Source organism: Candidatus Zixiibacteriota bacterium (genome assembly GCA_022865345.1).
In the GTDB taxonomy this organism is placed as follows: domain Bacteria; phylum Zixibacteria; class MSB-5A5; order MSB-5A5; family RBG-16-43-9; genus RBG-16-43-9.
Genome location: JALHSU010000077.1, coordinates 1 through 45,906, shown reverse-complemented (window position 1 = coordinate 45,906; position 45,906 = coordinate 1). Strand labels below are relative to the sequence as shown.

General features: G+C 43.5%; 45 protein-coding genes. 8 read left to right on the top strand and 37 right to left on the bottom strand.

What is annotated here, in order from left to right; genetic code table 11:
* Together MUP17_03425 and MUP17_03420 are read left to right on the top strand one after the other, a co-directional pair.
* Positions 1-1,549 (top strand): tetratricopeptide repeat protein (locus tag MUP17_03425; GenBank protein ID MCJ7458028.1); only part of this gene is annotated, 1,549 nt, incomplete at its 5' end.
* Between the two features lie 130 nt (positions 1,550-1,679).
* Positions 1,680-2,465 (top strand): haloacid dehalogenase-like hydrolase, encoded by a 786-nt coding sequence (locus MUP17_03420; protein MCJ7458027.1) that lies wholly within the window; start codon positions 1,680-1,682, stop codon positions 2,463-2,465.
* Positions 2,466-2,501: 36 nt separating this feature from the next.
* Here the strand turns inward: MUP17_03420 and MUP17_03415 are convergent, their stop codons facing one another.
* From MUP17_03415 to MUP17_03340, 16 genes are all read right to left on the bottom strand, one after another.
* Positions 2,502-3,419 carry a hypothetical protein gene (locus MUP17_03415; GenBank protein ID MCJ7458026.1) on the bottom strand — a complete coding sequence of 306 codons (918 nt, stop codon included), beginning with the start codon at positions 3,417-3,419 and terminating at the stop codon, positions 2,502-2,504.
* Positions 3,420-3,681: 262 nt separating this feature from the next.
* Entirely contained in the window at positions 3,682-4,686 is a 1,005-nt protein-coding gene (locus MUP17_03410) for an inorganic phosphate transporter (GenBank protein MCJ7458025.1), read from the bottom strand.
* Positions 4,687-4,805: 119 nt separating this feature from the next.
* The gene (locus MUP17_03405) at positions 4,806-5,420 is read right to left on the bottom strand and encodes a DUF47 family protein (protein ID MCJ7458024.1); all 615 of its coding nucleotides are present in this window, start codon (positions 5,418-5,420) and stop codon (positions 4,806-4,808) included.
* 138 nt (positions 5,421-5,558) lie between these two features.
* Positions 5,559-6,734 (bottom strand): hypothetical protein, encoded by a 1,176-nt coding sequence (locus MUP17_03400; GenBank protein ID MCJ7458023.1) that lies wholly within the window; start codon positions 6,732-6,734, stop codon positions 5,559-5,561.
* Positions 6,735-6,743: 9 nt separating this feature from the next.
* Positions 6,744-7,334, bottom strand: a complete 591-nt coding sequence (locus MUP17_03395; GenBank protein MCJ7458022.1) for a DUF502 domain-containing protein — start codon at positions 7,332-7,334, stop codon at positions 6,744-6,746.
* A gap of 969 nt (positions 7,335-8,303) precedes the next feature.
* Positions 8,304-9,728, bottom strand: a complete 1,425-nt coding sequence (locus MUP17_03390) for an NADH-quinone oxidoreductase subunit N (protein MCJ7458021.1) — start codon at positions 9,726-9,728, stop codon at positions 8,304-8,306.
* Positions 9,729-9,791: 63 nt separating this feature from the next.
* Entirely contained in the window at positions 9,792-11,261 is a 1,470-nt protein-coding gene (locus tag MUP17_03385; protein MCJ7458020.1) for an NADH-quinone oxidoreductase subunit M, read from the bottom strand.
* 31 nt (positions 11,262-11,292) lie between these two features.
* Positions 11,293-13,218 (bottom strand): NADH-quinone oxidoreductase subunit L, encoded by a 1,926-nt coding sequence (gene nuoL / locus MUP17_03380; GenBank protein ID MCJ7458019.1) that lies wholly within the window; start codon positions 13,216-13,218, stop codon positions 11,293-11,295.
* Between the two features lie 17 nt (positions 13,219-13,235).
* Positions 13,236-13,541 carry an NADH-quinone oxidoreductase subunit NuoK gene (nuoK, locus tag MUP17_03375; protein ID MCJ7458018.1) on the bottom strand — a complete coding sequence of 102 codons (306 nt, stop codon included), beginning with the start codon at positions 13,539-13,541 and terminating at the stop codon, positions 13,236-13,238.
* Between the two features lie 4 nt (positions 13,542-13,545).
* Positions 13,546-14,055, bottom strand: a complete 510-nt coding sequence (locus tag MUP17_03370) for an NADH-quinone oxidoreductase subunit J (protein ID MCJ7458017.1) — start codon at positions 14,053-14,055, stop codon at positions 13,546-13,548.
* Positions 14,046-14,504 (bottom strand): NADH-quinone oxidoreductase subunit I, encoded by a 459-nt coding sequence (locus MUP17_03365; protein ID MCJ7458016.1) that lies wholly within the window; start codon positions 14,502-14,504, stop codon positions 14,046-14,048. Before MUP17_03365 ends, MUP17_03370 begins: the two co-directional genes overlap by 10 nt.
* A gap of 4 nt (positions 14,505-14,508) precedes the next feature.
* Positions 14,509-15,537, bottom strand: coding sequence for an NADH-quinone oxidoreductase subunit NuoH (gene nuoH / locus MUP17_03360; protein ID MCJ7458015.1), 1,029 nt, complete (start codon positions 15,535-15,537; stop codon positions 14,509-14,511).
* Positions 15,538-15,542: 5 nt separating this feature from the next.
* Positions 15,543-16,658 carry an NADH-quinone oxidoreductase subunit D gene (locus MUP17_03355; protein ID MCJ7458014.1) on the bottom strand — a complete coding sequence of 372 codons (1,116 nt, stop codon included), beginning with the start codon at positions 16,656-16,658 and terminating at the stop codon, positions 15,543-15,545.
* Positions 16,655-17,128, bottom strand: a complete 474-nt coding sequence (locus MUP17_03350; protein ID MCJ7458013.1) for an NADH-quinone oxidoreductase subunit C — start codon at positions 17,126-17,128, stop codon at positions 16,655-16,657. Before MUP17_03350 ends, MUP17_03355 begins: the two co-directional genes overlap by 4 nt.
* Before the next feature lie 6 nt (positions 17,129-17,134).
* On the bottom strand, positions 17,135-17,632 hold the full coding sequence (locus MUP17_03345; protein MCJ7458012.1) for an NADH-quinone oxidoreductase subunit B: 498 nt from the start codon (positions 17,630-17,632) through the stop codon (positions 17,135-17,137).
* A complete protein-coding gene (locus MUP17_03340; GenBank protein ID MCJ7458011.1) occupies positions 17,632-17,988 on the bottom strand; it encodes an NADH-quinone oxidoreductase subunit A in 357 nt (118 codons plus the stop codon). Before MUP17_03340 ends, MUP17_03345 begins: the two co-directional genes overlap by 1 nt.
* A gap of 896 nt (positions 17,989-18,884) precedes the next feature.
* Here MUP17_03340 and MUP17_03335 point away from each other — a divergent pair.
* Entirely contained in the window at positions 18,885-19,760 is an 876-nt protein-coding gene (locus MUP17_03335; GenBank protein ID MCJ7458010.1) for a dockerin type I repeat-containing protein, read from the top strand.
* 145 nt (positions 19,761-19,905) lie between these two features.
* On the opposite strand, the gene MUP17_03330 is transcribed toward MUP17_03335, so the two are convergent.
* From MUP17_03330 to dusB, 9 genes are all read right to left on the bottom strand, one after another.
* Complete coding sequence (locus MUP17_03330) at positions 19,906-20,103, bottom strand: DUF6485 family protein (protein ID MCJ7458009.1); 198 nt, start codon at positions 20,101-20,103, stop codon at positions 19,906-19,908.
* A gap of 512 nt (positions 20,104-20,615) precedes the next feature.
* A complete protein-coding gene (locus tag MUP17_03325; GenBank protein ID MCJ7458008.1) occupies positions 20,616-21,380 on the bottom strand; it encodes a radical SAM protein in 765 nt (254 codons plus the stop codon).
* Between the two features lie 150 nt (positions 21,381-21,530).
* Positions 21,531-22,034 (bottom strand): hypothetical protein, encoded by a 504-nt coding sequence (locus tag MUP17_03320; GenBank protein ID MCJ7458007.1) that lies wholly within the window; start codon positions 22,032-22,034, stop codon positions 21,531-21,533.
* 17 nt (positions 22,035-22,051) lie between these two features.
* Positions 22,052-22,663, bottom strand: coding sequence for a helix-turn-helix domain-containing protein (locus MUP17_03315; GenBank protein MCJ7458006.1), 612 nt, complete (start codon positions 22,661-22,663; stop codon positions 22,052-22,054).
* A 417-nt stretch (positions 22,664-23,080) separates the two neighbouring features.
* Complete coding sequence (locus MUP17_03310) at positions 23,081-24,256, bottom strand: class I SAM-dependent rRNA methyltransferase (protein ID MCJ7458005.1); 1,176 nt, start codon at positions 24,254-24,256, stop codon at positions 23,081-23,083.
* A gap of 37 nt (positions 24,257-24,293) precedes the next feature.
* Positions 24,294-25,481, bottom strand: a complete 1,188-nt coding sequence (gene larC / locus MUP17_03305; GenBank protein MCJ7458004.1) for a nickel pincer cofactor biosynthesis protein LarC — start codon at positions 25,479-25,481, stop codon at positions 24,294-24,296.
* Positions 25,482-25,562: 81 nt separating this feature from the next.
* Complete coding sequence (locus MUP17_03300; protein ID MCJ7458003.1) at positions 25,563-26,357, bottom strand: hypothetical protein; 795 nt, start codon at positions 26,355-26,357, stop codon at positions 25,563-25,565.
* A gap of 116 nt (positions 26,358-26,473) precedes the next feature.
* Entirely contained in the window at positions 26,474-27,226 is a 753-nt protein-coding gene (gene larB, locus MUP17_03295) for a nickel pincer cofactor biosynthesis protein LarB (protein MCJ7458002.1), read from the bottom strand.
* 3 nt (positions 27,227-27,229) lie between these two features.
* Complete coding sequence (gene dusB, locus MUP17_03290; protein MCJ7458001.1) at positions 27,230-28,228, bottom strand: tRNA dihydrouridine synthase DusB; 999 nt, start codon at positions 28,226-28,228, stop codon at positions 27,230-27,232.
* Between the two features lie 114 nt (positions 28,229-28,342).
* On the opposite strand from dusB, the gene MUP17_03285 reads away from it, so the two are divergent.
* From MUP17_03285 to phoR, 5 genes are all read left to right on the top strand, one after another.
* Positions 28,343-29,035 carry an FHA domain-containing protein gene (locus MUP17_03285; protein ID MCJ7458000.1) on the top strand — a complete coding sequence of 231 codons (693 nt, stop codon included), beginning with the start codon at positions 28,343-28,345 and terminating at the stop codon, positions 29,033-29,035.
* Positions 29,036-29,764, top strand: coding sequence for a metallophosphatase family protein (locus MUP17_03280; GenBank protein ID MCJ7457999.1), 729 nt, complete (start codon positions 29,036-29,038; stop codon positions 29,762-29,764).
* An 18-nt stretch (positions 29,765-29,782) separates the two neighbouring features.
* Positions 29,783-32,125: a serine/threonine-protein kinase gene (locus MUP17_03275; GenBank protein MCJ7457998.1), complete on the top strand. Its 2,343-nt coding sequence runs from the start codon at positions 29,783-29,785 to the stop codon at positions 32,123-32,125.
* Positions 32,126-32,384: 259 nt separating this feature from the next.
* Complete coding sequence (locus MUP17_03270) at positions 32,385-33,077, top strand: response regulator transcription factor (GenBank protein MCJ7457997.1); 693 nt, start codon at positions 32,385-32,387, stop codon at positions 33,075-33,077.
* A 23-nt stretch (positions 33,078-33,100) separates the two neighbouring features.
* Entirely contained in the window at positions 33,101-34,864 is a 1,764-nt protein-coding gene (gene phoR / locus MUP17_03265; GenBank protein MCJ7457996.1) for a phosphate regulon sensor histidine kinase PhoR, read from the top strand.
* 433 nt (positions 34,865-35,297) lie between these two features.
* On the opposite strand, the gene MUP17_03260 is transcribed toward phoR, so the two are convergent.
* From MUP17_03260 to MUP17_03205, 12 genes are all read right to left on the bottom strand, one after another.
* On the bottom strand, positions 35,298-36,284 hold the full coding sequence (locus tag MUP17_03260) for a SpoIIE family protein phosphatase (GenBank protein MCJ7457995.1): 987 nt from the start codon (positions 36,282-36,284) through the stop codon (positions 35,298-35,300).
* A 181-nt stretch (positions 36,285-36,465) separates the two neighbouring features.
* Positions 36,466-36,879: an OsmC family protein gene (locus tag MUP17_03255; GenBank protein MCJ7457994.1), complete on the bottom strand. Its 414-nt coding sequence runs from the start codon at positions 36,877-36,879 to the stop codon at positions 36,466-36,468.
* A gap of 492 nt (positions 36,880-37,371) precedes the next feature.
* Entirely contained in the window at positions 37,372-37,701 is a 330-nt protein-coding gene (trxA, locus tag MUP17_03250; GenBank protein ID MCJ7457993.1) for a thioredoxin, read from the bottom strand.
* Positions 37,702-37,731: 30 nt separating this feature from the next.
* Positions 37,732-38,064: a thioredoxin gene (gene trxA, locus MUP17_03245; protein ID MCJ7457992.1), complete on the bottom strand. Its 333-nt coding sequence runs from the start codon at positions 38,062-38,064 to the stop codon at positions 37,732-37,734.
* A complete protein-coding gene (gene lpxD / locus MUP17_03240; protein MCJ7457991.1) occupies positions 38,061-39,086 on the bottom strand; it encodes a UDP-3-O-(3-hydroxymyristoyl)glucosamine N-acyltransferase in 1,026 nt (341 codons plus the stop codon). Before lpxD ends, trxA (MUP17_03245) begins: the two co-directional genes overlap by 4 nt.
* A 23-nt stretch (positions 39,087-39,109) precedes the next feature.
* The gene (locus MUP17_03235) at positions 39,110-39,652 is read right to left on the bottom strand and encodes an OmpH family outer membrane protein (protein MCJ7457990.1); all 543 of its coding nucleotides are present in this window, start codon (positions 39,650-39,652) and stop codon (positions 39,110-39,112) included.
* 15 nt (positions 39,653-39,667) lie between these two features.
* Positions 39,668-41,953: an outer membrane protein assembly factor BamA gene (gene bamA / locus MUP17_03230; protein ID MCJ7457989.1), complete on the bottom strand. Its 2,286-nt coding sequence runs from the start codon at positions 41,951-41,953 to the stop codon at positions 39,668-39,670.
* An 8-nt stretch (positions 41,954-41,961) separates the two neighbouring features.
* Positions 41,962-42,294: a 50S ribosomal protein L21 gene (gene rplU, locus MUP17_03225; protein MCJ7457988.1), complete on the bottom strand. Its 333-nt coding sequence runs from the start codon at positions 42,292-42,294 to the stop codon at positions 41,962-41,964.
* 360 nt (positions 42,295-42,654) lie between these two features.
* The gene (locus tag MUP17_03220) at positions 42,655-43,560 is read right to left on the bottom strand and encodes a hypothetical protein (GenBank protein MCJ7457987.1); all 906 of its coding nucleotides are present in this window, start codon (positions 43,558-43,560) and stop codon (positions 42,655-42,657) included.
* A 289-nt stretch (positions 43,561-43,849) separates the two neighbouring features.
* On the bottom strand, positions 43,850-44,215 hold the full coding sequence (locus MUP17_03215) for a hypothetical protein (GenBank protein ID MCJ7457986.1): 366 nt from the start codon (positions 44,213-44,215) through the stop codon (positions 43,850-43,852).
* Between the two features lie 77 nt (positions 44,216-44,292).
* The gene (locus MUP17_03210) at positions 44,293-44,694 is read right to left on the bottom strand and encodes a hypothetical protein (GenBank protein ID MCJ7457985.1); all 402 of its coding nucleotides are present in this window, start codon (positions 44,692-44,694) and stop codon (positions 44,293-44,295) included.
* Positions 44,695-44,855: 161 nt separating this feature from the next.
* Entirely contained in the window at positions 44,856-45,212 is a 357-nt protein-coding gene (locus tag MUP17_03205) for a hypothetical protein (GenBank protein MCJ7457984.1), read from the bottom strand.
* Positions 45,213-45,906: the final 694 nt, after the last annotated feature.

The window sequence follows — 45,906 nt, the reverse complement described above, 5'->3', positions numbered from 1 at the left end:
TTTCTGGGGAATTTTCCGGGAGCAGTATCTGGACAAGAGCTTATGGTTCATCCCGGTGCTTTTGGGTCTATTAGGGGTAGTAGAGTCGATAAGAAGAGTTAAGGGTATTGGCTGGATGCTCCTTTTCCTGGTATTAATCTCCTCGATAGGGTTGATACTCTATCTGAACTTTGGAGATGGGACCAAGTCCAACCCCCTGACCGGAGAGATAGAGCGTTTAGAGGTCAGGGATAGAGACTACTTTTTCACCCCGGCATTCGTCTTTTTTGCCCTGCTAATGGGTTTGGGGATTTCCAGACTCATAAGTTATCTGGGCGAAGCTTTTACGAAGTTAGGCAAGTTAGGAACCAGGAGTTTTGTTTACGGGTTTTCGGCAATCTTTCTTTTTGCACCTCTGATGCCTTTAAATCGCGGGCTGCACTCTCCCAATAACCGGCGAGGCGATTATCTACCGTTCGATTATGCCTACAATATCCTTAGCTCCTGTGACCGGGATGCTATCATCTTCACCAACGGTGATAACGACACCTTCCCTTTATGGTTTATCCAGCAGGTGGAGAAATTCAGGACGGATGTTAGGGTGATAAACTTGAGCCTGCTCAATACGGACTGGTATATCCTGGAACTTAAGAATAAATGGAATGTCCCGATCAGTTTAAGAGACGAGCAGATAAAGTGGGTAGATACCAGACGCCCGGATGGCACCATCATCTCCCTTCCACGGGAGACGTATTACGACCCCTTAAGAGGAACTAACCATTACCTTTTCAGCTATTATGATGAGAAAAACAAAAAACTAATCCGGGTCCAAGACCTGATGATCGAGAATATAATTATGACGAACCAGTGGAAGTACTCCATAGTTTTTTCCTCCACCGTTCCTCCGGATGGCAGAATAAATCTTGATACTCACCTGAAAAAAGCCGGTTTTGCCTTGAAACTTGTGCCGGAGGAAGGAAAGTTAATGTATGATGTGGACCTGTACCATAAGCTCTTATGGGAGGTCTACAAGTACCGGGGTTTAAACGATATGAAAGTCTACAAGGATGAAAACGCCATTGGAATGCTGATCAGTTATCCGGAGATGTTTATCGAATTGAGTAATGTCTATTTAACCGGTGGAGATAAAGGAAAAGCCATAGCTGAGCTGGAAAAAGCCGTCCAGGTATATCCGGATTATTACCGTACCTATTCGATCTTAGCTGATCTGAACAGACAGGAAGGAAAAACTCAAGAAGCTGATGCCCTTTTGAAAAAAGGTGAGGAACATCTCAGAAAGCTGTATGACTCAAATCCCCAGCTTTTGTATCTTCAGTATCTGGGCCTGTTCTATATTGGTCAGAGAAGAATTCAGGATGCAGAGAATACCTTTTATCAGGCTTATCAGATAAGCCCGGATAACGACATCAACTTCCGGGCTCTTTCGGACCTCTATATTATGAACAAGAAATATAGCCAGTCGCAAAAAATCCTGGAGAGATGGGTGCAGGACCATCCAAATGACCCCACCGTCAACGATGTCCTGCAGAAATTAAGAAACATTAGATAAGTTTCTAATGATGCTTCAATGTATCCAATCTTAAAAGGAGGGCCACAATGCGCTACAAAAAAAAAACATTATTGCAATTGTTTACGACTTTGACGGAACGTTATCCCCCCAACCAATGCAGGAATATGCAGTGTTGCCGGAACTCAACATTAAACCCAAGAAGTTTTGGGAGGAAGTTGCCAGGGTATCGAAGAGAACAAACGCTGATCAAATGCTTTGTTATATGCGATTATTGATAGAGAAAGCCGAAGGAGCGAAGGTAACGTTCAAGGATACCGATTTAAAAAAGCTTTCAGGGGAAATAGATTACTTCAAAGGAGTTAAGACACATTTCAAACAACTTAGAGACTACGTCAAAGCGAGAAGCAAAGGTCAGGCAAACTTGAGATTCTATTTGATATCTGCCGGATTGAAAGAAATACTTGATGGAATACCCATAAGAAAACAATTCGAGAGAATATTTGCATCTGAATATCATCATGATCCGTACGGAAAACCACTCTTTCCGAAAGTCCTGGTCAATGACACAATAAAAACACAGTATCTGTTTAGGATAAACAAAGGAAGAGAGTTATTGCATGAGAGGATTAACGAACATATGGCAGAGGAGGACAGGCCAATACCATTCAGAAATATAGTTTATGTCGGAGACGGCGAGACTGACGTACCTGGTATGACTGTAACCATTAAGAATGGTGGTCATGCAATAGCTGTATATAAACCTAAAAAGCGCAAGGCGAAAGAAACCTGCATAAATTTGCTTAGAGATGGGAGGGTTAATCATATAGCACCCGCAGATTTCAGAAAAAACTCTCAATTCATGGAAATCATGCGGCTCACCTTAGACCTGATTATTCATGACATTATTTACTCAAAATCCCTGTACAAACAAAAAAAGATTCTAAAGAAAAGATAGAATAGGCGGTCCTTAGAACACGGGAGTCGTAAATATTTATTTAGGCAGTTTGACCTCTAACTTGCCATCCTGTGAACCTTTTTCATGAAAAATAGTATAATCAAAATTTAATTCGGATAATTCTTTTTTAGCAGGCAATTCAACAGTAAAATCAAAATTATTAGGTCTGGATATTAACCATTTTGTAGTATCACTATAATATCCTATAAATTGATTAAGTCTATAACTCCAAGTTTGTGGGTCCGATAAAGAGTCATATGGAGTCCAACCTGAAGATTTGAAGTTAAATTTTTTAGGGACTTTTAGAATAAAATTGTTCTTTTCAGAAAATTGATCACCTTTGTTCAATATAGCAGGAATAATATGTATTTTATTACTATCAACCCTTTCAGCCTTATCTTTGAATAATATTAGATTTGGGCTTCTAGAGATTTCTTTCTCCCAACTTGCTTGAGTCTTTTTTAGGAGCTGTAGTTGTTTGTCACTGGCTTCGACGATTTCACTTAATTTCCTTTCATAAGAGATTAAGCTATTTGAAAACAAATCCACATCTTTTCTCAGCCCACCGATAGACGAGCTTAATTCCTTTTGCTGGCTTTCAACTACGTCTGTTAGATCCCTTATAGTAGAATCAAACTTATCGACACTCTGAGGTAGGGCTTTCATTTTATTCTCCACACTGGCAAAAAGTGTATCAAAATTTTTAAGGTGATTTTCAACATTAGATGAGAATTTTGCAGAACTCTTAAGATTCCATATACTGAGGCCTAAAGCCAGTACCAATAAAACTAGTTGTACGACTCGAAAAACAGTGTCCCATCTGTTTGCAGACTTGGGAAACATCCACTCTTTTTCCACCTCTGCTTTTTGGGATTTATTTTCTGAATTGTTTTCAAGTTCCATTTGTAAATTACCTTTGTAGTGTTTTAAGAATATTTCTAAAAGTGTTTCCATTATCTCATATTTTAAATTAATACCTTTCTATTAGAATGTGCAAGAAAAATTATTGTACGCCTACCATATTTTCAGGTTGGGCTAAAGTGGTAGGGGCACGACATATCGCGCCCCTACCTTTTACACAAGGTAAACCCACGTTGCCCACAACGTGGGTTTAATGTTTTCGTTCAAACTGATATTAGCCAGCTCTTTTTAAGCTTCGGGATGATAACATCCCACAGAAGCAGACTACTTATTTATGGTTTTGAGCTGTCGCTTACTAAGAGAACAACTTAATCGCCGACTCCAGCAGAAAATAGAAAACCCCAGCAGTCAAAGCTGCTCCGGGAATGGTCAAAAGCCAGGCCCAGACGATTTTAATAGTGATTCCCCAACGTACCGCGGAAAGACGTTTGGCTGCTCCAACCCCGGAAATGGCTCCGGTGATGACATGTGTGGTGCTAACTGGCACACCCAGATGAGTAGCCGTGAAAATGCTAATGGCACTCGCAGTTTCAGCACAAAAACCATCAATTGGCCTTAGTTTGGTTATTTTCTGACCCATGGTCTTCACTATACGCCAGCCACCTGACAGGGTTCCTAAAGCTATAGCGGCATGTGCACTCAACACCACCCAGAGAGGTATGTGAAAGGTCTTGATAAGTCCAGCCGAAAACAACAAGCTGGCTATAATCCCCATAGTCTTCTGTGCGTCATTCCCTCCGTGACCCAGACTATACAGACAGGCTGAGACTAATTGCAAACGACGTGACCACTTATCAATGGAGGCAGGGGTCTTTTTATGTACAATCCAGGTGACTATGACTATGAAAATCAGTCCTAAAACTAAGCCCAGGGTTGGCGCAAGAAAAAGGAAGATAATGGTCTTGGTCCAGCCGCTGAGGATGATGACTTTAAAGCCGGCTTTGACAATGGCTGCTCCAGCATAGCCACCGATCAAAGCATGGGAGGAGCTGGTAGGTAGTCCCAGATACCAGGTGAAAAGGTTCCAGCTAATTGCGCCGATCAATCCCGCGAATATGAGCCTTGGCGTGACCACGCTGATATCGATCATCCCCTTGCCGATGGTTGTAGCTACCGCGGTGCCGAAGATCAGAAACGCCACGAAATTAAAAAAAGCCGCCCAGACCACAGCCTGGCGGGGTGTTAGAACCCGGGTGGAAACAACCGTAGCGATGGAATTAGCCGCATCGTGCAGCCCGTTGGTGAAATCAAAAGCCAGAGCAACCAAAATAATGAAGATGACAAAGATTAAACTTAACATACGAGACCTGCTCTATTTGACAAGTATCCCTCCTTTGGAGTCTGGCTCGTTGGACTGGATGCGGGCACGATTTCCGAGCCATCCTGAATTTGCATTCGCCTGATCAAATCTTTCAGTACCTAAGCATTTTTCACCACGATACTCTCGATCACATCGGAGATATTCTCACAATGGTCAGCCGCGGTCTCCAGTCTTCCGTAGATCTCCTTCCACTTGATAGCCATTCTCCAGTCGGGCTCCTCGTCCAGCAGTTTGCCTACCTTCGCCTGGGTGATCTGGTCTGCCTCGTTTTCCAGGCTGTTTATCTCCACACAGAAGGGATGAAGGTTTCTGAAATGCTTGAGATCGGAAACCGCTTTTTCTATCTCCACTGTTGCCTTATAGATTATGTTCACCAGCTGGATGCACTCCAGGGTCGGTTTTTCGATTTTGAAATTTAACAGGCGGCTCGATATCCCCTCGATCGCATCCAAAACGTCATCTAACTCGCTGGCAAGCTGGTGAATGTCTTCCCGGTCCAGTGGCGTGACGAAGGTTTTGTTCAGACTGTCAATGATCTGATGTATGTTCCTGTCGCCATCATGCTCGATCTCTTTTATATCTCTTACCTTTCTTTCCACGTCCGTGTAGTTCTCCACTAAGTCTTTTAAAGCCTCAGCTCCCTTTAGAACGCAATGGGCTAACTCCTTGAGCATCCCGAAGAACTTGTCTTCCCTGGGCATAATTCCAAACATGATTCTCCTCTCTTTCACTTCTGTAGTTGCCCGATTCATCGGGCTAATTTGCTTGATAAATCAAGCAACTACAATTTCTATGTAGTTGCCCAATTTATTGGGTCCATTTGGACTCGATAAATCGAGCACCTACAAACCTCAAAAATGTTTCCTGACCAATTCTCTAAACTCCTTAAAAACTTTGAGTTTTCTTTTCCCAACAAAAGCCAGAATCAGCTCCACATACAGCCAGAAGAGATAAACCCAGGTTATCTCCTCCCTCAGAGACGGTATTACAAATTGTGTAAACCACAGGCCAAAAAGGCCCAGAGCCTCGTACCAGCGGAACTCCATATTGGCTAAAAGGACCATCCCCAGAGCTGATTGAGCAATGGTCAGGAAGATCTCCACTTTCTGATGAGAATCAAAATGGATAACCGAGACTTTTCCCGCACTTATGGAATAGACGATCGGGATCATCGCCACCAGCACGGTCCACTGGTTGATATTGGAGGAGATCATATTCATCAGAGCCATTGGGGCTTTTTTTACGGTCCTTGCCCAGTTAAAAGCAGTGACCTTTTCCGGGAACTCAGACAGAAAAGGGGAAACCCACTGGATGAAGACGAATTGAGATACCCCCAAAAAAGTTGCCAGGGCTAACATACTACGCAGGAAAGGCTCTGCCACTAAACAGAGCCAGACCCCGCCAATGATGAAAAGAAAAGCTATGGAAAGGTCTCTTCTCAGCGGTTTCTGGCTTAAGATCCAGCGGGGTATCCTGCCTGCTTCTTCGATTTTCTCCTGATCCTGAGCAGGGATCTTCCTTAAAATATATAGATATCCTACATACATCAGAAAAAGTATCACCGAATCGAAAAGCGAAAGGGTGCCTTTTAGAACTATGATGACAAAATATAGAATGGGCGGGAGAAGCCCTAAGACCTCAACTGCATGCTCGCCGTCCAGCTTTATATTTAAGAGCCTTTTCTCCCCGGGTTTTCTTTTTCTGAAGAAAACTGTGGTGAAATAGATCATAGGCCAGCCCAAGCCCACCAAAAGGCGCAAAGAACCAGTGAAATTGGCAGTAACCAGGTGAACTTTCTGTGGATCAGTCCCTGCCTCCCAGGCAATGACTGCCTCCACTGCGAATTCAGGCAAAGTCTGCAGCCAGGCTAAAATAGCTAAGGCTAAACCCTGGGAGAATAAGAACTGGGCCGCCTCAGCTGCCCAGCCGATGACTAAAGCTGATAGGAGAATTGAAGGGAAGGTCCAGACAGCAGCTAAGGCTTTAGCTTTAATTGAAGCGGCAGTGGTGATTGTTTCTTTTAGCATCTTGAGATTCTATTTTTCCTTGAAGTTAAACTTATCCGGGGAAGCAATCCCTCCGGACACAAAAAACTCTATCCCCTCTTCCACTGATATATCTAAAAAGGTAACCTCATCCTCTTTAAAAAGAAGTGTCCAGCCAGTGAAGGGAGTTGGGGTTGAAGGGATAAAGACCGCTAAAAGCTCTTCGTTTTTAAAATTAACCCTATTAGTAACAAAACCTAAGGCAAAAATTCCCTGTCTGGGGAACTGGATCAGAACAACCTGCTTGAATCCCCTTTTATCTGCAACCGTCAAGCTTTCCACTAATTGCTTGGCAGGTCCATAGATTGTTCGGATAACCGGGATTTTGTTGAAAAGAGATTCTGCATAAGAGACCAAACGCGAAAAAATCAGGCTGGAGGCAAAAAGTCCGGCAAAGAAAATAAGGATCAAGGTGGCTAAAAGCCCGGTACCAGGGAAATTAAAACCTATAAGTTTATTGATTAAGGGAGAGAGAAGCCCGTCCAGACCTAAAAATAAGAAACGTAATACCAGATAGGTGATAATCAAGGGAACGATGATCAGTACGCCGGAAAGAAAATAGTTTCTTAGAGCCTTTACCATTTTATGTCAGGAAAAAGTTACCTCCCATATAATTCCTTCTAAGTTATTCTTTTTCATCTTTTTGTCAACTAAATTTGAACAAAAAATTTCTGTTAGTCGGACAGGGGGTGGCACCCTCAAACTTGTTTGAGGGTGAAGAGAGGTTGTCAAAACATCCACAAAGCAGGTTTGTGGAAACCACACGATCGACCCTACAGGAAAGGGCAGGGAGAGGTTTTTTGTAGAGACGCATCGCATGCGTCTCCCTTCTCGTCGAGGATGTCATCATCCTCGACACAATCTGAAGCCCTGGCGGATGATAACATCCGCCAGGAGCGAAGTGTGGCACTCTCAAACCCCGTTGTGCTTGCCAGGTCCCCTGACCTGGCAAGTTGACATTATGAATCTTCCCCGACGAGCACGTATTTTTTTCTTAATTTCAAAATATTTATCTAAATATTGGCTGAATTCTGCTTGACCGTCCCTCTAAATAAATATCTCTAACATATATATATCTCTATATATTCTATTTCTTGTCCATATTTGGTGGACAAGTGTCTGATTCCACAAATTATGGAATCAGGTTGTCCATATTTGATGGACATCCATTGTCCATCTTTGATGGAACTGGTCTGAATCTGCCGACGACGACGGGTGGACGGGTGGCACCCTCAAACTTGTTTGAGGGTGAAGAGAGGTTAACAAAACATCCCCAAAGCAAGTTTAGGAATGCCACACAGCAATTTATATATGAACTGGTAGGCCTGTAGGTCAACCATCCGAAGGTAGTTGACTAATCTCTGGGCGAGGGAACCTCGCCCCTACCAAACAAAATCTGTACTCCCCTTTGCCCGCAAGGTGGGGCTATAGCGTACCCACGTTGAGGGCAACGTGGGTTTACCGAGTTCGTAGAGACGCATCGCCATGCGTCTCCAAAAATTTCGTAGCCCGACGAAAATCAAACGTCCGGGATAAACCCGGACGCAACAATCAATACTTAAAAACCAGCGCTGCCTGGGAGGCAAGGTTGAGGAAGGGATTGGGGAAAAGGCCAACTAAAATGACACCTATGATACAAATCAACAAAGCCAGTTTTATCCCGAAGGGCAAAAAGATTTTCTCTCCGCCTTCTTTCTTATTAAAATACATCTCCCTTATCACGTCCACATAGTAATAAAGCGAGATCACGCTGGTCAAAACCGCTATAACCACTAACCAGATCAGATTTTTTTCAATCGCAGCAGCAAAAAGGAAATATTTCCCCACAAATCCAGCTAAAGGAGGAATTCCCACCAAGGAAAGTAGGAAGATCATCATCAAAAAAGATAAAGTCGGAGAAGTCCGGGAAAGACCTGAATAGTCTTTTATCTCAGAGGAGCCGGTTTGAAGCTCAAATGCGATTGCCACCACAAAGGCGCCTAAGTTGGCAAAAAGGTAAGCTAAGGTGTAAAAGGCAACTGAGGAGACTCCTCTCTCAGATATTGCCACTAAACCGACTAATATGTATCCCACCTGGGCAATAGAGGAATAAGCTAACATCCTTTTGATGTTGGTTTGAAGCAGAGCGATTATATTCCCGATGATCATACTCAAAGCCGCTAAGACCGCGACAATGGTGACCCAGTCCGGATTATAGACAGAAAATGATTCAAAGAAAACTCGTAAGAAAGCCACCAGACCTGCGGCTTTGGACCCAACTGAAAGAAAAGCGGTGATGGGGGTAGGTGCGCCTTCATAAACATCCGGCGCCCACATATGAAAAGGAACCAGAGCCAATTTGAACCCGAACCCGGCGATGAAAAATATAAAGGAGAGGAAAAGACCTGGACCAATCGGACCTATCTGCAGATAATCGACCATCAGTCTGGTTTTAATCCCCAGAAGAAAAGTGGTTCCGGTTATACCGTAGATTAAGCTGATGCCATAGAGCAGAATGGCTGAGGAGATTGCCCCTAAGAGCATATATTTCAACCCTGCCTCTGCGGATTTTCTATCCGGTTTTAAGTAGGCAGCTAAAACGTAAAGCGGGATCGTAACCAGCTCCAGGGAAACATATAAAAAGATTAGCTCCCTGGCAGATGAAAGAAGCATCATCCCCACCGTAGAAAAGAGAATCAGGCCGAAGAACTCGCCCTTGAAAGCTCTGAATTTGGCTACGAAGTCAATGGAGACTGAAATTGCCAAAAATGCAGACAAAAGGAAAACCAGTTTGAAAAACAAACTCAAAGAATCATAAGAATAAGCCTTTCCGAACATCTCTCCCTGGGCTGAGAAGAAAAGCAGGATGATCGTAATTAAAATCCCTAAAAGCGAAAGGTAACCTAAATTCTTTCTCTTCTCCTCTTTTAAGAAGAAATCGACTACGAAAATTAAAATCGCCCAGAGGAGGAGAAAAACTTCTGGAAAAATCGGCATGAAGTACAATCAAACCTCCGAAAGACATTTGGTAGTTATTGGTTCATAGTTCATGGTAAAAAATTAACCGGTTACCAGATGGACGATATTTTCTAAGGTCGCCCGAATCATATCAGCTAAGGGAGAAGGGTAAACCCCGACTCCGATCATCAGGATGGCAAGAGGGATAACCGTAAATAGTTCCCTGCCGCTTATCTCGGTTAAAGCTTCCCATTTGGTATTGAAAGTTCCTAAAAACATCTTCTGGATCATCCGCAAGAAGTAAGCTGCTGTTATCACCACGCCTAATACCGCTAAGGCAACTATCACCTTGAAGACCGGGAATGAGCCGATGAAAACCATAAATTCGCTTATGAAACCTGAAAGACCCGGCAGCCCTAAGGAACCCAGACAGAATAAAATCATTATCCCCGAATAAACCGGGATTTTTATCCATAAGCCGCCAAAAGCATCTATGTCCCTGGTATGAGCCCGGTCATATAAAACCCCGACTAACAAGAACAGGGCGCCAGTAATCAGCCCGTGAGAGAACATCTGGAAAACGCAACCGGAAACGCCGGTAACTGTCAGGGCAGAAATACCAAGTATGCAGTAGCCCATATGGCTGACTGATGAGTATGCCACCATCTTTTTCAAATCTTTCTGAGCCATACAGACCAGGGCACCGTAGATGATATTGATTAAAGCTAACAAAGCTAAAGGTAAGGCATAATATAAAGCCGCCTTTGGGAACATCGGAAGGCTCACCCTCAGAAGTCCGTAGGTTCCCATCTTTAATAAAATTCCAGCCAGGATGACTGAGACTGCTGTGGGTGCCTCAACGTGAGCATCCGGAAGCCATGTATGGAACGGGAAAATAGGGACTTTGATGGCAAAAGCCAGGAAGAATGCAACAAAGACTATAAGCTGAAACCCTCTGCCTAAAAGAGGTGCCTGGGAGATAAGCTCCATCATATTCAGGGTATGAGGCTGGGAGGTAAAATATAAAGCTAAAATCCCGATCAGCATAAAAACGCTTCCGAAAAGAGTGTATAAAAAGAACTTGATTGCCGCATATTCCTTTCTGGGACCTCCCCAGATCCCGATCAGAAAATACATCGGGACCAGCATCACCTCCCAGAAGATGTAAAATAAGAAGAAATCCAAAGCCGCAAATACTCCCATCATCCCGACTTCCAAAAGCAGGAAGAAAGCGAAATACTCCTTCACCCTGAAATTTATGTTAAAGGAGGCGATTACCGACAAAAAGGACAAAAGCGCGGTTAGAAAAAGCATCGGCACTGAAAGCCCGTCTGCTCCTAAAAAATAAGTCACTCCTAAGGAGGGTATCCAGTTATGCTTTTCCACAAACTGCATAGCTGAGGTCGAGGAGTCATAATGGGCTAAAAGGAAAAAGGAGAGGACCAGAGGGATGAAGGAAAACAATGCGGATGCCCAGCGAATGGCCTGAACCTGCTCCTTCCTTAAGAGCAGCACTGCGATTATTCCCAAAAAAGGGATGAAGATCATATAAGAAAGTATTGGAAAGTTCATATCAGCATTTTCCTCCTGATTTTTTTTTCATTTAAAAAATCTTCAAAAGAATGATCAAGACGATCCCGAAAAAGATGATAAAGGCATAATTCTGTAACTGCCCGGTCTGAACCCTTCTTATGCCTGCACCGGTTCCCCTGACCACGTACCCTAAACCGTTGACTGCCCCGTCCACGACATAGGTATCGAAAAGCTCCCAGAACCAGGATAAGAACATGGTGAAATTCCCGGCCGCATTCACCAGCCAGTCTATGACCCCCTGGTCGAATTTTTTGAACAGGAAATCGGCCAGCTTGAATAACGGTCTTATGATGATGGCATTGTAAAGCTCATCAAAATAATATTTGTTGTATAATAACTTGTGAATGGAAGAGAACCTGTCCTTCAGCCTTTCAGCCGAGATCGTCCCCTTGTAATAGATGACGTAAGCTAAATAGATCCCGGACAAAGCCACCAGAGTGGCAACTATCATCAAAATAAGGTTCGGCTCTAAATGATGGACCTCGTGATGATAGACAAAAGAGGAATATCCTTTTGAAAACCAGGGTATTCCCACCCATCCAGCGAAAATTGAAAGGAAAGCCAAAATCACCAGGGGAACTGTCATCACTTTCGGGGACTCGTGCGCATGCTCGAATTTGTGCTGGTCTCTTGCCTTTCCATAGAAGGCGATAAAGCACAGCCGGAACATATAAAATGCGGTCATAAAGGCAACTGCCAGACCAACCAGCGCAAAGATCGGGCTTTTGTTCCAGGCAAGGAGCAAAATCTCGTCTTTGCTCCAGAAACCAGACAAGGGGAAGATTCCGGCTAAGGAGAGGGACCCGAGGATAAAGGTTATGGCAGTAGTCCGCATTTTCAGATATAACCCTCCCATCTCCCAGATGTCGTTGGTGTGCATCGCATGGATCACGCTTCCTGCTCCCAAAAACAGGAGAGCTTTGAAAGAAGCGTGGGTCATTAGATGAAAAGTCCCGGCAGTGTAACCTCCCAAGCCTAAAGCCATAATCATATAACCAAGCTGGCTTATGGTAGAATAAGCCAAGACCCTTTTTATATCGTTTTGCACTAAAGCAATGGATGCAGCTAAAAAGGCGGTAAATGCTCCAATGATCGCTACGACCAAAGATGCAGGAACAGAAAGCGCATAAATAGACATCAGCCGGGCAACTAAATATACCCCGGCAGCGACCATAGTTGCCGCATGGATTAAAGCGGAAACCGGAGTAGGACCTTCCATTGCATCCGGCAGCCACACGTGCAAGGGAAACTGGGCAGACTTACCTACTGCTCCTCCGAAGATCAAGATGGCTGAAAGAGTCAGAAGAGCAGATGAGATGGCACCTGATTCAACCTGGTGGAATGCCTCCTGAAAATTCAGGGTGCCAACCGTGGTAGTCAAAAGGAATATCCCGACTAAAAATGCTAAATCACCTGTCCTTGTGGTGATGAAAGCTTTTTTGCCTGCATCTGAGGCGGTCTTTTTCTCAAACCAGAACCCGATCAGAAGATATGAAGTTAGTCCCACTAATTCCCAGAAGATGAAGATCTCAAAGAAATTGTTAGCTAAAACCAGACCTAACATCGAGAAGGTGAATAAGGATAAGAAGGAGAAATAGCGAGAGAATCTGGAATCGCCTGCCATATAGCCCACTGAATAGATCTGAACCAGCATCGAGACGACCGTCACAACCATTAGCATTACTGCAGTCAAAGGATCTATCAGCATTCCTGCCTCGACTATAAATCCGGGCAGGTCTAACCAGTTAATCTTGAATTCCGAGATCACAGGATTCTGAAGAACTGTGACCAAGACTATGCAGGATAGCACAAAAGATATAGCGACAGCTCCAATGGAAACCAAGGATGACAACTTTTTATTGTGTATGGTGAAAAATATGATAAAAACAAACGAGAGTAACGGAAAAAAAGGAATCAGCCAGCTATACGGTAACATAGAATTTTATTTACTCCTTACCATTTCATTATATTCACTTTGTCCACCTCCACCCCCTTATGCTGCCTGTAGATCAGGATGATTATCGCCAGACCAACAGCCGCCTCTGCTGCTGCTACGGTGATTACGAAGATGGAGAACACCTGGCCGGTTAGCCCTTCAGGGTTTATGAATTTAGCAAACGCCACGAAATTTATATTCACCGCATTGAATAAAAGCTCGATCGCCATCAAAATCCCGATGGCATTCCTGCGGGTCAAGACCCCGAATATCCCGATGCAGAAAAGCAGAGCGCTTAAAGATAAATAGTGATATAAAGTCAGCATCCTACTCCTTGCGCGCAATTATTATCGCGCCGATCAGAGCTGCTATTAAGACTAAAGAGACCACCTCAAAAGGCAAAACATAAGTGGTCAAAAGAGATTTTCCAATAGAGACAGTTGATTGTTCTTCTATTCCCTGGGTGCTTATCCTCCAGCTCGTGCGCCTTAAAACCGAAAGGGTAACTATTAAAAGCGTGCCCACGATTATGAGTCCTGGAATTACCTGTTCATTAGATTGCCTGATACTGGGACTATAAAGCTGGGCAGTCAGCATTATGGCAAAGATCAAAAGAACTGTAATTGCCCCCACGTAGATTAAGACCTGAACTGCAGCCACGAACTCGGCTGAAAGCAGAACATATATCCCGGCAATTGAGAAAAAGCAAAGGACTAAAAACAAAGCCGAATGAAAGATATTCTTCAGGCTCACCACCATAAAGGCAGAGCCCACGATCAATCCTGAGAGTATGTAAAAAATCGCTGTTTGTGTTCCGTTTTCCAGACTTAACTCCATTTATTATATTTGAAACCTTTGCCGATCTCGGCTAATCTTTCCTTTTTATGAGTAAGCTGTTTTTTATCGAAAGTCGAGAACTCGTATTTTGGAATCATTTTGATTGCATTGAAGGGGCAGGATTCCTCACAGATCCCGCAGTAGATGCAAAGACCGGCTTCGATCACGAACTCATCTGGCACTCTTTTGCCTTCCTCGTCCTTTTTCTGGGTGATCTGAATCGCCCTGACCGGACAATTGCGCATGCAGATCAAGCAGGCAGTGCAGTTTAACTTGCCGGTCTCAGGGTCAGAAAGTAACCCCACCATACCCCTGGACCGCTCCGGCATGGTCCATCTCTCTTTAGGATATTGAAGGGTTATGGCCGGTTTGAAGAAATACCTTATGGTGACCTTCATCCCTTTTAAAAGGTTATAAATTCCGTCAAAAGTTCTTTTGATGATGTTCATACTTTTAAGCTAAAAGCCCGGTTAAAATTAAATTTATAAAAGCTAACGGTAACAAAAACTTCCAGGCAAACCCCATTAACTGGTCGACTCTCAGGCGAGGGAAGGTCCATTTGAACCACATTATCACGAAAACCAAGAAGAAACTTTTTATAAAAAACCAGATCCAGGAGGGTAGAAGCGGCCCATTCCATCCACCCAAGAAAAGGGTGGTGGCAATGGCTGATACCAAGAAGAGGTTGGCAAATTCGGCAAAGAAAAACATTGCAAACTTCATCCCTGAATATTCTATATTGAAACCAGCTACTAACTCCTGCTCAGCCTCAGGTATGTCAAAGGGCACCCGGTTAATCTCCGCAATGGCTGCGACGATATAAATCAAAAAACCGACCGGCTGCCTGAAGATGTACCATTCCCAGATATGCTTTTGAGAATTCACTATGCTCTGCATGCTCAAAGTCTGGGACAAAATGACCACCCCCAGAATCGACAGGGTCAAAGGGACCTCATAACTTATGATCTGGGCAGCTGAGCGGAACCCTCCGAGAACCGAGAACTTATTGTTTGAACACCAGCCTGCAGTTAAAAGCCCGATAACCGTAAAGGTGGTTATAGCCAGTATATAGAGAATCCCTATGTTCAGGTCTTTGACTATTAGCCCTTTACCAAATGGAATGCAAATATAAGCCATAAAAGCCGAGACAAAAACTATGATCGGAGCAATAAGAAATCCGATTTTATCTGCAGTTTCCGGTGTAGTATCCTCCTTTAAGATTAATTTTATCGCATCGATAATCGTCTGCAGCCAGCCGTGCCAGCCGGTGCGCATTGGTCCAAACCGGGACTGCATATGCCCGGAGACTTTTCTTTCCCACCAGACCAAAAACAGGACCGAAAGAGACATAAAGGCAAGAATTATCACCGCCACCACCAGCATACTCAGAAGCTCAAAGATAGAATGGGGGATACCCCAGTTTGCGAAAAGGCTTTCTCCCCACAGGTAAATATTCTTAAAAAGCTGGCCTAACTCTAACATATTTTTTATCTGTCAACCTCTGGCAAAACCACGTCCAAACTTCCGAAGATCGCCACCAAATCAGCTATTTTCCAGCCGCGGGAGATGATAGGCAAAACTGTCAAGTTGGAAAAAGAGCCGGTTCTGATTTTCACCCTATAAGGTTTGGGAGAGCCGTCTGAGACTATGTAAAATCCCATCTCTCCTCTTGGAGCTTCAATCCTTAAGTAAACCTCTCCGGCTGGAGGTTTGAAAACTGCTGGGATTTTAGTCTTAATCGGACCCTCAGGTATACTCTCTATAGCTTGTAGCACAATCTTAGCAGATTCCCTCATCTCCTTTATCCTGACTACATATCTATCCCAGACATCCGAGTTTTCACCTGTCGGTATTTCAAATTTAAACCTATCGTAGATCGAGTAAGGCTCATCTTTTCTCAAATCCCACTTCAGCCCTGTTCCGCGCAAAGATGGACCTGTAACCCCGTTCTCGATTGCTGTTTTTTGATCTAATAATCCTACGCCTTTTGTCCGGCTCAGGAAAATCGGGTTCTGGGTGAGTATATCCTCATATTCATCCACCCTGGGCAAAAAATAATTGACGAACTCCTTTGCTGCAGGCACAAATTCAGGCGTGATATCCCTGGATACCCCTCCTACCCGCATATAGTTAAAGGTCATCCTCTGTCCGCAGACCATCTCAAACAGGTCTAGAATTTTCTCCCTTTCGCGGAAGCAGTAAAGGAATGGGGTTATGGCTCCCAAATCTAAAGAGAACGTTCCCAGCCAGATCAAGTGGCTAGCGATTCTATTCAGCTCAACCATTATTATTCTGATATATTCAGCCCTTTCCGGGACCGGGACATTGGCTAATTTCTCAATTGCCATACAAAAAGCCTGGTTGCAGAACATCGAGGAGACATAATCGATCCTGTCAGTATAGGGGATATATTGATAATAAGTCCGGTTTTCAGCGATCTTCTCCATAGAGCGGTGCAGATAGCCCACGTGAGGAACCATATCCAGAACCACCTCACCATCCATCTTCAAAAGCAGACGCAGTACCCCATGGGTGCTGGGATGCTGGGGTCCCATATTGACGAAAAACTCTTCAGTATATATCTCTGATACCTGTTCGTTCATTTTATATCCGGCAGTTTTAGAAAATCTTTTCCGGTCCAGTCTTTTCTCAAAGGATACCCCTCGTTCCAATCCTCAGGCAAAAGCAAAGGTCTTAAATCTGGATGGTTTTTGAATTTTATCCCGTAAAGTTCTGCTGTCTCCCTTTCATACCAGTCAGCTCCTTTCCAGACAGCGGTAACAGATTCAACCTCTGGATTATCTTTGGGCAGTTGAACCTTCAGGCTCATCTTATGCTTGTTGGAAAACGAAAACAGAAGGTAGACCATCTCAAACCTGTCAGGATAATCAGCCCCTGACATACAGGAGAGCAGATCAAAGCTAAGCTCTTTTGATTCTTTGACGAACAGGCACACGTCGAGAAGTGAATCTTTCTCCACAACAAAAGTAGGCTCAAAGCCAAGAATTTTAGCTTCTTTTAGCTTATCCGGAAATTTCTCTGTGAGTATTTTTTTAATCTCTTCTGGACTCATTTATTTCTAAGCCCAATCCTGAATTTTCTGCTTTTTTATCTTCTCCTGCAGTTTCAAACAGCCTTCCATTAAAGATTCCGGACGAGGAGGGCATCCAGGTATATAAACATCCACCGGGATTATATGGTCAACCCCTTTTTCCACGCTATAGCAGTCATATCTAAAAGGACCACCGCTGATAACACACCCACCCATAGCGATAACGTATTTCGGCTCAGGCATCTGGTCATAAAGCCTTTTTATGCGTGGAGCCATTTTTTTGGTTAAAGTTCCAGCCACAATCATTAAGTCTGACTGCCTGGGTGAGGCTCTGAAGAACATCCCGAAACGGTCAAAATCGTACCTGGATGCACCTGTTGCCATCAGCTCGACTGCACAGCAAGCAAGTCCGAACAAAAGATACCACATCGAGCTGGCGCGCGCATAGTTCAGCACATCGTCTAATTTTGCAGTTATGATAGCACCGCCCGGCAGCTTCTCCACGTAAACCGGGATTTTATTCATCACACCCATTTCAAAGCTCCTTTTCTCCACACATAAACTAATCCGAATATAAGGATAGCGATAAATATTAACATCTCAATGAAAGCAAAAAAACCTAAGCTCTTGTAGACCACAGCCCAGGGGAATAAGAAAACCACCTCGACATCGAAAATCACGAAGATTATGGCAAAAAGATAATACCGGACATTAAACTGAATCCACCCCTGCCCGATTGGCACCTCACCACATTCGTAATTTGCCTGTTTGACCGGGTTTGGTTTATACGGGGCAATAAGTTTCGAAAGAAGAAAGACAAAAAGGACGAAAACCACCCCGAATACCAGAAAAAGTCCTACAAAAGCATAATCGCTTGGCATATTAATTAAACAGGATAAAATTAGTCTTGATTATTGATAACATCTATGATACGCAAAAGGCGTTAAAATATATGAGGTTTCTCCACACAAGTGAAATCCTTCACAAGTAAAATTCTTAGTAAAAAACACCAAAAAAACTTTTTGTCAAGTCATTTTTACAATTTTTCGCCCTCTCCTCTTAGGAGAGGGCAAGGGTGAGGTCACAAAAGTAGAGACGCATCGAATGCGTCTCTGCAGATGTAGGTCGGGTAGCTAACGCAACCCGACCTGCCTTCTACTATCAACAACATTTGATCCCTCCCTACCCTCAAGGTGGGACGACCGACCCATGTTGAGGGCAACATGGGTCTACCTGTTTGAAGGAGTTCGTAGTGTGTAGCGTCCCGTATTAAGGCGGGACGAGAAAAACATCCGGGATAAACCCAGACGCTACGTGCTGGTAAAACAGGCATTTCCTACGGATCCGTTAATAGGACCTGCTTGTTCCCTCTGGTCAGAGAGCGAAGCCTGGCGCCCTACGGGCGGGCTGGCTCGTAGCCACAGGAATGTCTGACCTACCTGTTTAATGCAACCTGTAGCACCTATAGGGGCACGGCGCGCCGTGCCCCTACAAAAAAACGCCGAATCCTCATTGACAAAATATAATAAAATATTATCTTATTTTTGAAACTAAGGTTCTTTATTCCGTCGGGTCGGGGGACCCGACTGGCACGCAGGATACCGGATATATTATTCACAGCAGATGAAGCAGATTAAGCTGATATAATAGGAGCGCATCAGCTTGCTGATGCAAAAAAGCAAGAGCAAGCTCTTGCACTCCAATCAGCTTAATTCTCAATAATCAGCCTCAAGGTCAAATTCGACTGTGAGGTAACTTCTAACTCCAGGAGGGCAAGATGCTTTTGAGAACAGTTAGTCATTGCGAGTTCCCTGCGGGAACGAAGCAATCCGTTTACTCTTGTTCTTGCGGGAATTGGAATTCCCGCAAGAGGGCGGTTCGGGAAATCCAATTCCCGAACCAACTCAGGTCTTTATTTATCCTTTTCCTCTTTTTACTTTTATCCTTCACCCCATTCAATAACCCTTATTCCCAAACTCTTCACCCCAACCCCGATTCCATCCCCTTCGCCCCAGCGGTGAACTATAGTGTAGGAGGTGATCCTTTTTCTGTTTTTTGTGCGGATTTAGATGGGGATACGGATTTAGACCTGGCAGTGGCAAATAGGTATAGCGACAATGTCTGTATCCTTTTAAACTTAAGCAATTATGCTCGTCCAGATTCTTTTTCCTTGATCTTCCCGACAAATTATGACTCTGTCAAAACACCTGTGACTCTTTCCTGGCAGAAATCTATCGACCCTGACCCGAATGACACGGTTCGCTATGGTTTATATCTCAGCCGTTCTATTGTCTTTAACCCTGACTCGACCATAATCATTGACAGCCTGCTGGATACTGATTTTACAGATAGCCTTGGAATTAAGAATTGGTATTGGGAAGTAAAAGCCTATGACAAATGGGGAGCGGTAAGGTGGTCAGACCAGACCTGGAGTTTGTATGTTTATCTGTGCGGAGATTGTAACGGGGATGGGTTTATCAACGTAGCAGATGTAGTCTATGCAATAAACTATCTATTCAAGGGTGGTCCTTCGATGAAACCATTGGTCGCAGGCGAGGTGAACTGTGATGGTAAAGTTACCGTTTCTGACGTGGTTTATACGATAAATTATCTGTTCAAAGGAGGACCCAAGCCCTGTCAGGGTTGTCCGTAAAAAAGTTCAAGGGTTTAAGGGTTTAAAAGTTCAAAGGGGGAAAAAAATGGTAGAACAGGCATCTTGCCTGTTCTGGTCAGGGAGGGATGCCTGACCCACTAGAACTGTAGGGGCGACCCGGCGGGTCGCCCCTACATCCAATAATTCATTTGTAACACTGCAAAAATCTTCTCAATGACCGGTCATAGGTTTTTTCCACCTCTTTGGAGAAAAAGCAGGCAGGAAGCTCTTTTGACTTCTGGTGGTATCTGAGACATTCACAGCATTTCCCTTTTCTTTCACAAGGCTCATAAGTGCAGGTGCAGAAGGCTAAATTATCTTTTAGATTGTCACATTGTTTCATTATGACTCCTTCTTGATCGCAAGGCTGGGAGCCCTGCTTACGAATCTAGATTTCGGCAGTCCCGCCTCATTATGTACCTGCCAGGTCCCCCGACCTGGCAGGTTTATTCCGTCGGGTCAGGGGACCCGACGGTCACAAAAGACGAGACGCATTCGATGCGTCTCTACACTTTTTTGTCAGCTCAGTCCTCCTGAGGCGGACGACGACCACGGGAAAAACATATTCACAGCAGATGAAACAGATTAAGCAGACAATGAATAGCCGATCATCAGCTTAATCCAATTAATCAGCCTCAAGGTCAAATTCGACTGTGAGGTTTTTATTTACCTTCCGAAAAACATAATCGCCCTGTCTGTTACCCTCCTTACCCTCAAGGCGGGATCAATACCAATGTTGGGGGCAACCTGGGTCTACGGGATTAGTAGAACAGACATTCTTGTCTGTTCATAGATGTCAGAGAGGAATGTCTGACCTACCTGTTATTATAGGGCGGGGGAACCTCGCCCCTACATTCAGAATACGTTCACCTGGATTTTGGTTTCTTTTTCTGCCCTCTCCGCTATTTTCTTTAATACATCTTTTGGAACCTTTTCAATACCTTTATCCGGAACTGGGCGGTCGCAGGTGTAGATCTGGACCTTATCCGGCTGTATCTGTTTTAATCTTGAAATCCACTCATTTACTTCCTCGTCCCTTGTATTATCGACTCTGCCTTTGACGAAGATGGTCTGGATTATTATCCCTTTCAGTTTTTTCAGGTTCTCGACGGTTTTCTCATAACTTAAGGTTTTGAAAGGATGGTTCAACTGCCTCCAGGTTTTCTCATTGCCACAGTCTAATTTCATTATCCTGAGATCTATTTTCTCTAAAGCTTTTCTTATCTCAGGCCGGTCCACAGTTGAGGAATTTGAAAGAATGGTAACCTTAACTTCAGGAACATACTCATCCCTCACCTTCTTGACGATATCCACGATCTCGGAGAAATGAGGATGAAGAGTCGGCTCGCCATTCCCGGAAAAGGTGATATAATTTATATTTTTGTCTATTTTCAGATAATCCTCCAATGCCTGTTTTACCTCTTGAGGAGTGGGCACCTGGTCGGTCTCATCTTTCAGCTCTAAAGTATGAACATCGTCAAACCCGTAATGGCAGTAAATGCAATTAAAAGAGCAATATTTTTTATCAGTGGGTAGGAGATTTATCCCCAGGGAAAACCCTAATCTTCTGGAATCAACCGGACCATAGATTATCCCTTTTTTTAATGGCAAAACGTTCATATTATTCTCTATACTGACTTACGGGAAATAGCACCCTTAAACTCGTTTGAGGGTGCCACCCTTCCATTGCATCTCAATTGTACTAAATAAATACTATGGTGAACTAAAGTCAATAAAAAACCCCAGCCTTGTCAACGCAAATTAAAGATGTCAGTCCCGATTAATCGGGATAGTTGTAAGTTCATTTTTCTTTTGTCCAGAAACAGAACCAAAGGATTTTATCCTTTCCTTGGATATAGGTTTATGTTTCAGTTTTTTGCTCTGGTAGAAGATATTTATGGAGCCGTCCAGATGTTCGTGCACCTCTACTTTCGTCTTGAAAAAGCTTAACCTATATTCATCCGGCAGTATTTGAAAGAACTTCCCCTTATAACTTATGGTGTTATCTGCAGCCACAGTCCTTTCCTCTTTTAAACAGAAGATATCCTTTAACTTTAATCCCTTAGGTACTGGTCTATAGGCAGGGTCAGGTTCTTTGGCCCATCGGGAAAACCTCCGGTTGTGTTTGGGAATAAACTCCTGGGTTAGATAGCGATTGGCTTCCTCTAAACTGGAGATGTTATGTAATCTTAGCTCAGAGCAGAGCCTATCCTGTAACACCCCGAACTTCCTCTCAACCCTCCCCTTGGCCTGAGGTGAATAGGCGTAGATCATCTTTATACCTAATTCCCTTAAAGCCCTGCTAAATTGGGTATAAGGATATTCCCCTTTAAGCCGGTATTCTCCCTTACCCCATCTGTCAGCACAAACGCTGCCCCGGCCACCTTACTGGTGGCATCATCTACACCCCCAATCAGATAAAGCCTTGTCCGCCTCGGGCGGATCCCCTCCAGCCAGTCAAGATCCGAGGTGTCAGATTGAACCATCTGACCCTCTCTATAAGAAGGCTCCCTCCACTGCCTGTGCCTGGGATAGCTCTTCTTCTTGATATAAGAACCCTTCTCCAACAATATCTGCCTCACAGATTCCCTCGAAACCCTTATCCTCTCCTCGCTGTTCAAATACTCTGTCATATGGGTAAGATTAAAACCTCGGTATTTGGTCTTGTAAAGCTGACCTATCTTATCCTTCACCTTCATAGTTATCCAGCGAGGACTCTTCTTACCCTTGCTCCTGTGAATTACTCCCCCTCCTCCCTCTCTCTGAACTCGTGCCTTTATCCGGTATATCTGTCGCTCGCTTAACCCTAAAAGCTCTGCCGCCTCCTTGACCTTAAGGTACTCCTCAGTTACTTCCGAAATTACTTTATACCTCTGGGCCTCTTCCCTCGTCAGGTTTAACATCCTAATCATCCATATGGACGATTATAATCCTAAAACGGATCCCCAGGACCTGACATCCTCTATTTGCAAACTACTGACATTATTATATGGCAAAGACAGAAATATAATCAATAATGAAAAGAAATGACTGATGACGAATGACGGATAAAAAATGCAGGGGCTGGGTTACCCAGGCCCTGATTATGTCATTGCGAGGAGTCTCGCCACAGGCGGATGACGAAGCAATCTACACACTGTCGACGGATTGCTTCGTCCCTGCAGGGGGACTCGCAATGACCAAGTAAATAAGCGGTAAACCTAACTTGCACTCAAGAAGAGCAAACCTATCCTTTGTAATTCTGAGGGAGCGAAAGCGACCGACGAATCTATAGGAGATTCTTCACTTCGTTCAGAATGACACACGAATATCGGTTTTACCTAAATCACCTCTAAAATCGCACATTTCAGATATTCGGTCTCCGGCATGGACAGAAGGATAGGGTGGTCTTTTGCCTGGGTGCGGAATTCGATCAGGCGGAGGGTCTTATGGGCATCTTTGGCGGCTGATTTAAGCATCTCCATAAAAAGGTCTTTGGAAAAATTATGCGAGCAAGAACAGGAAATTAATATCCCCCCTTTGTCCAGAAGTTTCAGACCTTGGAGATTAATCTCTTTATAGCCTTTCATACCCTCAACCAATTTGCTTTTGCTTTTCACAAAAGCCGGTGGGTCTAAGATAACCATATCGAATTTTTCACCCTTTTGTGCTAACCCTCGTAAGACCTCGAAGGAATCCCCTTTTACAAAAGTGCAGAGCTTATCGACCTCATTTAACTTCGCATTCTTCTGCGCCAGCTCTAGACTTTTCTCGGAGCTATCAATTGCCAAAATCCCTTTTGCTCCGTTCTTAGCTGAAGATATTCCCCAGGCGCCGGTGTAACAAAAACAATCCAGTACTTTTCTTCCTTTAGCATAAATCGCACCCATGAGCCGGTTTTCCTTCTGGTCAAAGAAAAAACCGGTCTTCTGCCCTTCTTTTAAATCCACAAAGAATTTCAAGCCAAACTCCTCGATCAGAGCTGGATTTTCGATATCGCCTTTGACGATCTTTACCCCCTGCACCAGACCCTCCAACTCTCTAAAAAAGGTATCGTTCCGCAAAACTATCCGCACTGGCAGAAATAACTTCTCGCAAGCCTTGATTATTTCATTTTCAAATCTCTCCATCCCTAAAGTCAAAATCTGCAGGACCAAATTCTTCTCATATTTATCTATGATCAAACCAGGTAAAAAGTCGCCCTCAGAGTAGACCACTCTGTAGGATGAAAGCTGGGGATAAATCCTATGCCTGTATTTTAAAGCCTGCTCCATCCTTTTGAAAAAGAAATCCTGATCTATTTTCTGATCCTTCTCATAGGTCAAGACCCTGATTGCAATTAGAGAATGGCGATTATAATATCCTTTTGCCAGAAAGCCACCTCTGGAGTCATGCACTTCTACAACTTCCCCTTCCCCTTTTGCTTCTATGGGTTCATCAATCTCGTTAGAAAAAACCCATAGATGCCCTTCTCTTATCCTTTTATCCTCACTCTTTCTTAATCTTATCTTTTCCAAAACCTGACCCTCTTATCAGTTTTTTGTCCAAATTTATTTATGAACAGAACGATGCTCTATCCCCTACGCCTGACCAGAAACTTTTTTCGACTTCGCGGTAGATTTGTTTTAAAGGCAAATTATTTTTCTCAGCCAAGATTTTGCAATCTTCATATTCAGGAGAAATATGAATTTTCTCCCCATCAGTTATTATCTTTACCCTTGCTTTTCCAAACCTAGTTTCAACCACTTTAATCTTTCGGGGAAGTTTTTTTCTTAAATGAAACTGAGTCCGTAGTCCTATAGTTCCGGTCTCAGAAAAGATAAGAGAGGAAAGCTCATTCAATTTGTCAACCTTACAGATGACCGAGAGAATGGTTCCGGGCCTTCCTTTTTTCATAATGATAGGCACAAGGTATACATCCAGTGCACCTTTTTCTATCAGCTTCTCAGTGAGATATCCTAAAACCTCAGGAGTGGTATTGTCTATGTTGGTCTCCAAAACCAGGATTTCATCCTGCTCTAAATCAAGGTTCTTTTCACCAGTCATCACTCTCAAGAGGTTAGGAATTTCCTTCAAATCTGCTGAGCCAGCGCCATAACCTATCTTTTCAATTTTGAAATCCAGCCTAGGTGAAAATTCAGCTAAGGTAGTTATGATCGCCGCACCGGTCGGAGTAACCAGCTCTCCTTCGATATCAGTGTATCTTACCGGGATATTTTTACAAAGCTCGACTGTGGCTGGAGCAGGAACCGGAAATTTTCCGTGGGAGAATTTGACAAATCCTTTTCCAAAAGAAAGCGGAGATGAATAGATTTTATCGACTTCAAGAATGTCCAAGCCTATAACCGCACCCACGATATCGATTATCGCATCCACTCCACCCACTTCGTGAAAATGGATTTTGTCGACGCTTACACCGTGGACTTTTGCTTCAGCCTCAGCTAACCTCTTGAATATCTTTTTAGAATCATCCCTGATTTTTTTATCCAGAGAACTTTTATCAATTATTTTGAATATATCTTTCAGATTTCTGTGAATCTTCTCTTCAGGTGCTTTGACCTCAAATTTCGTCCCTCTGATTCCCTTTTTTTTAGTTTTATAAGCTTTGACTTGATATCCTGTCAAAGGAAGTTTCTTAAGCTCTCTTTTTAGAGCCGAAATCTCCAGCCCCGCATCCAGCAGAGCACCTATAATCATATCCCCGGCAATGCCGGAGAAACAGTCAAAATAAGCGATTTTCATAAATTTACTCATTGGTAGAACAGACATTCTTGTCTGTTGTTATATGCGATCAGACAGGGATGTCTGACTTACCTGCAAAAGTTATTTAGATTCAATGATCAATCGAGTCATTAATCCTGTAAAATATAAAAACGATTCTACTTCTGATGGACTAATAGCGTGCTGTTTATCACTTGCATGTCTTTTATATTGATTAGCAAAAACAATATAATTTTTCAAGAACGATTTCCATTCTTGAGATAATCCTATCTTTTTAAATAACTCATCACAGTTGTTGTCTAATGTCTTCTTATTCTTTAAAATTTTTCTCACCAGACCTTCAACAACCAAATAGCAGTCTATAATCACTTGGTCATATTTCTTGGAAGTGTAGTTTTTAATCGCTTTTAAAAAATTGCTCTTTTCATTTGGATAATCCTCAAGCCAATCAAGCGGTTCTTCAACTAATTTCTTATCAAGCACTTTTGCTCCGCTTGGATAAAACATCCCCTTTTTCCACCTAACTCCTAAATCAACTGTTGCAATTGATAATGCATTTTCTATCCAAGAAGTTATTGTTTTTCTCCTGTCATTATTTTTTTTAAAAAATCTGTAAAGCAGTTCAAGGATTCTAAGTGTCTGCAGAAAATTGTCGCCAGTCAACTTGCGCAAAGCTGGTATGTTATAACCATCACTGCTGAGGATCGGGTTGGCACTATCTATGAGGTCATCTGCATTCTTCCCTAGCCCGTAACATATAGTCCTAAATACGATCCCATACTTCTCATCTTCTTCAATTTCATCGAAAACAGTCTGATTGATTCTTTGGGTAAATTTTCTTTTTTCTTCTTCCGCTGATTCCTGAATTCCAAAAATTTTGTTAAATCTTTTCAGCATATCTAATCACCTATAGGGAGTCACAGGCTGGAAGCCTGTGCCACCGGAAGACTGCCTCATCGTGCCTTTGCCTCTAATTTTTTCATCCCAAGGACAGGCAGGGATGCCTGCCCTACTTACAACTGATTTATCAAACTTGCCGCACAGCCTGCTCCAAAGCCATTATCTATGTTTACTACCACCACTCCAGAAGCACAGGAGTTAAGCATAGCTAACAAAGGAGCTACCCCGCCAAAAGCAGTGCCATATCCTATGCTGGTAGGAACCGCAATCACCAGTTTGTCCACCAGACCTGATACCACAGAAGGCAAAGCCCCTTCCATCCCGGCAACTACTATTATCACTTTTGCTTTTTTCAGCTTATCTATGTATGCTAAAAAACGATGGATCCCAGCCACTCCCACATCATAAAGCCTTTCCACCCTGTTTCCCATCACCTCACAGGTCAAAGCCGCCTCTTCAGCCACGGGAATATCTGAGGTTCCAGCAGAGATGACCAGGATATTCCCTTTTAGCCTGTGAGTTCCTCGTCTTTTAGACTCCAGGATAAAAATCTTTGCCTGCGGATAATATTTTGCTTCATGGAAATAAGGTTTGACTTGCTGAAAAACCTCTTTTTCTATTCTGGTCCCGAGCACTACCGAACCCGACTGTTTGATCTTCTGAGCGATCTTGATTATCTGCTCAACTGATTTCCCCTGGCAATAGATGACTTCAGGAAACCCTTTTCTTAGATGACGGTGGAGGTCAACTCTGGCAAAACCTAAATCCTCAAAAGGCAGAGTCTTCAGATATTCGAGTGCTCTTTGGGGAGTAAGCTTTCTTGCCTTTACTTTATTTAAAAGCTCTAACAGCTTCTGAGGGTTCATCTTTTAAATCTCAGCCCCTATACTCCTCTCTGAGAGAGGAGTATTTGAAAATAAATAGAATTCAAATGCTCTTTTCAAATCTTCGAATTTCTCAGTCGAAATTATATTTTTTCTTAATTCCTGATTCCCGGGAAGTTTTTTTATATACCAGAGAAGATGCTTTCTCATCCTCATAATTCCCCAGTACTCTCCCCTTTCCTGGACAGAAAGACTGAGATGCTTTAAAACCACATCTATCACTTCCTGGATAGAGGGTTCAGGTAAAAGCTCATTTGTCGCGAGATAATAGTTTGCTCTTTCAAAGATCCATGGATTCCCCAGAGCACCTCTTCCTACCATCACCCCATCACAGCCGGTCGAATCTATCATTTTCTTGACATCCTGAGGAGAAAAAATATCACCTGAGCCCAGGATAGTCAGGTTCACTTTAGATTTCACCTCTCCGATTATATCCCAATTTGCCTTTCCTCTGAACATAGATTTGCCGGTACGGGGATGAATGGTTAAGGCGATTACTCCACAATCTTGCGCAATCTTAGCTACCTCTAAAGCCACGATATTTTCTGAATCCCAGCCGCTTCTGATCTTAAGAGTTATTGGAAGGGAAACAGATTTGGCCACAGATGAAACGATCTTTCTTAGAAGCCCTAAATCTCTTAACACCGCTGCGCCCCCATTTTTCTTGGTCACTTTCTTTACGGGACAAGCGAAGTTAAGGTCGATCAGGTCCGGCTTTAGCCTTTCGACTTCTTTTGCTGCAGAGGCCAGTTTCTCCGGATCTGAGCCGTAGAGCTGAATCCCTATTGGTCTTTCCTCCTCTTTAAAGTAAAGGAGCCTCAGCGAGTTAGTGTTTTGACGGACAAGCCCATCAGCTGAGATCATCTCAGTATAAGTTAAGGTAGCCCCAAAACTTCGGGCTAAAATCCGAAAAGAAGAGTCTGTTACCCCGGCCATTGGAGCTAAAATCACTCTGCCCGAAAGATTTAAGTTTCCCAGTTTCATGACGACAATATAATTGAATGGGGCTTACAGGCAAGCCTTTTTTAATAGAGATATTCTGGTAAAGTTGTTGACAAGCCAGAAGAAATATATTTCTTAAGTTGAAGGAGGAGGGATATGCCGGAGATAGTCGTCAAATTCGAGGACAAGATTGTCGAAAGGGTGGTTACCGAGAAGAAGAGAATAACCATCGGCAGGACTCAGGATAATGATATCATTCTGAATAACCGGGGAGTTTCCAGGAAACATGCTCAGATAGAATTCAATCCAAGCGGGGCAGTGATCATCGATAACGAGAGCCTGAATGGAACCTTCGTCAATAACCGCAAGATAACAGAGGAATTTCTAAAGGACAATGACCTGATAACCATAGGGAAATTTAACCTGACCTATCGCCAGAGCATATCCAAGGATCCTCGCCTTTCAGATATGGATGGCACTATGGTCATGCAGACTCGAAAACACAAGGACCTGTTGAGCAAAGACAGGAAAGAGCAGGAGATAACTCAAAAGGTCGGATGTTCAGTACTTTTAGGTGAACTTAACGTAGATAGAAAAGAGTGCCCTCTGGACAAGGAGGTCATCACCCTGGGCAAGGGGACTTTCGTCAATATAAGGGCTCGTGGGTTTTTCCTGCCCAAGCTTCAGGCTAAGATAGTGAAAGAAAACGATGAGTATCTGCTGGTCAGTCTGGGCAGGAAAGGGATGACCCAGGTAAATGGTGAGGAGGTCCAGAGACACAGGCTGAAAAACGATGATCTTATCCAGATAGGTAAGTCGGTTTTCCGCTTCATCCAAAGGAAAAGTTAAATGCGTCTGGCTTTTTTCTCTGATGTGCACGCTAATTTAGAAGCACTAAAAAGCGTGATCAGAGATTTCGAGACGGAGAAAATAGAGAAGTTTTTTTTCCTGGGGGATGCCGTGGGCTACGGACCTGAACCAAACGAATGCCTGAGCCTGATCCAGAAGACGGCTGAAGTACAGCTGATGGGGAATCACGATTACGCTGCCTTAGGGCTTCTGGACATCAGCTATTTCAATCCTTACGCCAAAGAAGCTATCGAGTGGACCCGGAAGAAGCTTACCGAGAAAAGCATAGAGATGATCTCCGGCTACAAGATCGATCATCGCTTTGATATTTTCCATCTGGTCCATTCCACACCCAAAGAGCCCTTAAACTGGGACTATATCTTTTATCTGGAAGAAGCTGAGGAGAATTTTTCTTACTTTAATAGCCAGATTTGTTTAATCGGGCATTCCCATTCTCCTTTCATAATAAAAAAGTATAAGGAGAAAAGCTGTTTTCTACAGGACGAGCCAGAGACCCAGATCGAGGAGGGATACAAATACCTTATAAACATAGGCTCTGTAGGACAGCCTAGAGATGGCAACAATAAATCCTGTTACCTGATCTATGATTCAAATGAGAAAAAAGCCTGGCTTAAAAGAATTCCTTATGACCTGAAACGCACTCAGCAGAAGATGAAAAAAGCGAACTTGTCCTCTTATCTCATAGAACGGTTAGCCTTGGGGAAATAAGCTGAAAAGGGGTTCAAAATGGGGCTTAGAGACCTGTTTCAATTAAATACAAAAAGCGCTTTTTCGGATTGGACCAGAAGGTTTTCCGGGGTCATCCTTTACATTCTGATAACCTTTTTAGTAATGGTGTTATATCTGGACCAGCAGAGCTGGCTGGAAAAGTTTAACCTCAAATTTCAGGATTTAGGCTATAAATTCAGGGGAAAAATTGAAACCGGAAATGAGCTGGTTATCTTAGCTCTGGACCGCAAAAGTCTAGACCAGTATGGCCGCTGGCCCTGGTCCAGAGACAAACTGGCAACCCTGGTTGAAAAATTATCCTCAGCTAATCCCAAGGTCATCTATCTGGATTTCTACCTGCCTCCTGACGTAGTTGAGGATACTTCAGGTAGAACTGACCTCCTTTCAGGGGCGATACGAAAAGCCGGCAACGTCATCCTGCCTTTATACTTCAACTTTGCGGAGGTAGGTTTGACTCCTACTCGGTATCCGGATATCCTGTTAAGCTCTGCTCTAAAGAATATCCAGGATAGAGAGGAGCTTAGCTACGACCTGCCTTATAAAGCCAAGGAGGTTTACTATCCAGGTCAGACCTTGGCTGAAGCAGCATGTGCCTTAGGATATGTTAATCAGGTTCGCGATCTGGACAAAAAGGTCCGGCATGAATCGATGATTGTGGCTTATGATGACAATTACTACCCCTCGGTCTGCTTGCAGATAGCCCGCAGATATTTAAATCTGAATATGGAGGATTTAAAAATCGAGCCGGGCGGAAAGATCTATTTGAAGGACACTTTTATCCCCACGGATAACCAGTGGAGATTTTTAATTAACTACGATGGTCCAAAAGGCTCTTTCAAGTATTATCCCGCATCTTCTCTTTTAGATGGCTCGTTTAGCCCGGATCTTTTCTTCCGGAAGATCGTTCTGGTGGGTTTAACTGACCTTTCCATCTCCCAGGTAAATACCCCAGTCTCTTCACGCTTCCCCTCTATAGAGAAAACCGCTTGCGTGGTGGAGAATATCATTCATAAGAACTTTTTGAAAATTTCCGGCTTCCTTTCGATCCTTGATTTTTTAGTTCTGATCTTAATCGGGAGCTTCTGTGCTTTTGTTTTACCCAATGTCAATCTGGTTCAGAGGCTGATCATACTCTTCGTGTTCCTTTTTGTGATACTGAATCTGAGCTTTATTCTTTTTTCCTCTTTTCACATAATCACCAAACCGTTTTACCCGCTTTTGGAGCTTATACTTTTCCTATTAGTCTCTCCTGGTATAAAATCGCAAAAAACTTCAGCTCCAAAGATGAGAGAGGAGGAGGAGACCAGGGAACCGAATGAGATAAAGGAAAGGTTTATCCCGACAGAACCTGAGCCGGAAAAGACAATGCGGCTGGGGCTAAAGGAAGAAACTAAAGAGAGGACACCTACTCCTTTTCCTTCTACTCCTGTTCCTAAACCGTTAGAAGAGACCTCTACCCCTAAAGTTGAGAAAAGCACTTCGCATATTTCGGTTAGTCAGTTCGGCCGGTATCAGGTTCAGGAGATAATAGGCAGGGGTGCAATGGGCACGGTGTACAAAGGGGTGGACCCGGCCATTGACCGTCTGGTGGCTTTAAAGACTATCAGATTAGATACCCTGGCTTCCCCTGAGGAGATGGCTGAGCTGGTAGACCGGTTAGTCAAAGAGGCTCAGGCTGCAGGCAGGCTCTCTCATCCGAATATTGTCACCATTTACGATGTGGGACAGGAAGGAGACCTTTACTATATTGCTATGGAATACCTGCAGGGGTATACTCTGGATAAGATGATCCAGAAGAAATCAGACCTGAATTACAAGATCGTGGCTAAGATTATGATCCAGACCTGCCTGGCTTTGAGTTATGCCCATGAGAAAGGGATAATCCACCGGGATATCAAGCCGGCCAATATAATGATTCTGGATAATTTCGATATAAAAGTGATGGACTTCGGAATCGCCAGGTTAGGCGGCTCTGCAACTATGACCCAGACCGGAATAGCCATGGGAACCCCCAGCTATATTGCTCCAGAGATTCTCCAGGGGAAGACTGCTGACAGAAGATCGGATATCTTTTCTCTTGGAGTAGTCCTGTACGAGATTTTGACCGGGCAAAAGCCCTTTAAAGGCGAAACCATCAGCGCTTTAATCTACAGCATATTGAATGACCAGCCTTTAATGCCCTCAGCCATAAATGAGAAAACTCCGACACTTTTTGACCGAATTGTAGGCAAAGCCCTGGAAAAAGTTCCGGAGGGTAGATACCAGAATGCCTCTGAGATGGAAGCCCAGCTAAAAGAATTCCTTTCCTCTTTTGTCGTCACCCGCACCTTCAGGATCTGACGGGAACATTAATCAGCAGGGGTAGACCTTGCGTGTTTGCTCTATTCACACTTTTCTCCCAGCTAAAGTTTTTTGGTTTCTATATATCTATTGATGTAGGGTCAGTTCATGAACTGATCCTACAGAATAGTGATACTCAGGCAAATGTATAAGTCAGGGGCGTTCATTTGAACGCCCCTACGCTGCTCCGAATTAAAATTTCATTTGCTTGATAGCAAAATTAGAATTATAATATCCCTGATTTTTTCAGAGGAAATCAATGTCCAGAAAGATCTTGATAATTGAGGATGACAAGGATATCGTCGAATTGGTCAGACATTATCTGGAAAAGGAAAATTTTGTCCTGAAAGATGCTGCAGATGGCTTTTCAGGTCTTAAAAAAGCTAAAGCTGAAAATTTCGACCTGGTTATACTGGATATAATGCTTCCGGAAATAGATGGACTGGAGGTCTGTAAAGAGTTAAGAGCAGATCCAAAAACCTCCTCTACTCCTGTGATAATGCTGACCGCCAAGGGAGAGGAGACAGATAAGATCGTTGGCCTGGAAATAGGAGCGGATGATTACCTAACCAAGCCTTTCAGCCCCAGAGAGCTGGTTGCCAGAATTAAAGCCCTGCTTAGGAGAATTGAGAAAAAAACTGAAAAGGAGAAAATCTATCGTTATAGTAATCTGGTTCTGGATCCATTCAAACATGAGGTTACTCTGGATAGAAAGGCATTTCAACTGACTTCAAAGGAGTTTGCCCTGCTCGAATGTTTACTGCGAAACAAGGGAAGGGTTTTAAGCCGGGATTACCTGATGGACCAGGTTTGGGGGTACGATTATTATGGAGGGATGCGCACTGTGGATGTCCATATCCGAAGATTAAGGGAGAAAATTCCCCTTTTATCCCAGAACATTCAAACTGTCAAGAATCTGGGTTACAGACTTAAAGAGATTTTACCCGAATAAGTCTCAGTTTTTTTTATATGAGGATGCAGCTTAAATTATTTTTGACTTATCTTCTGGTCAGTTTATTAGGTCTCTCCTTAGCCGGTGTTTTGATTTCATCTTCTGAGAGAAAACGCTCCCTGACTCAACTCGAGCAGAGTATGTTTTCTCAAACTCACCTTTTGTCTATTATCTTCTCTACTTCCTTGAGTGACAGTTTAAGCCTTGCCACAATCGATAGTTTGACTGATGAGCTCAGCAGAGATATTCAGGGCAGGATTACCATCATCGACAAACAAGGTAAGGTCCTGGGTGATTCGTATGAGAGCGGCGAGGCACTTTTTCGTATGGAGAATCACAGAAACAGGCCTGAGGTAGCTTCAGCCCTGCAGGATAAGCCTGGAAAGAGTATTCGCTATAGTTATACCGTAAAGGAGGAGATGCTTTATATAGCTTCTCCCATTAAACTTCAGGGCGAGATAATAGGCGTGGCGCGCTTAGCCCTTCCATTGACCGAGCTGAGACATCAGCAGAATAGGATATTTAATATCGTGCTCTTAGGACTGGTTGCAGCCTTCATATTTTCGCTGGTCTTGAGCCTCGGGTTTGCTAACCGGGTATCCAAACCCCTGCGCCAGATGATGCAGATAGGCAAGTTGCTGTCCAAAGGAGATTTTACCCAGAGGATAAAGATAAAAACCAGAGATGAAATTGGAGAGTTAGGCGAAATCCTGAACCAGATGTCTGACGAGCTTTCACAGAAGATCGCTCAGATAGGTGAGGAAAAATCCCAGCTCGACTCGATTCTCTCCAGCATGGTGGAAGGGGTTCTGGCTGTGGACTCTTCTGGAAGAGTTCTTTTAGTTAACAAGAATTTGAGTCAGGTGTTTAATCTGGGTTCCGCAACTTATGGAAAGCCATATTATGAGGTAATTCGTAATCCGGAACTTAATCAATTCATTCAGGAGGTTCTGACAAACCCCAAGGAGAAAAGAAAAGAAGTCTCTTTTTTTCATCCGGAAGAAAAAGATTTTATGGTGCAGTCCGCACTGGTGGAGCAGAAAAGAAAAGGCTCCATCTTTCTGCTTTTTGTTTTTCACGACATCACCGAACTCAAGAAAACAGAGCGGGTTCGCAAGGATTTCGTGGCAAATGTCTCGCACGAGTTGAGAACTCCATTGACTTCCATCAAAGGGTTTGTGGAAGCTTTGAGAGATGGTGCCATTAACGACCCTGAAAAATCTCTACAATTTCTATCCATAATCTCCCAGCATGCTGACAGGATGAATAAAATCGTGACCGACCTTCTTCAGCTTTCCCGAATTGAATCAAAAGACTTCCTCCTCAAAATTGAACCTTTCCTTGTAAGGGAGCTTTTGGATGAGGTTTTCTCAACTCTCAAAAGCTCATCTGAGGAGAAATCGCAAATTCTGGAAGCCAGCCTTCCATCACCTGATCTGAAAGTCTTGGCAGACAGACATTGGATAACCCAGGCTTTGACCAACTTAGTGGATAATGCCATCAAATATACTCCTGAAAAAGGGAAGATAAGGATTGAAGCGAAAGATAAAGGGGAATCTGTCGAGATTGCGGTAATCGACAACGGAATCGGAATTCCCCAGAAAGACCTGCCCCGCATTTTTGAAAGGTTTTACCGGGTAGATAAAGGACGTTCCCGGGAATCAGGAGGAACCGGGCTTGGGCTTTCCATAGTCAAACATATAATCGAAGCCCATGGCGGAAAAGTTGAGGTGAAAAGTCAGGAAGGGAAAGGAAGCGAGTTCAGCTTTGCTCTAAAAAAGGTGTAAGCCTGATTTCTGAAGTGTAAAGCCGTCAAGGTCTTGAGACTTCAGCTTTACCTTTATAAAGCTAAAGCTTTATACTCCAATTTTCCTGCAAAACCGGTGGAACAGGCATCCTTGCCTGTTCGCTCAAGCCAGACAGGTAGAGGCTATTGCTCAATTCCTGGAAAACCCATATTCATTAAGGAGGCGTGAATGTAGGGACAGCCCTTGTGGCTGTCCGTCTTAGGGTTAGGACAGGGACAAGCCCTGTCCCTACAAAAAAAATCACCTGAAAAACCTTGGCAACAGCCTCAGAATGTCTGACCCTACCGGAACATAATGCGTAGCGGAGGTTTTAAACCTCCGTACCTGAGCCCTAAAGGCTCAGCTACGCGATTTTTTTTTTCATTGTAGACTTTAGGCTCCCATTAAATAAATGGAAGGCTAAAGCCTTCCTTTACATAGTTCGCCGGATCGCCATAATAGTGAGATCGTCTGTCTTAGGTGCTCCGGATAAAAAGTTCCTCAGGTCTTTGAGGCAGGCTTCAGTGAGCATTTGGGCAGAAGGTTCAGGAAAACCCTTGACCAGCTCGACCAGCCTTTTCTCACCGTATTCCGAATCCAATTTGTTACGTGCCTCTGTGAGACCGTCCGTGTAAAGTAACAGACTGTCACCGGCTGAGAGCCAAAGTTTATTTAGAGTATACTCACCGCTGCAGAACATCCCAAGTGGCAAGCCAGTTGGACCCAGATAGGAAATCTCACCTTTCCTGACGAGCAAAGGAGGAAAATGCCCGGCATTACAGATTTCGATCTCGCCGGATTGACCTATTTTACCGCAGACTAAAGTGGCGTAGTCAGTCGACATAGTGCTCTCACAGAAAAGCCGGTTAGCTCTCTCCATCATCTCTGTGATCGATAAACCAACAGAGACCAGGCTATGAAAGATAGCATGCAGGTTTGCCATAAGCATAGATGCAGCTACTCCTTTGCCAGAGACATCACCTAAGACGAACAATAGATCCTCATTATCTGTTCCCAGTTCCACCAGGTCACAGTAATCGCCGCTCACCGGACCTGCAGCCTCATAGTGATAGTAAATATCCCAGCCTGGGATGCTCACATTTTTGTTAGGCAGCAGTTTCGCCTGGATTTTCGCAGCCTGGCTTAAATCCTGCTCCAACGACTGCTGTTGTGCAGGCGTGAGGTGGTCAAGGCATACCCGGATCAGAGGGTCTGTGATCAGCGCTTCTTCTTCAATCGGCTCATGACAGACCTCACACAGGCCATAAGAGCCGTTATCTATACGCTCAAGCGCTGAATCCACCTCTTTTAAAAGATGGGTGATTTGTGCATTATCTTTGAATCTTCCTGTCGCAGTCTTAAGTCTATCTCTGCGATCCAGAAGCCACAGGCGAAGATCTCTATCTCTGACCGTGCTCATTTTATTCCTTCCTTTTAGATATTCTGAAAACTTTGGTGTTAGTAGAACAGACATTCTTGTCTGTTCATTCAGGTCAGACAGGAATGTCTGACCTACCGAAATGTTTTTTGTAGCGGAAACCTTCAGGTTTCCATTAAATGGATGGAAGGCTAAAGCCTTCCGCTACTTTAGGAAACTAAGTTCAGGATATAACCTTCCAAGAATAATCCAGTCCCGCTGTTTTTCTTATCATTGAGCTTACTGAGCAGTATTTATCAGCAGAAAGCTCAACTGCATTTTTCAGATCAGAATCTTTAAGGTCTTTTCCCTGGAAAATATATTCGATTTTGATTTTTTTAAAAACTCTGGGATGCTCATCCGCCCTTTCCGCTTCGAGTTTTATCTCCAGGCCATCTAATTTGACCCTTTTCTTTTCCAGAATCGGAACCACATCCAATCCGGTGCAGGCACCAAGAGCTGTTAACACTAACTCCATCGGAGTAGGTCCGGTATTTTCCCCGCCTTTTTCGATGGCTATATCCATTTTGACCCTATGCCCGGATTCAGTTTCCCCTTCAAACCTGCGTTTACCCAACCATTTTATCTTAGCCCACATATTACACCTCTATTATCTATTTGGTTAGACGGTAGAACAGACATTCTTGTCTGTTCAATCAGATCTGTATCTAATCTAACCGTTTATCTTAAAGATAGCCAATGACCTAACCCTGTCCCTCCCTTTAGGGGAGGGACAGGGTTAGCCGCAGACTTTATGTCTGCGTTACAACGCTCTAATGCTGATACGCCCAGATGGGCGACTACCTTCTCCATCATACGATGTCAGACAAGAATGTCTGACCTACCAATCAGATTCGATTGAAAAAGAGAGAACTTCTCTTTAAATTGTCTTATCAGCCGCACCTTTTATGCCTGTACCCACATACTGGACAGAATATGTCGCCGTCTACCCTTTTAAGTCTGGCAAAGTGACAATTGGGACATTCCTGTTCCTCTTTTAGTATTTCAACAAAAGAATTTTTTTGGTCTGAGGATTTTTCCTCTTTCTTGATTTTGTCTTTTTTCTTTAACCCCGCCAAAACGACTTTAGTCAATCTATTAAAATCTTGTCCAATTTCTCTACAAAGCTGCCCTTAGGAGCAGCACCGACCATTTGATCCACCACCTGACCTTTTTTGAAGAAAAGCAGGCTGGGGATGCTCATTATCCCGTATTTGATCGAGGTCTTTCCGTTGTTATCCACATTCAGTTTCCCCACTTTTAGCTTACCTGCATATTCCTTTGCCAGTTCATCCACGATTGGACCAACCATCCTGCAGGGACCACACCAGGTAGCCCAGAAATCCACTAAAACCGGCAAATCCGATTTCAAAACCTCCTGTTCGAAATTGTCATCTGTGAGTTCAACAGGCTCGCTCATCTTCTCTCCTCACGCTTTTAGATTTAGTTGTCACTTGGATCCGATTTCGGATAGAATCTCTTTGATCCTTTCAAATAACTTCTGCTCCTTTTCCATTCCAATTATCTGCTCTAAAACCTTTCCCTGTCTGAAAAAAAGTAAATTCGGCATGCTCAAGATATTAAACCTTGCGCCTATCTCAGGAAATTTGCCCACGTCCAATTTCCCCACTTTTAATTTACCTTTATATTCAGTTGATACTTTTTCTAAGATCGAGAACATCCCCTTGCACGGTCCACACCACTCTGCCCAGAAATCGACCAGATAGAGATCTTTTGATTTCATAACCTCAGAGTCAAAATTTTTATCAGTCAGCTCGGTCATAACCTTTTTTCAATGTCTTTGATTCTCCTCTCCAATTCTCTAATCTTTTTGACATAGAGAGGCAAAAGGGTGATGCAGGCTTCGATTTTCTTGGCCTTTGTATGCTCTCTGGCTGGATAACCTGAGACTATGGTATTAGAAGGAATAGACTTGGTCGCTCCTGCCTGGGCACCAAACATCACATTGTCCCCTATCTTTATATGCCCTCCTAATCCAACCTGACCTCCCATGACTACATTTTTCCCCACCTTGGTACTCCCGGAGATACCTACCTGTGCGGCTATAACGGTATTCTCTCCAATGGAAACGTTATGACCTATCTGAACCAGGTTGTCGATTTTGGTACCTTTCCCTATCCTGGTCTCTCCTAAAGTAGCCCTATCGATGGTGGTATTCGCCCCTATCTCTACATCATCTTCTAAGACTACCCTGCCGACCTGAGGTATCTTATGATAGACTCCACCTTCTTTAGCATACCCGAATCCATCACTTCCAATAACTACTCCGGGGTGGAGGATAATCCTTTTCCCGATCAGGCTTTCTTCCCGGATAGTCACCCTGGGATAGAGAAAGCTTTCCTCCCCTAAAACAGAATCGTCAGCTATAAAGCTTCCAGCTAAAATCGTTACCCGGTCTTCGATTTGAACCCTGTCGCCAATTACCACATAAGGCCCGATATGGACACCTTTTCCAATCCTGACATCTTTTCCCAGAATGGCGCTTTTATGAACCCCCTCTGGAAAAACTTGTTTTATTGTGAAAATTTCTAACGCTTTGCAAAAAGCATAGTAGGGATTGTTATGCCGGATAAGGGGGATTTTCAGTCTTTCAATTTCCTTTCCTACTATCACAGCAGAGGCACCGGTCTTCTCCAGGTAGGCTCTGTACACAGGATTAACCAGGAAAGTCAGGTCACCAGTTTTAGCCTCTTCTATCCCGGCTACCCCCCGAATCTTAACCGAGCCATCTCCTATGAGTTCTCCTGAGACCAGAGAAGCTATTTCCCCTAAGGTTTTCTCCATATCCGAACTTTTTAAACGAAAATCTATTGCATCTTGCTCAATGCATCCAGAACCATATCCGTCAGGTCCAGACCCTTTTTGGCCCAGGCAACGTTACCGTTGACTGCATCGAAGATCATTATGTAATTATTCTCCAGGGCTATCTTTTCTAAGGCGGCATTGATCTTATCCAAAATCGGTTTAGTTAGATCAGTATTTAGCTTCTCCATCTTCCCGCCTGGACCGAAGGTCTGATTGATAAAGGTTGTATATTCGTTCTTTTTTTGCTCGATAAATTGTTCTTTCTCCTTTTTCTTCTCCTCGCTCAGAAGCAGGCTCTGCTTGTCGAAGTCAGCCTGCAGGCTATCCACTCCTTTCTTGAGACTATCTGCCTGGAGCTGCCATTTAGCCACTTCCTGATCAAATTTTACCTGAACGTCAGCGAACTCTTTATAACTGGTCCGGAGCTTCATAGAATCAATATATCCGATCTTCCCCTCCTGAGCCAGAAGCTGGGTACTAAAAAGAATTAGAAAACTGATCCCGGATAAAAAAACTGTCAGGATTTTTGAATTTATTCTAAACATTTTTTCCTCCGAATCTTAGAAGGGTCTGCCGAACTGGAAGTGAGGTCTCCACTTATCTTTTCCAGGATAGTCGAATCCATAACCGAAATCAAATCCTATCATCCCCAAGCTGGGCACGACCATCCTGAAACCAAAACCGGCTGATTTGTAAAGCCGCCTGAAGGAAACTGGAGAAAATCGTCTGCCGCTCATCCAGGCGTTTCCGGCATCCGCAAAAAGCAGAGCATAAATCTGCTGCTCCACCAGGGGAAACTGATACTCCAGATTATAAACCAGCATGCTCCTCCCGCGGATGAGATTGCCAGAAGCATCTCTGGGACCTATCCAGCCATCCGGATAACCTCTCACCATTCCATCCGGGTCAGTGCCACCAGGGGCAAATCTCTCGCTATAGGGAACATTTGAGTTGCGTTCGTATCCATCGATTAAGCCAGCCCGAACTTTTGCCATCAGGACGAATTTCCAGAAAGTTTTTACATATTTGGAGAACTCGAATATATGTTTATGGTAGGACCAGTTTCCACCTAAAAGCCCGCCGGCTAATTCAACATCATAAGTCAGAACCGAACCGGAAGTGGCAAACTGAGGCAGGTCCCTGGAATCCCTCAAGAAAGTGAAATTCACACTTGATGTCATTTGTGGCCATTTTATGTACTGGAGTCCGTAGGGGCTATCTTTGTAATTTGTCAGATAAGTCTCAGAGAAATCAAAATAGCGTACGCTTTCCAGTCTGTATCTGACGTAGAGCCTCGAATAGTTATCTGGCCAACTCAGCCTCCTGCCTATCCTAAGTCCACCCCCGGTTCTACCTTCTGTAAAGTCCGAGTACCATCTGCGGTTGACCCGATAAATGTCTATTCCCACAGAAGTAGGGGTATCCTTGAACCACGGCTCAGTGAAACTAAGCTGAAGGGAATTTGTCGTCTTGCCGAATTCCCAGTTAAGCTGCGCATTCTGCCCATTACCCATAAAATTGGGTATCCCCAGGCCTATGGAACCCACTAACTTGTCGATCGCGCTGTACCCTGCTCCAAAATTAATTGTGCCGGTCTGTTTTTCCTCGATTTTGAGTATAAGATCTATGTCGCCATTCGGTAATACCTCGATATCCGGAGTCACGTTGGAGAAATAGTTCAGATACATCACATCCCTCAGGCTCCTCAAAAGTATCGAACGATGAAACCTCTGACCCGGAATTACTGATAATTCCCTCCGGACGACTTTCTCCTTGGTTTTGATATTCCCTTCGATTCTCACGAAATGGATGTTAGCTGGAACACCTTCAGTTATCTGGTAATCAATATTTACCGCATTCCCGTGGGTAGAGGTATTATCCAGGATCTGGACGTAGATATAACCTTCTTCTTGATAAAGATTGTTAAGCTCGGTTAAGGTCTCTTCATATTTTTTCTGACCATAAAACTCCCCTGGCTTGAACTTGACTACCTTCCGGAGTTTTTCTTCTGGAAATATGGTATTCCCGTGGAAACTCACCTCTCCGAATTTATACTTTTCTCCTTCAGAGAGCACAAGCCGGATGAACATATCCTTGCCTGTGGGATCAAACCAGATCGAATCCGACAGTACCTCCGCATCCAGGTGCCCATTTTTCCTGTAGAAATCCGTGATCCGCTCCTTATCCTCCTGGTATTTTTCAGAATTAAACTCACCGCTCCTGAGTAAGCTGGCCTGCTTGGTCTTCATCTGTTTTCTGACCTTCCCCTCGCTGAAAGCCCTGTTTCCCTGGACGTAGATTTTTTTAATCTTGACTTTCTGGCCCTCATCGATCTTGTAGTCCAAAACCACTTCTTCTTCCTTTGGACCAGGCTTCAGCTCAGACTGTACACTGGTTGCCGCATAACCTTTACTCCTGTATAAGCCCTGAATGACATTGATGCCGTCCTTAACCTGCTGAGGGCTTATCTGCATCCCGGCTTTAAGACCCAGTTTCTCTTCTATCTCCTGATTCTTGAATTTCTTGTTCCCTTCTATCTCCAGCCGGGCAAGTCTGGGATATTCTTTGAGCCTGATTGTGAGGACCACACCCCCTTCAGTTTGTGTAGCGGTAATAGCTACATCTGAAAAAAGCCCTAAGCCGTAAATTCTTTTGATAGCCCTCTGGATGCTGGTCAGATCAAGATTAGAGCCCGGGGTAAATCCAGAAGCTAAGAGAACCAGAGATTTATCAGCAGATTTATTCCCCACCACCTCTACCCGGGAAATAGTTAAAACCTGGGAATAGGAAAAAGAGTAGACTAAAAGGATTAGAAGAAGGAGCAGAATAGATTTTTTGGGTATCATATTATTTTTTAAGCTTTTGACTTTTTAGGTGCGTTTATCTTACTGATCATTATCTGGGTATAGTCCTGCCGGTGCCCTTTTTTTCTTCTGTACTTCACTCTCCTTTTGAATTTGTAAACCAGGATCTTCTCTCCTTTACCGGTTGACAAAACCTGTGCCTCAATTTTAGCACCCTCCAGATAGGGTTTCCCCACCAGGGGCTCTTTTTCATCTCTGGAGATCAAAAGCACCTTATCGAATACGATCTCTTTCCCCTGTTCTGCTGCTATTTTCGGAATTTTCAGCTTATCCCCTTCCTGGACTTTAAACTGCAGGCCACCGGTTTCCATTACTGCATACATCTAACTTCCTCCGTTTGTGAAATTTTGACTCAAATTCTAAATTTTATACGAAGGCTAATATATTACTATTTTACCCTTAGTCAAGCAGATTTGTTTCATCAGTTTTCTCAAAAATTAACTTTGGGGAAAGATAGAATAAGGGAGTATCTATGTTCATACAAATGTAACAAGTTAAATAACGTAGCGGAGGTCTTCAGACCTCCATTCTTTCTCTGACAGTGGGTGATTTGTCCTCAAGTAACTTGGTCAATTGAGATTCTTGCAGAAAATAAGATGCCCGATCCCTCGCCAGAGCGAATCGGGCATTGGTCTATCATTCCTCTAAAAAAAGCAGCTCTGTAGAGCTACTCAATCCAGATACTAAGGCGCAACTCTGTAAAGAACTCCCCAGATCCTGGAATCATAAGGATCAGAGTCGCTCCCATCCAGGCTTGTATGCTTTATCACATCAATTGCTGCATGTCTTAAAGCAACATTGACCGAATCCATCATACCACTACCGACTATCCAGGTACCAGTAAAAGATCCGTCTCCGTTGTTGTGAAAAGAGCGTCGGTGAGGTTTGCAGTTGTAATAATGACAGGGAAGTGAGTGTAAAAAGACTAAATCGGTAGAATCTCTGGTGAAAACTGTCAGAGTTACGGAATCACCGGCATTGAAGGTTAAGATATTCCCTTTTGAAGTGGTATCAGTTATATTCGATTCAGTTAGAGTCAGGTTTTTTCCTGGAGAGATAACTTCCACTGAATCTATTACCCGCGTATTTGCTGGAAATGAATGAACTAAAAGACCTGAGATCCCTACCAATCTCCAGCCTCGATGATGAGTTTCATTTCCTTCCCTTTTCTCGAAATAAGCATGCTTTACCGCCTCATCGGTTAAAGGCTTAGACATACTCTCTGAACTATCTTTTGCTAAAACGAAAAGGCGTCCATAAAGGGTATCAGTCACAGTTACATAAGCATAGGGATAAAGATGAGTTTGATCTGCCTGATGGACAGTTACATTTATGTCCCTGGTCACGCGATTAATTTTTCTCCACCAGAATTTGATGGTATCAACTGATACTATTTTGGGAAATCCTGTAGAATCCGGGCTGATTACCTCCTGAGGAAATGAGTATGAGTCTGAACCTATCAGGCTGTAGATAGCTTCCTGATCCAAGCTCGTAGTAGGGCTGGTGGATTTTTTGCAGCCTGAGAAAAAGAAGAAGATCAACACTAAGATCATCCCACTGATTACCAGTTTTTCTTTAATCTCTTTCATTTCTTCCCTCCTTCAAGGTTAAAGTTTTTTAAAAGGTTTTAATCTTTTTACCCTCACCTCTTTTAGAATTGTCCTTCTAAAAGATTTAGACCCCCATTTATAAAAAAGGTTTAATCTCTTTTACCTACGATATAAAATCGGAAAATAATAAATGAAAATTTAAGTTTTTTTTGGCTTTTTTTATATGAAGAACGGCCAGCTGAGGCTGACAAAATAAAAATAGTATTCTTTCCCCCCCATTTGTGAAGTACTAATTTGTAAAATATCTCAAATTTCAGCAGGCCCTAAACTAAGCCACAGCCTGAGGTGCTTCTTTTTTCTCCTTGACGATAAGATTTGTGATCAGGGCGATGAAAAATCCATACACCCCGCCTAAAATCAGAGTCCCCCAGAAAATCATGGTTCCTTTTTCAGGAACTGAGCCAGCCGCAAAAGCCATAGGTATGGAGACTATCAAACCGATCAGAATTCCGTGAGCTAGGTAGTTTATCCTCCAGGCTGAAATACCGATGACAAAACCGATAAGCATCCGACTAAGGATAATCGACCAGGCCATACTGGCTGGCATTGGCCCGCTTGAGCTGGCCAATCTCCAACAGACGATTCCGGCAATAAAACCGAGAATGGTTGCTACTAAAATTTTAGTTCCTCTCACCGTTTCCTCCTTTCTGAGATTTTGGAAAGCAAAGGTTTTAGCTTTACTTTCGGTAAAGATGGTTAACCGGCGAAAAGCTAAAGCTCGCCCTTATTAATTTTATCACACCTTATGATTGATCCGATTAATCCCCAGAGCCACATTGCAAACGTAAGAGGTATGCCAATCAACGCGCCTATAACTGTGAAATTAAAGATAACTCCGATTATCCACAATATAAGTATTAATGCCCCTATACCTCCCGCACCTGTGTATATATGCCCAGCTCCCGGGATTATTATAGACAATATGACCGTAGCAACCATAGACTTTGATGGTTTTATGCCTCCTTCTGTTCCCATTTTTACTACTGAGTCATAGCTGTCTACTATATCCTGTTCTGGATGACCCTCAGCTTTAAGCTTCTCGATCAGCTCGGCACGGCTAAACCTTGCCCGGTTAGCTTTAATCCATTCGACCAACTTCAGATCAACAGCCATTTGGAACTCCTTTTAAAGGGGTGGATGTTTTAAGTGTTATTCGATTTCTTTAATTAGAATATCCTGGAAAATAAACCTTAATTGTTTGGTAAACTGGTAAACGAGAAGGTTTACAGTCCATTCCTCAGATTGATCGGAGCTTGATTTCCTTTGACCAGTTGTCAACCTGCTTGAGGCTGGGGCATCTCTGCTGTTTTCTCCCTGATGATCAGGTGAGAGATAATTTCAATTAGAGCGCCGTAAACCATACCTGAAACCCAGTATCTGAGGAATCCACCCATGGGAAGCGCAGGCAGAGCTGCCGGCAAGTAGACGATTGCGCCCATGATTATTCCATGCACCACATAGTTGAATTTGAAACCTGAGATCCCGATGATAAAGCCTAAGATTCCTCCCTCGAAGACGATTGACCAGTAAATCCCTGCACTCAAACCCGGCATCCCACGGGTCATAAGATAAGCGATGATGCCAAAGATAAAACCCAACACGGTGGTAACAAAAACTCTGGTTCCACTCATTTCCCCTCCTTAAGTTAAAGGGTTAAAGGTTTTGCTCTAAGTAAAAACTGGCAAGAAGCTTTTTTATTATCCAATTTTAGCAAATCTAAATGCTGTTTGTCAAGGAAAAAATTTGTCAGTTGGTAGCGTTTCCATTCCTGTGGCAACGATTGAAATCTGTAGGGACAGAACACTGTTCTGTCCCTACAAAAAAACACATTATCACAGGATGTATTTAGCATAAAAACGTCGGGCTCCAACGGCTTGTAGTTGCCCAATTTATTGGGCATTTTGCTCGATAAATCGAGCAACTACAAAATAATTGGCGACCCTGAAAGGGTCGCGCTACGAAATACCCTCTCCTTTTAGGAGAGGGCCAGGGTGAGGTCAGTATACACATAAAAACGCCCGATATCCCGCTTCCAGCGAGGTCGGACGCTACGAACTTTGTAAAAGCAAAATAGTGTAGCGTTGCCACTCCTGTGGCAACGAACAAACAACCTCTCCTAAGAAAATAGGCGTCCTCACAGGAGTGAGGACGCTACAACTGAAAAAACGCCCGACAGAAACGTCCGGCATTACGCGTTTGTAGTTGCCCAATTCATTGGGCATTTTGCTCGATAAATCGAGCAACTACAAAAAGTCCCCAGAAATTAGATCAGATTTTCGGTTTCAAACCCGCCTCAAGCTCCAGCAGATATTTTTTTCGCCAGAG

Coding starts and splice junctions, on each gene's coding strand:
- MUP17_03330 (MCJ7458009.1), bottom strand. CDS start 20,103: ATGAAACAATGTGACAATCTAAAAGATAATTTAGCCTTCTGCACCTGC.
- MUP17_03270 (MCJ7457997.1), top strand. CDS start 32,385: ATGTCCAGAAAGATCTTGATAATTGAGGATGACAAGGATATCGTCGAA.
- MUP17_03335 (MCJ7458010.1), top strand. CDS start 18,885: ATGCTTTTGAGAACAGTTAGTCATTGCGAGTTCCCTGCGGGAACGAAG.
- nuoH (MCJ7458015.1), bottom strand. CDS start 15,537: ATGTTAGAGTTAGGCCAGCTTTTTAAGAATATTTACCTGTGGGGAGAA.
- MUP17_03350 (MCJ7458013.1), bottom strand. CDS start 17,128: ATGAGTCCAGAAGAGATTAAAAAAATACTCACAGAGAAATTTCCGGAT.
- bamA (MCJ7457989.1), bottom strand. CDS start 41,953: ATGATACCCAAAAAATCTATTCTGCTCCTTCTTCTAATCCTTTTAGTC.
- dusB (MCJ7458001.1), bottom strand. CDS start 28,228: ATGAAACTGGGAAACTTAAATCTTTCGGGCAGAGTGATTTTAGCTCCA.
- MUP17_03405 (MCJ7458024.1), bottom strand. CDS start 5,420: ATGTTTGGAATTATGCCCAGGGAAGACAAGTTCTTCGGGATGCTCAAG.
- MUP17_03415 (MCJ7458026.1), bottom strand. CDS start 3,419: ATGGAAACACTTTTAGAAATATTCTTAAAACACTACAAAGGTAATTTA.
- trxA (MCJ7457993.1), bottom strand. CDS start 37,701: ATGAGCGAGCCTGTTGAACTCACAGATGACAATTTCGAACAGGAGGTT.
- MUP17_03260 (MCJ7457995.1), bottom strand. CDS start 36,284: ATGAGCACGGTCAGAGATAGAGATCTTCGCCTGTGGCTTCTGGATCGC.
- MUP17_03235 (MCJ7457990.1), bottom strand. CDS start 39,652: ATGTTTAGAATAAATTCAAAAATCCTGACAGTTTTTTTATCCGGGATC.
- MUP17_03275 (MCJ7457998.1), top strand. CDS start 29,783: ATGGGGCTTAGAGACCTGTTTCAATTAAATACAAAAAGCGCTTTTTCG.
- MUP17_03205 (MCJ7457984.1), bottom strand. CDS start 45,212: ATGAGTGGAACCAGAGTTTTTGTTACCACCGTGTTGGGTTTTATCTTT.
- trxA (MCJ7457992.1), bottom strand. CDS start 38,064: ATGACCGAGCTGACTGATAAAAATTTTGACTCTGAGGTTATGAAATCA.
- MUP17_03320 (MCJ7458007.1), bottom strand. CDS start 22,034: ATGATCTACGCCTATTCACCTCAGGCCAAGGGGAGGGTTGAGAGGAAG.
- MUP17_03400 (MCJ7458023.1), bottom strand. CDS start 6,734: ATGCTAAAAGAAACAATCACCACTGCCGCTTCAATTAAAGCTAAAGCC.
- MUP17_03280 (MCJ7457999.1), top strand. CDS start 29,036: ATGCGTCTGGCTTTTTTCTCTGATGTGCACGCTAATTTAGAAGCACTA.
- MUP17_03390 (MCJ7458021.1), bottom strand. CDS start 9,728: ATGCCGATTTTTCCAGAAGTTTTTCTCCTCCTCTGGGCGATTTTAATT.
- nuoL (MCJ7458019.1), bottom strand. CDS start 13,218: ATGTTACCGTATAGCTGGCTGATTCCTTTTTTTCCGTTACTCTCGTTT.
- MUP17_03325 (MCJ7458008.1), bottom strand. CDS start 21,380: ATGAACGTTTTGCCATTAAAAAAAGGGATAATCTATGGTCCGGTTGAT.
- MUP17_03370 (MCJ7458017.1), bottom strand. CDS start 14,055: ATGGAGTTAAGTCTGGAAAACGGAACACAAACAGCGATTTTTTACATA.
- lpxD (MCJ7457991.1), bottom strand. CDS start 39,086: ATGGAGAAAACCTTAGGGGAAATAGCTTCTCTGGTCTCAGGAGAACTC.
- MUP17_03385 (MCJ7458020.1), bottom strand. CDS start 11,261: ATGAACTTTCCAATACTTTCTTATATGATCTTCATCCCTTTTTTGGGA.
- MUP17_03285 (MCJ7458000.1), top strand. CDS start 28,343: ATGCCGGAGATAGTCGTCAAATTCGAGGACAAGATTGTCGAAAGGGTG.
- MUP17_03355 (MCJ7458014.1), bottom strand. CDS start 16,658: ATGAACGAACAGGTATCAGAGATATATACTGAAGAGTTTTTCGTCAAT.
- phoR (MCJ7457996.1), top strand. CDS start 33,101: ATGCAGCTTAAATTATTTTTGACTTATCTTCTGGTCAGTTTATTAGGT.
- MUP17_03220 (MCJ7457987.1), bottom strand. CDS start 43,560: ATGAAAGAGATTAAAGAAAAACTGGTAATCAGTGGGATGATCTTAGTG.
- MUP17_03345 (MCJ7458012.1), bottom strand. CDS start 17,632: ATGAATAAAATCCCGGTTTACGTGGAGAAGCTGCCGGGCGGTGCTATC.
- MUP17_03315 (MCJ7458006.1), bottom strand. CDS start 22,663: ATGTTAAACCTGACGAGGGAAGAGGCCCAGAGGTATAAAGTAATTTCG.
- rplU (MCJ7457988.1), bottom strand. CDS start 42,294: ATGTATGCAGTAATGGAAACCGGTGGCCTGCAGTTTAAAGTCCAGGAA.
- MUP17_03395 (MCJ7458022.1), bottom strand. CDS start 7,334: ATGGTAAAGGCTCTAAGAAACTATTTTCTTTCCGGCGTACTGATCATC.
- MUP17_03365 (MCJ7458016.1), bottom strand. CDS start 14,504: ATGAACATCATCAAAAGAACTTTTGACGGAATTTATAACCTTTTAAAA.
- MUP17_03255 (MCJ7457994.1), bottom strand. CDS start 36,879: ATGTGGGCTAAGATAAAATGGTTGGGTAAACGCAGGTTTGAAGGGGAA.
- MUP17_03300 (MCJ7458003.1), bottom strand. CDS start 26,357: ATGCTGAAAAGATTTAACAAAATTTTTGGAATTCAGGAATCAGCGGAA.
- MUP17_03210 (MCJ7457985.1), bottom strand. CDS start 44,694: ATGGCTGTTGATCTGAAGTTGGTCGAATGGATTAAAGCTAACCGGGCA.
- larB (MCJ7458002.1), bottom strand. CDS start 27,226: ATGAACCCTCAGAAGCTGTTAGAGCTTTTAAATAAAGTAAAGGCAAGA.
- MUP17_03340 (MCJ7458011.1), bottom strand. CDS start 17,988: ATGCCAAGCGATTATGCTTTTGTAGGACTTTTTCTGGTATTCGGGGTG.
- MUP17_03410 (MCJ7458025.1), bottom strand. CDS start 4,686: ATGTTAAGTTTAATCTTTGTCATCTTCATTATTTTGGTTGCTCTGGCT.
- larC (MCJ7458004.1), bottom strand. CDS start 25,481: ATGAAAATCGCTTATTTTGACTGTTTCTCCGGCATTGCCGGGGATATG.